Consider the following 57671-nt stretch of genomic DNA (forward strand, 5'->3'; position numbering starts at 1 on the left):
CCATATAGCTCAGTTATCTGAAGACCTGAAGCAATTGGATAGAGCTATCGCTGAGCAGCTTGAAGGACAGCCGGGCTGGAGAGAGATCGGCTCACTCAAGGGCGTCGGACCAATTCTTGTCAGTACCCTTGCCTGCGAGTTGCCCGAGCTCGGCAGCTTGGGGGGCAAAGCCATTGCATCACTGGTGGGGGTGGCCCCAATGAACCGTGAAAGCGGCACCTGGCATGGCCAGCGGCGCATCAGTGGCGGGCGCGCGGTAGTACGCGAAGCCCTTTACATGGCGGCCCTGACGGCCATCCGGTACGAGCCGAAACTCCGCGATTTCTATGCGGGGCTGAAAGCCAAGGGTAAGGCGAGCAAGGTGGCCCTCGTTGCGGTCATGCGCAAAATGCTGGTGATCCTCAATGCCCGCAAGCGGGACGCCGAGGTGGCCCTCGGCAGCCCCTGACAAGACAGTTGCTACCGGGGTGGGTCCTTGAACTGCCAGGGGAACTCATTGCGCACCCGTGCGCGCACCGCCTCCACTACAGTGGCATAGCGCCGGCGCTGGATGCGGTAGCCGATATAGAACAACAGCGGCACCGCCAGCATCGGCCACGCCACCGGGCGCAGCAGCACGATCGGCACCAGCAGTACGGTCAGGACCGTCGCAAACCAGCTGCAGCGGCCGAGCACACGCACTTCACGGCGCCGCGTGTCCACCACGATCTGGCCGTGCAGCAAGGGAAAGTAGCGGCCGCCAAAGCCAGGCGCGAAGCTCTCACGGAAAGCAACGCTGCCATCGGGCAGGGCGCGGAATGACAGGCGCGCCCATCGTTCGGTCGGAAGATCGTATTCCAGCCCGCCCAGCGACAGTCGCTTCAGATCGTCGGGTGCAGCGGCAATGCGCTGGTTGAACAGCATGATGCCAGTGCGGAAGAAGAGCGGCGCCCACGCGAAGAGAAGCAGCAATTCGATCAGCATCAATGCGATCAGGGCGATGGCCATCGGTGTTCCATGAACGGGACCGGGGCATCATGCCACAGCGGTTGAGCTGTCACCCTGCCGCGTCAATCCTGCCATCGCGCCGCGCCAATCCCGTAGATCCACGCCATGCGTGGATGATCTCAGGGTCACCTTGCCGTTACAGGTCAGTCATTCTCCCCCAGATCGCTGAGATCCAGAATCTGCGGATCAACGCTGTGCCCGACGACGCGTCGAATCAACCCGGGTTCCTTCCGGAGGGAATAGGCAAGCATCGTGTGGATGGGATTGAACTCCAGCCATGGACAGGTTGAGTGCCCCACAATGACCGGCATGTTGAAGCTGATGTCTCTGGGGTCGTCCAGCGGCAGGGTCCATTGCCCTCCGTAACGTTCCCTGACGCTATCGCCGAGATAGCGGGCGAAGACCACCCGCAGTGCAGCGCGGTCGTCCTGGGTCAGCGTCGCTGCCATCGACGTGTAAAGACACTCCAGGTGATCGAAGCTCTCCAGACTGCCGTCAAGAACAATGCCGTGGCCTTGGGCCTGCTCGACCAGCCAGTCGATCTGATCATCCATGAGGATCAGAAACTGTTCGAAATCCTCTCGAGCGTCTTCAAGGTTGATCGGCATATCAGGCTCTGGACGGAAGAGCCAAGAGTCTGTGCTTCGTCGAGGAGCCAGACCATGCAACAAATCCGAAATCACGGATGGCCGCTCAGGCCCATCCACGCATGGCGTGGATCTACAACGCGTCGCCGCCCAGGCCGAGATCCCAGGCCAGGCTCATCATGGCGTCGGTCTGGGCCGGCGGGGCGGGGCGGGCATCGGCCAGGCGCTGCAGCTCCTGGATCTCCTCGCGCGCCACGTCCTCCAGCTGCTGCAACTGCTCGCGCACACTGGGGTTGCGCGGGCGTTGGCTGGCATCGATGGGGGGCAGGGCGCGGATCAGGGTCATGCTGCGCGGGTCGGCGTGGTCCAGAGCTAGCGTACAGGCAAAGGCCCCGGGACTACCGGGGCCTTCGGCGCTGCCGGAAAAAGCAGCGGACATCAGGGTCAGAACAGCTCGACCGTACCGGCGCCCATGTTCTGCTGGGCAACCGGCTTGTGCGGCGGACGTTCCCATTCGCTGCGCAGGTCGCGCAGGCGGTTGCCGGTGCGCTGCAGGGCGGTGGCGATCTCTTCATCGAACACGCCGCCATTGCGGTGCAGCAGCTCCTGCAGGGCCACCGCCTCACGGTTGATCGCGGTCAGGCGATCCAGGTGGGTGTGCACGCCGCCCAGTGCCTGGGTGGCAATGTCTTCGAACTGCAGGGCGCGCACGGCCTCGGCCACGCTGCCGTCGATCGAACGGGCGCATTCGGAGACTTCGCGCATGCCATCGCCCAGCGACGCGTTGATCTGCGCCACGTTGTCGAGCATGGTTGCCGCTTCCTGGCGCGCTTCGCGGGACCGGTCCATATCGCGCGAGGCCATGTGCGAGACGGTCTCGCGCACCTTGGCAATGGCGTCCTTGGAACTGTGCGCCAGCTTGCGGATCTGTTCGTTGAAGGTGGTCGAGCGCTCGGACAGATTGCGCACTTCGTCGGCCACCACCGCGAAACCACGACCGGCTTCGCCGGCACGGGCTGCTTCGATGGCCGCGTTCAGCGCCAGCAGGTTGGTCTGGTCGGCAATCGACTTGACGTCTTCCAGCAGGGCGAAGATGCCGTCCAGGTGCTGCGCCATCTGGTCGATGTGCTGCACGGTGGTGCTGCTCTGGCCGCTCACCTGTTCCAGCGCTTCCACCAGCTGTTCCATGCGGTTGCTGGCGTGCTGGGCGAAGCGGGCCACGTCGAGGCCGGCACTGCCTTCATCGCCAGCGCGGTCGACGATGCGCGACAGGGCCTGGCTCTGCTGGCGGGACTTGCGGTTCATGGCATCGAAGCTGCCACCCAGGCTGGACACGGCCTGGCGGATCAGGTCACGGGCGCGTTCGACTTCGCCACGCGAGCCGTCGATCTCGTTGCCGACGAAGCTGCGCAGCTCGGTCAGCAGCTGGTCCTGCTCACGCAGGACACGGGCATGTTCCGGGGAACGATGGGCCTGGGCACGGGTGGTCCACCACGCGAAGCCGAGCCAGCTCAGCGTCATCGTGGTCAGGATCGCCCAGCGCAGGGCGGCCGGCCATTCGAAACCGATGGCGAAAGGGAGCAGCAGGGTCAGAGCCAGGGGGGCGGCCAGACGGATGAAAATGCGTGAGTACATGGACGTTCTCGGGAGGTGCACGGAGGATGTATCGGCCGTACCCCCTTTCTCTTTAACGTCGATGTGCTTTCTGAATGCGCCGGATTTCTGGCGCCTTCCGGTGTCCTGGGGTCAGAGCCCTTTTCCGGGGAAAAGGGATCCGACCCCCGGCCCTCAGGCCAGCAGGCGGTCCACCGCTTCGATCATGGCCTTGCGCCCGATCAGGAAGTCCCAGTAGCTGCCGCCCACCTGCCGCCACAGCACCGCGGCGCGCACGGCGGCCAGCAGCAGGGCGCGGATTTCGGCCACCACCCCGGCCTGGGCCAGGTAATGCGGGTTGCCCTGCACCATCACCCGCGGCTTCAGGTGGCTGATGGTGTCGGCGTACAGGCCGCCCAGGTTGGCCAGCACGTCCGGGTGGCCGCTGTCGCCCAGCTCGGCGGCCTGCTGCTGGGCACGCTCGATGCCCGAGGCCACCTTGTTCACGGTGGCCCCGTCCTGCACGAAGCGGCGCTCCAGCTGCAGCACCGACAGGGCCAGCTTGGGCAGCACCGGGTCCTGGCCCTGGTTGCGGAAGTAGTTGTGCAGCAGGCGCAGGCCACTCTTCAGCGCATGGCGGTCACCAAAGACGTCCTGCGGCGAGCCGGCATCGATGCGGAACACACTGTCCACCGCGGTACGCACGGCAGAGGCATCGGAATGGCCGGTATCGGCGATACGGCGGACCTGCTGCAGGGCCTGGGCAATGCCGGCCAGGGCCAGTACGCGGTCGTCGACAGTGAAACTCATGCAGCAATTACCTCGAAAGGAGAAGGGGTGGTGCGCAGGCGCTGTTCCAGCGGCGCATCGGTGGCGGCGATCACCGCACCGCCCAGGCAGACCTCACCGTCATACAGCACCAGCGACTGGCCGGGGGTGACGGCGCGCTGCGGCCGGGCGAAGGTGACCAGCACGCTGCCATCGTCCAGCACCTGTACCGTGCACGGTTCATCAGGCTGGCGGTAGCGGGTCTGTGCCGTGCATTCGAAGCGCCGCGCCGGCGGCGCGCCGGCAATCCAGTGCGCGGTTTCCGAGCGCAGGCGGTTGGACAGCATCCACGGGCTTTCCCGGTCCTGGTCCACGTACAGCACGTTGCTGGCCACATCCTTGCCCACCACGTACCACGGCGCGGCCGGGCGGCCGCGCACGCCGCCGATGTTCAGGCCCTCACGCTGGCCCAGGGTGAAATAGAACACGCCGGGGTGCTCGGCAATCACGCTGCCATCGGCCGGGTCCAGGATCTGGCCTGGGCGCGCGGGCAGGTAGCGGCCCAGGAACTCGCGGAAATCGCGCTCGCCAATGAAGCAGATGCCGGTGGAATCCTTCTTGGCATGGGTGGGCAGGGCGACGTCGCGGGCGATGCGCCGCAGATCGCTCTTTTCCAGATCGCCAATCGGGAACAGGGTCGCGGCCAGCTGTGCCTGCCCCAGCTGGTGCAGGAAGTAGCTCTGGTCCTTGCTGCGGTCGGCACCGCGCAGCAGCAGCCATTGCTGGCCGCGCTGGGCCACCCGGGCGTAGTGGCCGGTGGCGATGCGCTCGGCGCCCAGCTCGCGGGCGGCGTCCAGGAAGTGCTTGAACTTCACCTCGCGGTTGCACAGCACGTCCGGGTTGGGGGTGCGGCCGGCCGCGTACTCGGCCAGGAAGTGCTCGAACACGCCCTGCCAGTACTCGCTGGAAAAATCGCGGAAGTGGAACGGGATGCCCAGCAGGCCGCAGACCGCCACGGCGTCGCGGCGGTCGTCCTCGGCGCGGCAATCGCCGCTGCCATCGTCGGCCCAGTTCTGCATGAACAGACCGGCCACGGCCTCGCCCTGCTGCACCAGGCGCCAGGCGGCCACCGACGAATCCACGCCGCCGGACACCCCCACCATGACCCGTGGGCTGCTCATGCGACCTCCTGCACCAGGTGCAGCGGGTGGCGCTGGCCGGCCAGGTAGTCGGCCAGCACGCGCCAGACCAGCGGGCTGCGCAGGCGCTCGCCGGCGGCCTGCAGTTCATCGGGGGTCATCCACAGGGCGCGGTCGATGCCGGCATCCAGCGGTTGCGCCGGGTCATGGCTGATCGGGCGGGCGGCATAGCAGAACCGCAGGAACACGGTGCCGTCGCCGGCGGTCCACTGGTAGCAGCCGATGAAATCGGTCAGCGCCACGGTCCAGCCGGCTTCTTCCCGGGTTTCACGCAGCGCCGCCTGGGCCAGGCTCTCGCCCGGTTCCAGGTGGCCCGCCGGCTGGTTCAGCACGGCGCGGCCCTCGATGGTTTCTTCCACCAGCAGCACGCGGCCGCCGTCGACCACCACGGTGGCGACAGTGGCGTGGGGTGCCCAGCGCATGTCCTGCGGGGTATTCAATTCAGAGGTCGTCCTTCTTGGTCAGTTCCAGTTCCATCGCATCGGCGGTACGGATCGCCGCGTCGATGGCATCGCTCAGCTGCTCAGTGCTGGCATCGGCATCGATCTTGACTACGAACATCGCGGTCATGTCCTGCTTCACCCAGCCGCCCATCTTGGCGTCCTGGGAATCTTCCAGCAGCCGGTTGGCCACCTCGGCCGGGAACTGCTTGCTCTTGCCGGTGTAGCCCGGCGACCAGATCTCGCGGATGTTGTGGGTGCCGAAATCTTCCACGGCCGAGCGCACGTACACGATCTGGGTACGGTCGCCTTCCACGTCGAACACCATCTGGTAGTCGCCGTCTTCGTCAACTTCGTAGGTATAGCCCAACTTGTCCAGGTGGCGCCCGATGGCGGCATCGGCCTTGGCCGCGCTGTTGCCAGCGGCGTTGGCCGCGGCGGCCATGGCCGGGGTGGCCAGGGCGATCAGCAGGGCGGGCAGAAGGATCCTTTTCATGAAATTCCTGTGAAACACGTTGGGGAAGGCGGTAATTGTGACGGTGACGGTGCGTGTCGTCCATTCTGCGGCAGGCCGACGCGGCTGGCCGCCAGCGCTTATAATAGGCGGATGCCCCGCGAGTCTTCCCCCGATTCCCACCACGAGCACGGCCTTGCCGTGGAGCCCGCGCGCCCGGAAGTGGCGCCGCCGCCGTTCTACCAGGTCATGCTGCTCAACGACGACTACACCCCGATGGATTTCGTGGTGGATGTGCTGCAGCAGTTCTTCACCATGGACCTGGACAAGGCCACCCAGGTGATGCTGCACGTCCATACCCGCGGCCGCGGCGTCTGCGGGGTGTTCACCCGCGAAGTGGCCGAGACCAAGGTGGCCCAGGTCAACGAGTACTCGCGCATGAACCAGCACCCGCTGCTGTGCACGATGGAAAAGGCCTGAGCCCGTAGAGTCGAGCTTGCTCGACTGCCGCAGCGCCCCCGTAGAGTCGAGCTTGCTCGACTGCTCTGACCAACAGCAGTCGAGCAAGCTCGACTCTACGGCGGCCTTGGTCGCGCGGCCCAACGACCGCGCCGTCCCCGATCGGACCGCCCCAACGGCAGCGCCGTGCACGGGCCGCTCCGCTGGCCGCTCAGCGCCACAGCCTGCGTGCTCTCCTTCAAAGCCATGGGGATGGTCAATTCACGTCACAATCGCCCGCGCCTCGGGTAGGGTGCGCTCAGGCCCGCGTGGGCTGCCCGTGGAGTGAATGATGATCAAGCGGTTCGCACTGCTAACGCCATCTGAACGCTGCAATCCGCTAGGGTGATGGAAATCGCGTAGTCAGGCCGCATATTGTCTCCAACTGCCGCCGGAGTAATCCATGTTCAGCAAAGACCTCGAACACACCATCGGCCAGTGCTACAAGCGCGCCCGTGAGGCCCGGCATGAGTTCATGACGGTCGAACACCTGCTGTTGGCACTGCTCGACAACCCCTCCGCCCAGGCGGTCCTGAAGGCCTGTGGCGCCGACGCTGAGCGCCTGCGCCAGGAGCTGGAACAGGCCATCGAGGCCTCGGTGTCCCGCCTGGCCGAAGATGATGGCCGCGATACCCAGCCCACCCTGGGCTTCCAGCGCGTGCTGCAGCGGGCCGTGTACCACGTGCAGTCCTCGGGCAAGAAGGAAGTGACCGGCGCCAACGTGCTGGTGGCGATCTTCGGCGAAAAGGACTCCCACGCGGTCTATTACCTCAACCAGCAGGATGTCACCCGGCTGGACGTGGTCAATTACCTGTCCCATGGCATCGCCAAGCTGGGCGAGGAGGGCGAACAACCGTCCTCGCCGGAAAGCGAGGCCCGCATGGAGGGCGGGGAGGGCGAGCCCAAGGGCGACGCGCTGACCGAATTTGCCAGCAATCTGAACGACCAGGCCCGCGCCGGTCGCATCGATCCCCTGGTCGGCCGTGCCGACGAGATCGAGCGCACCATCCAGGTCCTGTGCCGCCGCCGCAAGAACAACCCGCTGTACGTGGGCGAGGCCGGCGTGGGCAAGACCGCGATCGCCGAGGGCCTGGCCCGCCGCATCGTGGAAGGCTCGGTACCCGACGTGCTGGCCGATGCCATCATCTACTCGCTCGACCTGGGCGCGCTGGTGGCCGGCACCAAGTACCGGGGCGACTTCGAAAAGCGCCTGAAGGGCGTGCTGACGGCCCTGAAGAAGGTGCCGAATGCCGTGCTGTTCATCGACGAGATCCACACCATCATCGGTGCCGGTTCGGCCTCGGGCGGCACCATGGATGCCTCCAACCTGATCAAGCCGGCCCTGGCTTCGGGCGAGCTGCGCTGCATCGGCTCGACCACCTTCCAGGAATACCGCGGCATCTTCGAGAAGGACCGGGCGCTGGCCCGTCGCTTCCAAAAGATCGACATCGTGGAGCCGACCGTGGGTGAAACCTACGAGATCCTGCAGGGCCTGAAGGCCAAGTACGAGGCCCACCACGGGGTGACCTACTCGGACGAAGCGCTGCAGGCTGCCGTGGACCTGTCGGTCAAGCACATCGGCGACCGCCTGCTGCCGGACAAGGCCATCGACGTGATCGATGAAGCCGGCGCCCGCCAGCGGCTGATGCCCGAAGGCCAGCGCAAGGAGCTGATCGACGTCGAAGAGGTCGAATCGATCGTGGCCAAGATGGCGCGCATTCCGGCCAAGCAGGTCAGCGCCACCGACAAGGATGTGCTGCAGCACCTGGAGCGCAACCTGAAGATGGTGATCTTCGGCCAGGATCCGGCCATCGACACCCTGGCGTCGGCCATCAAGCTGGCCCGTTCGGGCCTGGGCAATCCGGAAAAGCCGATCGGCAACTTCCTGTTCGCCGGCCCCACCGGCGTGGGCAAGACCGAAGTGACCAAGCAGTTGGCCCTGCAGCTGGGCATCGAGCTGGTGCGCTTCGACATGTCCGAGTACATGGAGCCGCATTCGATCAGCCGGCTGATCGGTGCCCCCCCGGGGTACGTCGGCTTCGACCAGGGCGGCCTGCTGACCGAAAAGATCGTCAAGACGCCGCACTGCGTGCTGCTGCTGGATGAAATCGAGAAGGCGCACCCGGACATCTTCAACATTCTGTTGCAGGTGATGGACCGCGGCGTGCTGACCGACACCAACGGTCGCGAAGCCAACTTCAAGAACGTGGTGCTGGTGATGACCACCAATGCCGGTGCGGCCCAGGCCTCGCGGCGTTCGATAGGTTTCACCAAGCAGGACCATGCCACCGACGCGATGGAGACCATCCGTCGCGCGTTCACCCCGGAATTCCGCAACCGCCTGGACGCGGTGGTGCAGTTCCAGGCGCTGGGCTTCGAGCACATCCTGCGCGTGGTGGACAAGTTCCTGATCGAGCTGGAAATGCGCCTGCAGGAAAAGCACGTCAGCCTGTCGGCCACCCCGACTGCGCGCGACTGGCTGGCCCACCATGGTTTCGATCCGCTGATGGGCGCACGGCCGATGGCTCGTGTCATCCAGGACAAGATCAAGCGTCCGCTGGCCGACGAACTGCTGTTCGGCAAACTGGTGAACGGCGGCAAGGTCAGCATCGACGTGCGCGACGACGAACTGGTGGTGGAAACCCAGGCCGAGCCCGAACGGCTGCTGCCGGCCACGGTGGAATAAGACCAGCGGCCGGGGTGATGCCCGGCCGCTGTTGGGGGGTAGGCAAGGGCGGCTTCGGCCGCCCTTGTTGTGCGCCTCATCAGCGGCTGCGCTGGCGCGCCTTCTGCTTGAAGGTGTCGGCATCAATGGCTTCCACGCGGGCCACGGTGCACTGCCCGCGGTCGGTCTGCAGCTGGGTGCGCCCGGCCCCGCACACCTGTCCGGGTTGGCCGTCGGTACTGAAGGCCAGTTTGCGCGAGTAGGCGGCCTTGGAGCAGTCTTCCTGGAAGTGCACCCGATAGTGCGCTTCGCCGTTGCGTAGCAGCACATCGCGCGAGGCGTTGGCGCGGACCAGTTGCTGGTCGTTGCCCAGTTGAACGCAGTCGCCAGCGCTGGCGGCCGGGGCATCAGCGGCGTTGGCGGTGACAAACAGGGCGCCGGCAGACAGCGCGGCGGCAGCAATCAGGGCGTGCAGGCGGGGCGTGTTCATGGCAGGGCAGGGGTGGCGGTCCGGACTGGACCGGGTGCCACGATGCCGCCATCGGTACGAATGCGAATCTGCCGCAAGCACGGCTGACCGATGCCACGGTGAGCTCGGTCACGGTGACCTCCGGCAGGGCCGGATGGCAGGCATGACAAAAGGCCAGCAACCAGGGCTGGCCTTGTCGGGGTGGCGCAGTGCGCCGACCGCTTACTTCATGCGGTAGGTGATACGACCCTTGGTCAGGTCGTACGGGGTCATTTCAACCTTGACCCGGTCACCGGTGAGGATGCGGATGTAGTTCTTGCGCATGCGGCCGGAGATGTGGGCGATGATTTCGTGCCCATTTTCCAGACGAACGCGGAAAGTGGTGTTCGGCAGCGTCTCGCTGACGGTGCCCTCGAACTCGATGGAATCGTCTTTCGACATGTAGTCCTGTGCGGTTCAGAAAACGGCCACGCTGGGCCTAAGGCGCAGTATTTTACGCGCACTCGCGCCAGCTTGCAAAGTTTGTGTTAACCCCCGGCCAGGGCGCGCGCAGGCCGGCGCCCCAGCGCCTGGGTCCAGGGGCTCTCGCGCCCTGGCTGCTGCACGGCATGCCGCACCTGCTGCAGGAACGCTTCGCGCGACAGGTGGATCGCGCCCATCCGCAGCAGGTGCGGATTCTCCACCTGGGCGTCGATCAGCGGCCAGCCCCAGTCGTTCAGGGTGGCCGCCAGTGCCGCCAGCGCCACCTTGGAGCCGCCGCTGGCGCCGCTGAACATGCTTTCGCCGAAGAACATCTGGCCAATGGCGACACCATAGATGCCGCCGACCAGATCCTGCTGGTCCCAGACCTCGAAGGAGTGGGCAAAGCCCAGATCGTGCAGATGGCTGTAGGCGTCGACCATGGCGGGGCTGATCCAGGTGCCATCCTGGCCGGCCCGGGGCGCCCCGGCGCAGGCGCGCATGACCTGGGTGAATGCCGTGTCCGCCGTCACTTCCCACGGGCTGGCGCGCAGCTGGCGACGGAAGCGGCTGGAGAGATGCACGCCATCGGTGCGGAACACCATGCGCGGATCGGGCGACCACCACAGGATCGGCTCTCCGTCGCTGAACCACGGGAAGATGCCGCCGGCGTAGGCGTTCAGCAGCCGCAGCGGGTGCAGATCGCCGCCCACCGCCAGCAGCCCATCGGGCTGGCGCAGCGCAGTTTCAGCGGGCGGGAACGGCGCGTCCGGCGCATCGGCCAGGCGCCAGGGCAACTGGCGGGTCATGCCCGAAGTGTACCGGCCCCCGCAACCCCGGTAGGTGCCAACCGCACAGCCCTGGTGGGTGCCAACCTTGGTTGGCACGCTTCACGGCTCCGCGCGGAACGGGCTGTGCGCCTGCAGCGTCTGCTGGTACCGCCGCACATCGCGGCGCTCCTGCCGGCACCAGTCCTGCAGGGCGTCGGCAAACTCCGCATCGGCCACCCAGTGCCGGCTGCGCACCACGGTAGGCAGGAACCCCCGCGCCAGCTTGTGTTCGCCCTGCGCGCCGGGCTCGAAACGGCTCAGCCCCTCGCGCAGGCAGTACTCGATGCCCTGGTAGTAGCAGGCCTCGAAATGCAGGCCGGGCAGGGTAGCGCCACCCCAGTAGCGCCCGTACAGCGTGTCCCCGCCGCGCAGGCACAGCGCGCCCGCAATCGGTTCGCCGTCCTGCTCGGCCAGGAACAGCACCAGCCCGCGACCCAGCGAGATGGCCAGGTGGCGCAGGAAGGCCTCGGTCAGCGCCGGCGCGTTGCCATATTCCAGGAAGGTCTGCAGATAGAAGCGGTACATCGCCTGCAGATCCGCGCGACTGGCTTCGTCGCCATGTACCACGCGGAAGGTGATGCCCTGACGGGCGACCTTGGCCCGTTCCTGGCGGATGTTCTTGCGATGCTTGTGGTTCATCGCCCCCAGAAACTGCTCGAAGGTGGTCCAGTCGCCCGGGTTCTGCCATTGGAACTGGATGTCTTCGCGCAGCAGCCAGTCGTCGCTGAAGGCGGCCTCATCGCGGGCGGCGTGGAAATTGATGTGTGCGGATGAGACCTGTAGTGACGCCAAATGCGCGCGAAGCGCGTCCAGCAGTTCGCCGCGCAGCGAATCGTGACGTGCCAGCAGGCGTGGGCCGCTGACGGGCGAGTACGGCACCGCGCCCAGCCATTTCGGGTAGTAATCGCGGCCATGGCGGGCGTAGGCATTGGCCCAGGCATGGTCGAACACGAACTCGCCGTGCGAATTGGTCTTCAGGTAGCCCGGAATGGCGCCGACCAGCGTGTCGCCGTCCCACAGCGTGAAGTGCTGCGGCTGCCAGCCCCAGTCCTCGCGCAAGCAGCCGTGTTCTTCAAGCCCGGCCAGGAAGGCATGGGTGACGAACGGATTGCGGCCGTCGTGCAGGGCATCCCAGTCGGTGGCGGGAATGGCCTGCAGGGAGTCAAGGAAGCGAGGGGAAGGCATGGAAGCAAGGATACGGCAGGCAGTGTGCGATCGGAGTCCATGCGTGGATCGCTAGATGCGAATGGACTGCCGCCAGGACGCAAGTAGCCTGCACGCTCTGATCGGCGCAGGGCGCGTACGGGGCCCTTGCGCCAGCGACGGGCGCATTCGGCTTGAGGATTGGCTCGATGGCCGCATTTGGCGCATTTCGCAGTGCATCCCCTTTGGACGCCCGGCAGTGTTCTTGTGCACGCCACACGTAGCGCGCACACAAAGGACATCAAAGGACTTGATATGAACTGCATGCGGATACTCCGGCTTCTTGGGCTGGTTTGGCTTGTCAACTGCGCCCCGGCGTGGTCGACGGAAACCTACAACGGTCGAATGCGTTCCATGGTGACCGATACAGCCCTGGACCTGCTTTTGACGCGGGAGGCGCAGGACATCCTTAATCGCCATCAGTTACGCGCTAGGCGACCATTGTCAGCGTCGGTGGATGCTTCGGTGGACATCCAGCAGAGGAAGCTGTCCATCAGGTTCGGTCCCGGCGTGCTGCCGATGCAGGACGATCATTCGCTCGAGGAAATGGAACAACGCATAAGGAACACCTTGGAGGCACGAGCACTCCAGGCGGGCGTAGGCGAGGTCGAAACGGAAGTTCTCTATGAGGGGAAGCTCTACTGGGAGCATTTCCCCCGGGATCCAGCGACGTCAATGCGGGCCAGTCATGCACAAGCGGGCGATTCCGTGCTTGTCTCGGCCAGTCATGGTTTGTTGCGAGTGCATCCTGGGCTGGAATGGGAGTTTCAGCGGCCAGAAAGCAATGGCCTCCTGGAAGACCTCGTCACGCCGGCCTATGCCGAAGAGCTACAAGCCCTGCTACAGGAGCGTGGCGGACTGGTCGTGCATCAAGCCCGCAGGGACAGTGGCGCCATACACCCGGAGTCGGAGCGTCCGTGGCGCCAGATGTCTGCGCGGTACCACTTGAAGGATCTTCTGCCTGAGCGGACAGATATCTGGAATCACTTTTCCACCAGTACTGCCACCGACAGGGAGGTGTTTGACGATATTCGGGCGCGACCTTACTACGCCAACCACCTGGGTGTTGGTGGATTGCTCAGTATTCATACCAATGCAGATGTCCCAGGCGTTGCTCGCGGGGCGCGGGTTTACTATCACGCAAGCAAACCTCGGGATCGCTTGCTTGCGGATCTTGCGCTTTGCTACATGAAGGAAATCATTACTGCACAGGAAGGCTATGCTGACTTTCCCGTGCCCGCAGCGAGTTCCGCGGCAGGACACGGTGAAAACAGCTTCGCGAGCATGCCCTCCGTCGTTGTCGAGGTGGCGTTCCATACCAACCTCATCGATGCGCAGGCACTCCAGGATCCTCTGTTTCGTGCAGCTTCCATGAAAGGTGTGGAGAAGGGATACCGGATGTTTCGCGAGGGAAAGGGCTGCGTCCCATTGAAGGCCGATCCGATTCAGGGGATTCAACTTCCCCAAGGTGGCTCTCAGCAGGTGGATGTCGTCTTCGAGGGCTACCCGCAGTATCCAATTGAACTGGTGACAACAAACGTAGGCTGCCCGCCAGGCTGGGCCTGCGCCGATGGTCGGGTGCGAATCGAGACGCCGGATGCCAAGCCAAGCAAGATCACGCTGCGCTGCGACAGCGCGGGCAGTGCCCCCGTTCTCTGGGATACACAAGTCGTGGATGCCGATGGCGTGAAGTCGGCACCCGTCCGCCACTGGGTGCAGTGCATCCGCGGGTCGCGAGACTCAGTTGTGAGCCCGGGAGTTGAAATCGATTTGGGTGCTGCAACGGCGGGGTAACGCGCGATCGACGGCGGGAGAGCGGTGAAGATCGATTCGCCAGACCAGCCAGGAAGGATGAGACAAAGCCGTAGTCGTATCAGCGTGGGAACGCTTGGCTGGGAAACGCTTGTGGTGGATGCCGAAGGGGTCAAGACCCAGCCGCTGCCTCACACCGTTCGTTGCGTTGCCGCGGGCAGTCCTGACGTGAGCGCCCCCGCCCGAAACGTTCTTGGCTTGGCGCAGTAAACGAAAAGGCCGGCGCTTGCGCGCCGGTCACTGGTTTGCATCGCCCAGTCGAGCATGGTCCAGTCGAGCATGGCTCGACTCTACAAACTCGTGGTCAGCTGGCCTTGCCCTGTGCGTCCAGGTGGCGTTCGGCGTCCAGTGCGGCAATGCAGCCGAAGTCAGCCGAGATGATCGCCTGGCGTTAGTGCTGGTCGGCCACGTCGCCAGCGGCGAACAGGCCTTCCACCGAGGTCTGGGTGGCGTTGCCGCCCAGGCCGGAGCGGGTTTCAAGGAAGCCGTTGCTCATGGCCAGCCGGTCGCTGGCGGGAATGGCCTGCAGGGAGTCGAGGAAGCGGAGGAAGGGCATGGGGGAAGGATAGGGCAGGTGGATCACGAACGGTGATGGCGGAACCAGATTGGTCTGTTCCGGCAGGGGATGAGGAAAATTTGAATTCTCCCTTTGTGTGCGCCTTGTGCCGAATCGCTGGTGCCAGGATCGGCAGTGTGGCGGGGCGCTGCATGGGTGGCGCTCATCCCAGCACATGGAGAGAACAACAATGAACGGATTGAAGCTTGCGGTTGCTGTAGTCGCGTGCGGCTTGGCCTTCTCGTCCCCTGCATCGGATGGTGTATCCGATCTGCAGACTGCAGAGGCAGTAGATCCAGGCATTTACGCAGAGGTCGCCGCGCTTCTGCAACGGGAAGTGGGTGCCCAGTTGACGCGCCATTTGCAAGACCAGGGCAGGTTGCGGCAAGTAACTGTGAGTGTGGTGGTCAACCCGCACAAGCGCCGGATGATCGTCGACTTTGGCCCCGGGTACCTTCCAGGTAATGACCAGAACTACGGCGAGCTCTTCCTCATACCATTGGCCGGTGATCTTCGGCGCTACGCGGACCAGGCGGGCCTGGAAATACTGGATGTGCAATTCCTCTTTCAAGGGAGGCCAATGGAGGCTCACTTCCCGGAAGATCATCCTGCACCGCGCGCGCCAAAATCTCGATCAACACATACTCAGGCCCTGGTCTCCGCAAGTCACGGATACATTGCATTGCACCCCAGCAGGGCGTGGAAGTTTCAGCGCCCGGCCCCGCTGGGTCTGCAGGAGGATGTGTTGAGCCCGGCATACGGTGACGAGTTGCAGGGCCTGCTGGAGCAGCGGAGTGGCCTGGCTGTGCATCGTGCCCGCAGTCGTTCCACAGACCTGCATCCGGAGTCGAGCCACCCTTGGGAACAAATGTCTTCCAGATACCACCTCAAGGCGCTCCTTCCTGAACGTGCCGATATCTGGAATGCGCTGCCAAACAGCACCGAAAGCAATCGTGAAGTGAAGGAGGACATTCGCGCTCGCCCCAATTATGCGAACCATCTTGGTGTGGACGTGATGCTGAGTCTGCACACAAACGGAAGCGACGCCTCCAGTGTCCGCGGGGCCGAGGTGTATCACCATCGTGCCAAGCCTGAGGACAAGGCGTTGGGCGACAGCATTCTGTGCGGCATGAAGGAACTCATCCATGCCCAGCCCGGATACGAGAGCTTTCCCGTGCGAGCTGAGTCGGTCCCAGACGGGCATGGCGAGAATCGCATTGGCAGGATGCCCTCGGTGATCGTCGAAACCGCCTATCACTCCAATCCGGAAGATGTGGCTGCTCTATTGGATCCCGTCTTCCGCACCGCCTCCATGAAAGGCGTCGAGAAGGGCTATCGCCTATGGGCGCAGGGGAAGACCTGTGAGCCTCTCGCTGGGCAATCCATCGTAGATGTCGACATCCCATCTGGGGAATCGCGCGAGGTGGATGTCGCGTTCGCAGGTCATCCGCAGTTCCCGATCAGTCTGGTCACGAGCAACACCCTGTGTCCTCCGGGCTGGGGCTGCAATGGAAGAACCGTGGTGATCGATTCGCCAGACCAGCCCAGCAGGATGAAACTCAGCTGTGGTCGCAACAGCGTGGGAACGCTTGGCTGGGAAACGCATGTGGTCGATGCCGACGGGGTCAAGACCCAGCCGGTACCTCACACCGTTCGTTGCGTTGCCGCGGGCAGTCCTGACGTGAGCGCCTTGGCCCGAAACGTTGCTGGCTTTGCGCAGTAGACGAAAAGGCCGGCGCTTTCGCGCCGGCCTTTGTCTTGCATGGTCCAGTCGAGCATGGTCCAGTCGAGCATGGCTCGACTCTACAAACTCGTGGTCAGCTGGCCTTGCCCTGTGCGTCCAGGTAGCGCTCGGCGTCCAGCGCGGCCATGCAGCCGAAGCCGGCCGAGGTGATCGCCTGGCGGTAGTGCTGGTCGGCCACGTCGCCGGCGGCGAACACGCCTTCCACCGAGGTCTGGGTGGCGTTGCCGCCCAGGCCCGAGCGGATTTCCAGGTAGCCGTTGTTCATGGCCAGCTGGCCGTCGAACAGCTGGGTGTTCGGGTGGTGGCCAATGGCCACGAAGAAACCATGGGCCTCGATGTCGCGGGTGCTGCCGTCCAGGGTCGACTTCACGCGCACGCCGGTCACGCCAGCGTCGTTGCCCAGCACTTCTTCCACCTGGTGGTGCCAGACGGTTTCGATCTTGCCGGCGGCGACCTTGGCGAACAGCTTGTCCTGCATGATCTTTTCCGCCTTCAGGGTGTCACGGCGGTGCACCAGGTAGACCTTGCGGGCGATGTTGGACAGGTACAGCGCCTCTTCCACGGCGGTGTTGCCGCCGCCGACCACCACCACGTCCTGGTCGCGGTAGAAGAAGCCGTCGCAGGTGGCGCAGGCGGACACGCCGCGGCCCTTGAAGGTTTCCTCGGTCGGAATGCCCAGGTACTTGGCGGTGGCGCCGGTGGAGATGATCAGCGCGTCGCAGGTGTACTCGTGGCTGTCACCGATCAGCTTGAACGGGCGCTGCGACAGGTCGGCCGTATGGATATGGTCGAAGATGACCTCGGTCTCGAAGCGCTCGGCGTGGGACTGCATGCGCGCCATCAGGTCCGGGCCCATCAGGCCGTGGGCGTCGCCCGGCCAGTTGTCCACTTCGGTGGTGGTCATCAGCTGGCCACCCTGCTGCAGGCCGGTGATGACCACCGGCTTCAGGTTGGCGCGGGCGGCATAGACCGCGGCGGTCCAACCGGCCGGGCCGGAACCGAGGATGACGAGGCGCTGATGGCGGGAGGGCAGGCTGGTGCTCATGTAGACTCGCGAAAAGGTAGATGGGACAAGGCGCGGCTGCGGTTTGCGCGGCAACCTTGGCTGGTCATAGAGTGGCGGCTGGGGCAGGGCGATTCAAGCCGATGAACAGAACGCGGTCGCCCACGGGCGGATTGACGCCGTTCTGGCGCCCGTTAGGCTGCGGTGACTGAAAACTGACGCCGTGTCGTTTATTATCAACCACTAACAGCGCATTCCAAAGGTATGGTCTAAGGTGGCGAAGCAGGTGCCCGAACGCTCCAAGTCCGACGACAGCAAGGCGTCGCGTCGCACGGCGGCCGCGGCAACGACCGACAATCCACGGCGCCAGCGCCTGTGGCGCGACTTGGGGCTGATCGCGATCGCTCCGGCGCTGCTGTACCTGGCCGCCAGTCTGTTTACCTATTCAGCCAGTGATCCCGGCTGGTCGCACACCGGCAGCGTGGTCGCCCCCGTGCACAACATGGGCGGTCGTGCCGGCGCCTGGATTGCGGATGTGCTGCTGCAGCTGTTCGGCTACATCGCCTTCCTGCTGCCGGTGGTGCTGGGTGCCCTGTCGTGGATCGCAATGTTCGGGCTCAAGCGCGAAGCCAAGGGCGACAACGACCTGGACCCGGCCTTGCGCCTGGTCGGCCTGGTCGGCTTCCTGATTGCCGGCACCGGCTTCCTGCACGTGCGCCTGTTCAGTGGTGATGTGTCCAGCGCCGGCGGCATCCTCGGCAAGCTGGTGGGCAATTCGCTCACCGTGGGCTTCGGCGCGCTGGGCGCCAATCTGTTCGTGCTGGTGCTGCTGCTGGCCTCGATCACTCTGGCCACCGGTCTGTCGTGGTTTGCGGTGATGGAAAAGATCGGCCGCGGCGTGATGTCGCTGGCACCGCTGCTGGAGCGCAAGAAGGAACAGGCCACCGAATGGAAGCAGACCCGCGCCCTGCGCGAGGAGCGCCAGGAAGTGCGCAAGGCCGATGCCGAAGTGCGCGCCAAGCGCGAGCCGGTGAAGATCGAGCCGCGCCCGGAGCCGGTGATCGAGAAGAGCGATCGGGCCAAGCGCGACAACCAGATTCCGATGTTCCGTGGCGTCAACGGCGACGGCTCGGACCTGCCGCCGCTGGCGCTGCTGGATGACCCCAAGCCGCAGCCCAAGGGCTACGACGAGGAAACGCTGGAAACCCTGTCGCGGCAGATCGAGTTCAAGCTGAAGGACTTCCGCATCGATGCGCAGGTGGTCGGCGCCTATCCGGGCCCGGTCATCACCCGCTTCGAGATCGAACCGGCGCCGGGCATCAAGGTCAGCCAGATCAGCTCGCTGGACAAGGACATCGCCCGCGGCCTGTCGGTGAAGTCGGTGCGCGTGGTTGACGTGATTCCGGGCAAGTCGGTGATCGGCCTGGAAATCCCCAACGTCACCCGCGAAATGATCTTCCTGTCCGAGCTGCTGCGCTCGAAGGAATACGACAAGGCGGCCAGCGTGCTGACCCTGGCGCTGGGCAAGGACATCGCCGGCCGGCCCACCGTGGCTGACCTGGCGCGCATGCCGCACCTGCTGGTGGCCGGTACCACCGGCTCGGGCAAGTCGGTGGCGGTCAACGCCATGGTGCTCAGCCTGCTGTACAAGGGCTCGCCGAAAGACCTGCGCATGCTGATGATCGACCCGAAGATGCTGGAACTGAGCGTCTACCAGGGCATTCCGCACCTGCTGGCGCCGGTGGTCACCGACATGAAGGAGGCGGCCAACGGCCTGCGCTGGTGCGTGGCCGAAATGGAGCGCCGCTACAAGCTGATGAGCGCGGTGGGCGTGCGCAACCTGGCTGGCTTCAACAAGAAGGTGAAGGACGCCGAGGACGCCGGCCAGCCGCTGATGGACCCGCTGTTCAAGCCCAACCCGGAACTGGGCGAGGCGCCGCGTCCGCTGGAAACCCTGCCGTTCATCGTCATCTTCATCGACGAATTCGCCGATATGATGATGATCGTCGGCAAGAAGGTGGAAGAGCTGATCGCCCGCCTGGCACAGAAGGCGCGTGCGGCCGGCATCCACCTGATCCTGGCGACCCAGCGCCCGTCGGTGGACGTGATCACCGGCCTGATCAAGGCCAACATCCCCACCCGCATTGCCTTCCAGGTCAGCTCGAAGATCGATTCGCGCACCATCCTGGACCAGTCCGGTGCCGAAACCCTGCTGGGCCACGGCGACATGCTGTACCTGCCGCCGGGCACGGCCATGCCCGAGCGCGTGCACGGTGCGTTCGTGTCCGACGACGAAGTGCACCGCGTGGTCGAACACCTGAAGGCGATGGGCCCGGCCGATTACATCGACGGCGTGCTGGATGAAGTGCAGACCCTGGGCGATGGCGTGGTGGTGGGTGCCACCGGCTTGCCGGAAACCAGCGCGGCCGGCGACGAATCCGACCCGCTGTACGACGAGGCCCTGCGCGTGGTGACCGAAACCCGCCGCGCCTCCATTTCCGGTGTGCAGCGGCGCCTGAAGATCGGCTACAACCGCGCGGCACGCCTGATCGAGGCCATGGAAGCGGCCGGTGTGGTCAGCGCGCCCGAACACAACGGCGACCGCACGGTGCTGGCACCGCCGCCGCCGAAGTAAGCCCTGCCACCGCCACCACGTCCAAGGAACCGACGCATGCATCGACTTCTTCCCCGCGTGCTGGCGCTGGCCTGCGCGCTGGCGGTTGGCCCCGCGCTGGCTGACGCCGGCGTGCCCCAGCCGGCGCCGCCGTCCACCAGCAGCGATGCCGAGGCCAGCAACAACTTCAGCTTCGTGCGCTACCGCGCCGACTACCAGGTGCGTGCCGATGCCGGCAACATCCAGACCGAAACCTACGAAATCCTGCTCAAGACCAAGGCGGCGGTGGAGCAGTTCAGCCAGGTGCGGCTGAGCTACAGCGAGAAGATGGAAACGCTGGAGGTGGTGAGCGCCTATACGCTGACCGCCGACGGCCAGCGCCGCGACGTGCCGGCCGACCGCATCTATACCCAGGAAAGCTATTCCAGCGCCGCGGCCGCCATGTATGCCGACCGCAAGGTGCGGGTGATCGTGTTCCCCAACCTGGCGCCGGGCACGCGGCTGTTCTACCAGGTGCGACGCACCCAGCTGACGCCGTATTTCCCAGGCTACTTCGGGCTGTGGGAAACCTTCAATGTGTTCACCCAGTACGACGATGCCGAAGTGACCCTGAGCGCGCCGGCCAACCTGCCCATGTACGTGGACAGCCGGGGCGTTCAGGGCAGCGACCGCCCGCAGGTGAAGAACGGCCAGGCGCAGTGGCGCTGGCGCTACCAGCGGCGCGAACCGATGCAGGCGCAGAACTGGTCGGCGGCGGTGTGGGAGTTCGGCCCGAACATCATGGCCAGCACCTACAAGGACTGGGCGCAGATGGGCCGTGCCTACCAGCTGAAGGCGGGGGAGGCGGCACGGGTGACCCCGCAGATCCAGGCCCTGGCCGATGAAGTGACCGCCGGCATCAGCGACCGCAAGGCGCAGGCCGATGCGCTGTACCGCTGGGTGGCGCAGAACATCCGCTACGTGGCGGTCTACCTGGGCAATGGCGGGCTGGAGCCGAACAGTGCGCAGAGCATCCTGGACAACCACTATGGCGACTGCAAAGACCATGTGGCGATTCTGGAAGCGTTGCTGGCGGCCAAGGGCATTGCGAGCTCGCCGGTGCTGATCGGCGCCGGTGGCGGGCCCACGCTGCCGAAGATTCCCGTACTGGGCCGCTTCAACCACGCCATCACCTACGTGCCCGAGTTCGATCTGTACCTGGATTCGACCAGCGCCTGGGCGCGTTTTGGCCAGTTGCCCGATGGTGATCTGGGCGCGCCGGTACTGCACACGCGTACCGCCAGCGTGGCGCGCACCCCGGCCAACGACCCGCAGCGCAATGCCACGGTGATGGACGTGCGCTTCACCTTCGATGCGCAGGGCAACCTGCGTGGCGAGACCGTGCCGCAGCTGGGCGACAACGCCGAGATCGGCATGCGCGCGCAGTTCGCCCAGCTCAATGCGCAGAACCGCGCACGGGCGGAGGAGTCGATCATGGCCGCGTCCGGTTTCGATGGCCGCGGGCAGCTGCAGCTGCAGGGCGTACCGGTCGATCTGACCCGGCCGTTCGGCTACCGCATGGCGTTCCAGGCTGAGGACTACGTCGATTTCGCCGTGGCCGGCGGCATGGCCGTGCCCGATCCGCCCGGGGGTGAATCGGTGCGCGGGCTGTACGCAAGCGCGTCGGCGCCGGACAACCAAACCCCCTTTTACTGCAATGCCAGCCTGCGCGAGGAAACCTATCGCCTGCAGTTCCCGGACAACGCGCCGATCATCGCCATTCCGGCCAGCCAGCGCTTCACCAATGCGGCCGGCGACTACCGCGTGGACTGGAGCCGCAACGGCCAGGAAGTGACCGTGCACCACCGCCTGCAGCAGAACGCGGTGCGCGGCCCGCAGGCGCTGTGCCAGCCGCAGGACTACGCCGCGTTCCGGGCGCTGTACCGGGAAGTGCGCCGCGGCTTCCGTGGCCAGGTGCTGTACGGCAGATTGCCGGCCAGCGGCAACTGAATCGCCGATGCACCCGCGGGGCGGCATAATGTCGCCCTGATCGCCCATTCATCTTTGCCCGGGCACACTGGCACCCAACTTTCCTGGCGCACGCGCCCACAGGATTCCCGCATGAACATCCGCTTCCGTCGTTTCCTTGCCACCACCACCCTGGCCGTGGCTTGTGCCGCTGCCGGCAGCGCCTGGGCCGGCGCCCGCGATGACCTGAAAACCTTCACCAGTGGCCTGAAGGGCCTGGATGGGCAGTTCAGCCAGCAGGTGTTCGACAGCCGCGGCAAGGTGAAGGAATCGACCAGTGGCCGCGTTGCGCTGTCGGCGCCGCGCTTGTTCCGCTGGGAATACGTGCGCCCGCACGAACAGCTGATCGTGGCCGACGGCAAGAAGGTCTGGATGTACGAGCCGGACCTGGAGCAGGCCACCGTGCGCGAGCAGGGCAAGGAAGAGCAGAACAGCCCGCTGACCGCACTGATCAACCCGGCGCTGCTGGAACAGCAGTACGACCTGAGCGAAGAAGCGGCCAAGCGTGACGGCCTGCAGTGGCTGTCGCTGTCGCCCAAGCGTGACACCGAAGCCAGCTTCCAGTACGCCGCATTGGGCTTCAACGCGCAGGGCCTGGCCAAGATGGAAATCACCGATGCCGTCGGCCAGCGCACCGTGATCACCTTCAGCGGCTGGAAGCGCAACCCCGGCTTCGCCGCCGGCACCTTCAGCTTCACCCCGCCGAAGGGAACCGACGTCATCGGCAATTGAGGTGTGACGCGGGGCATGGCCCGGCGCTACCTGGCCCTGGTAGGTGCCAACCTTGGTTGGCACGCTCTCGCGGTACAATGTCCCGGTGCCAAGACATCGTTCCACTTCCTTCCCCGGCCCCGATCTGCTGAGCGTTGATCGGGATCACCTGCGCCCGCTGGCCGAGCGCATGCGCCCGCGTACCCTCGACGAAATGGTCGGGCAGAAGCGCCTGCTTGCGCCGGAAAGCGCGCTGCGCCGTGCGGTCGAATCCGGTCGCGTGCATTCGATGATCCTGTGGGGCCCGCCCGGCTGCGGCAAGACCACGCTGTCGTTGCTGCTGGCCGAATACTCCGACGCCGAATTCCGCGCCATCTCTGCCGTGCTCTCTGGCTTGCCCGAAGTGCGCCAAGTGCTGGCCGAGGCCGCGCAGCGTTTTGCCGAAGGCCGCCGCACCGTGCTGTTCGTGGACGAAGTGCACCGCTTCAACAAGGCGCAGCAGGATGCCTTCCTGCCGCACATCGAGCGCGGCACCATCCTGTTCGTCGGCGCTACCACCGAGAATCCCTCGTTCGAACTGAATTCCGCGCTGCTGTCGCGCTGCCGCGTGCACGTGCTGGAAGCGGTGTCGCCCACGGATATTGTCGAGGCGCTGGAACGAGCGCTGGGCGACCGCGAGCGCGGCCTGGGCGAGGAGCGCATCGAGGTCGCCCCCGAGTTGCTGCTGGAAATCGCCACCGCCGCCGACGGTGACGTGCGGCGTGCGCTGACCCTGCTGGAAATCGCCGCCGAGCTGGCGGGCGGGGAGGGCGGTCGCATCACCCCGCAGACCCTGACCCAGGTGTTGGCCGACCGCACCCGCCGCTTCGACAAGGGCGGCGAGCAGTTCTACGACCAGATCTCGGCGCTGCACAAGTCGGTACGCAGCTCCAACCCTGATGCCGCGCTGTACTGGTTGACCCGCATGCTCGATGGCGGCTGCGATCCGTCCTATCTGGCGCGTCGCCTGACCCGCATGGCCATCGAAGATATCGGCTTGGCCGACCCGCGCGCGCAGAGCATGGCGCTGGAAGCCTGGGACATCTATGAGCGGCTGGGCAGCCCGGAAGGCGAGCTCGCCTTCGCGCAGCTGGTGCTGTACCTGGCCAGCACCGCCAAATCGAACGCAGGCTATGCGGCCTTCAACCAGGCCAAGGCCGATGTGCGCGAGAGCGGCACCGAAGAAGTGCCGCTGCACCTGCGCAATGCACCGACCAAGCTGATGAAGGAGCTGGGTTACGGCGCCGAGTACCAGTACGACCATGATGCCGAGGGCGGCATCGCCCTGGACCAGACCGGTTTCCCCGATGCGATGGGCGAACGGGTCTACTACAACCCGGTGCCGCGCGGGCTGGAAATCAAGCTGAAGGAAAAGCTGGACCGGTTGCGCGCCGAGCGCGAAGCAGCCAGGGCCGCAAAGCGTCTGTAGAGTCGAGCTTGCTCGACTGCCTTTCGCGCTTTTGTAGAGTCGAGATCCTATGTTCGTGGTCAAGTCTGCTGGAAGCAGGCTTGACCCACTTTCAGCATGCTCGGGTCGAAATCCCGGCCGCTCTTGAAGACGCCCCACGCGATTCTGGCCAGCTTCCTGGCCAGGATGTTGAAGCTGGCGGTGCTGCTGTGTCCGCGGTCGCGGATGGCGGTGTAGAGGGGTTTTCCTCCCTTGCATCGGGTCAGGCCCATGGCCGCCATGTAGAGGATCTGCCGCAGGCCGGCATTGCCTCGTTTGGACAACCGGCGACGGCCGATCCGGGCGCCGGATTCGTTGGGGCGTGGATCCAGGCCGGTGCAGGCCACCCAGGCGTCTGAGTTGGCCAACGGCCAGCGGGTGATGTGATGGGTAACAAAGGCCGCCACCGTCGGGCCCACACCCGGAATGGTCATGATCCGCCGATACAGATCGCGCTGTTCGCCGCTGCGACAGACGTGTTGGATCTCTCGATCCAGCATCGCAATGGCCCCTTTCAGACCACTGAATATCGGCCCGAAGATGGCCGATTCAGCCGCGTCGGTCCCCAAGGAAAGATGGAGCGTTGCCTTGTTCCGGACCAGACTGTCACGCTGCTGCAGAAGCACATGCAGCCGTTCCTGCTCCGGCGAGCGGGCGATGTGCTCGTGCAGATTGTCGGCCTCCCTGGCGATGTACCGTGCGATGACCTGCGCGTCGCCGGAGTCAGTCTTGCCCCGGCAGGCCACGCCCTTGGCGTAGTGCTTGATGTCACGTGGGTTGAGCAGGAAGACAGCGTGGCCGGCCTTCTGGGCAGCCCGAACCACAAGCTCGTGATGGCGATTGGTCGCTTCAACGCCGATACGCGACTTGGCAGGCACGCTGGACAGCCACTTGCCGATGGCCGAGGCTGAATTGGCGATTCGGGCGCTGCCCTTGGTGCCGTGGCGCGCCACCACCAAAGTCTTTGAATTGGCGTCGATGCCGATGGCCGAATGATCTGACATCTGTGCAACTCCCAGCTATTGTTAAGGGGCTGGGGTGGTACCGCACCACGTTGGCTTGCCTACATCGGCGGTCCTCAAAGGCCGCTAGATCCTTTATCGACGTTAAGGTGCGGGATGGGGATCGCTCGACTCGTCTGTCGGCTCGACTCCGCAGATGCTTGCTTGACGGTCCCTCCACCCTGGCTCCTACATACCTCGTAGGAGCCGGCGGGAACATACAAGCTTGCTCGACTGCCCTTTGCTCTTCGTAGAGTCGAGCTTGCTCGACTGCCGGATTGAAAGCAGTCGAGCTAGCTCGACTCTACAAAAGCCGGGCCTCAGTCGAGCAAGCTCGACGCTACAAACGCCAATCGCCCTTGCCGCGCTTGATGGCGATCGGCACGCCCAGCTCCTTCTCCAGTTCAGCCGCCGCGGCCTGGTAGCGCGCATACGCCGCGTCATCCGCCGCGTCCACCAGAATGCGCCCGTTCACCGCATCGGTACCGATGCCGTGCGCGCCGGGGAACCGCGCGGCCAGCAAACCGCTGGCAACGGCGGCGTTCAGGTCTTCAGTCGCGTAACGACTGCCTGAAACGAACTCGACCGTCACCTCGCCGCGCGGCCATTGCATGCTGCGCGTCTGGTAGTGGGTGTCGCCCTTCAGCAGCACCACCACCTTCAGCGGGTTACAGGAAATGCGGCGGCCGGCGTAGCGACCGGGAAGCGCCACGCGCAGCCGCGCGGTAACGCCGGCCAGCTCCCGTTCCAGGGTGGCCTGGTCGGGGCAGGGGGTGATGTCGATGTCGCTGAAATCCACGCCCGCGCGCGGGCTGGGGGAGCAGCCGACCGTGCCCAATGCAGCGGCGCAGGCGAGGGCAGGGGCGAGCCATCGTCGAACAGGCAGTAACGTGATTGAGGTAGCGCGCATGCCGGCAGTATGCACACCGGGTGTGCACACGCGCGCGTGATACACAGCGTGACGTTTGATCTAGGTGATAAGCATTCGCATCTAGGATAGACTGCGGTCCCTTGATGAAGAGGCGGCCCGGCCCGCCGCATCCGTCACCCATGATGTTTTCCGTACGCTCCGTCGGCTGTCTGGCCGCCCTGATGATGGGGGTCCTGATGGCCGCTCCCTACGCCCATGCACAGCAGCGCAACCCGCAGCAGCTGATGGGCCGCACCGTACTGGACGAACCTGCGTCCAGCTACCGCTTCGAACGTTTCGTGATCGACAGCCCCGACCAGCAGCGCCGCTGGCGGGTGAACGTGGCGATTCCGGCCAAGGCGGGCAAGACCCCCGCACCCGTGCTGTACGCCCTGGACGGCAATGCGGTGGCGATGGTGCTGGACCAGCCGCTGCTGGCCGAGCTGGCCGCCCGCAAGGCGCCGCCGGTGCTGGTGATGATCGGCTACGACAATGAGCTGCGCATCGATTCGCCGTCGCGCACCCGCGATTACACCGCCTGGATCGATCGGGCCGACGACGAGGCCGGCACCACCCAGGCCACCGGTGGCGGCGCCGCCGCGTTCCTGGATGTGATCGAGCGCCGCATCAAGCCCGAAGTCGAGCGCCGCGCGAAGATCGACCCGCAACAGCAGGCGCTGTGGGGCCACTCGCTGGGCGGGCTGTTCGTGCTCAACACGCTGTACACCCGCCCGGCAGCCTTCCAGTACTTCCTGGCCGCCAGCCCGTCGCTGTGGTGGGCGCAGGGCGCTGCGCTGGGCGATCCGGAACAGCAGTTCGTGCAGAACGTGCACGGCCAGCCGGCCAAGGTCTGGTTGATGCTGGGCGGTGCCGAGCGCGTGGGTGACCGCGGCAAGCGCGATATGAACAACCCGCGCGTGGTCGCGCACCTGCGCCGCATTGGCGGTGCCACCCCGGATGCGGCCCTGCAGCTGTCCACGCGCCTGGCCAAGGTGCCGGCGCTGCAGGTGCAGTACCGCGAGTTCCCGGGGCTGGGCCATGGCCCGATGCTGCCGGCCTCGTTCCATGCCGCTCTGCATGAACTCTACGGCGTGGCCGATCGCAGCGAAGCGGATGGCAAGGCGCCGGCCGCGGCGAACGCCAACGAATGACAACCGCGCACGGCCAACCCGTGCGACCCCACTACCCAGGCTTGGCTGTCGATGTGCAGCGGCCCAGGCAACCGATGAATCCCGCGCCACGCGGCGCGGCCTACGTGTGCAAGGAGCCTTCCATGTCGTCCCGTTCTTCCTTCCGTCTTACTTCCCTGGCCGCCGGCCTGTTGCTGGCCGTTACTGCATCGGCGCAGCCGGTGTTCGACCAGCCGGCCAATGCGACCTTCAAGGGCCAGGTGGTCTCGCGCGGCGAGAACGTGGTGCCGGGCAGCACCGCCGATGTCACCGGCCGCGGCTTCGTGCCCGGCCAGCAGATCAGTCTGGTGCGCGGCGATACCGTGCTGAACAGCCAGCCGGTGGTGGTTGATGCCGATGGCAACTTCAAGACCCAGCTGGCCATCCCGGCCGATGCGGTGCCGGGCACCCACCCGGTGGTGGTGCGCGCCAGCCAGCCGGCGGCCGCCACCGTGCTGAAGCTGCGCATCTCGCCGCAGCTGCCGCTGTCGGGCCAGCAGCAGTTCGCCACCCAGTCCAACAAGCTGGTGCCGGGCCTGTACCAGTCGGCCTACAGCGCCGCCAGCAACGCTGTGTTCGTTACCTCGGCCGTGGGCCGCCCGCCGGTTACCCAGTCGCAGCTGCTGAAGCTGGACCCCAAGAGCCTGAAGGTGACCAAGGCGATCACCCCGGCGCAGGTGCCGGGCAGCACCAACGGCGCGGTCTATGCGGTGTACGGCGTGGGCGTGGATGACACCAACGGCAACGTGTGGGTCACCAACACCCGCCAGAACACCGTGGCCGTCTACCGCCAGAAGGATCTGTCGCTGGTCCACCAGTTCCCGGTCGATGCCGTGCCGCATGCGCGCGACGTGGTGGTCGATGGCACCCACGGCAAGGTGTTTGCTTCGGCGACGGGCGAAGACCACCTGTCGGTGTTCGATGCCAAAACGCTGAAGCCGCTGGAATCGATCACCCTGGAATCGGGCGTGGATGAAGGCAAGTTCACCCCGATGAGCCTGGTGCTGGATGAAAAGGCCGGCAAGCTGTTCACCGTCAGCATCGGCACCCCGGAAGCGGCGGTGATCGACGTGGCCAGCGGCAAGGTGGACAAGGTGATCGACCTGGGCAATTCCATCAGCGCTTCGGGCGTGGCCTTCGATGCGCAGCAGAACCGTCTGTACGTCGCCTCGCAGGGCACCGACAACCTGCTGATCGTTGATGTGGCCAGCGGCAAGGTCGTGCACGATGTGCCGGTCGGCGCCGGCGCGCTGAACGTTGCGTTCGATGACAAGAGCGGCCTGGCCTACGTCACCAACCGTGGCGCCGGTACGGTTACCGCGGTCAACCGTGATGGCAAGATCGTTGGCAACCTGGATGGCGGCACGCTGCCCAACCACGTGCGCGCCGATGGCAAGGGCAATGTGTTTGCCGTGAACAAGTCGCGTGGCGCCGAAGACCCCAAGGGTGACCGCATCACCCGCATCAGCCTGCGCCAGCCGTAACCCCCGTGCCGGGCGAGGGCAGTGCCTTCGCCCGGCCAGCAAGGAGAATCTGCATGAACTTCGCTTCCCATCTGCGCCTGTGTGCGCTCCCGCTGGCCGTTTCGCTGGCCTTGGCTGCCTGTGGTGGCAGTGCGCCGCCGGCCGCGACCGATGCCGCTGCGCCGGCAGCGGGTTCTGCCACTGCTTCGGCAAGCGCTGCGCAGGAACTGCCGGCCGGCTGGCAGCGCGTGGCCGGCGTGGATGTGCCGGCCCTGCAGGACCAGAAGGCCGCACTGCCGACTACGGTGGCCAGTGATGATGGCGCGCAGGTGGAAGTGAAGGATGCCAGCCGGATCATTGCCGGCGGCGATGACGTGATTGCGGTGCTGGAAGCGCTGGGCGCTGGCAAGCAGGTGTTTGCCGCACCCACCAACACCACCACCCAGGCCGGTCTGGCCGCGCCGCATCAGTTCCTGTTCAACCGCACCACCGGGGTGGAGGGCGTGCTGAGCCTGCAGGGCTCGCTGTTCCTGGGCAACAGCCTGCGCCGCCACACCGAGCTGTCGAAGAAGCTGCGCGAAGTGGGCGAGCCGGCCGTGGTGGTCGACGACCTGCAGCCGGCGCCGGACAAGGTGCGCAAGATCGCGGCGGCGATTGGTCTGGCCGATGCCGGCCAGACCCTGGCCACCCAGGTGCAGCGCCAGCTGGATGAGGCCGCCGGGATCGGCAAGGGCCTGGCCCATGTGCCGCGCGTGATCCACGTGTCGGCCACCGGCGCGGGCGGTCTGCCCACGGTGGCAGGTGCTGACAGCGCCTCGGCACAGCTGATCGCGCTGGCCGGCGGCGTGAACATCGGCACCGAAGCCGGGGTGAAGAACTATTCGCAGTTGAGCAACGAGGGCGTGGTGGCCGCGGCGCCAGAGGTGATTCTGGTGACCGAGCACGACCTGCAGCAGTTCGGCGGTGCTGATGGGCTGTGGAAGGCCTATCCGACCCTGAAGCAGACCCCGGCCGGCGCCGCCAACCGGGTCTGGGTGCTGCCGGATGTGCAGCTGAAGTACACCAGCGTGGGCTCGGGTGCGGGTGCGCTGGCGCTGGCCAAGGCCTTTGCGGCGCTGCCGCCGGCATGAGCCCTGCGGATCGGCGCCGCCGTCGCGGGCGGGTGATGTTGCTGGTTGCGTTGCTGGCACTGCTGGGGGCAGTGCTGGCGTCGTTCGCCGTGGGCCCGTTGCGTCTGCCGCCGCTGGAGGTGCTGCAGGCGCTGGGGGTGAAGCTGGGCCTGGTCGATCCGCAGGCGGTCAGCAGCCGCGACCTGGCGGTGGTCTGGCAGCTGCGTATTCCGCGCGCCCTGTTGGGGGCGATGGTGGGCGCGGCACTTGCCATGGCGGGCGCCAGTCTGCAGGGCCTGTTCGGTAACCCGCTGGCAGATCCTGGCATCGTCGGTGTCAGCCAGGGTGCGGCGCTGGGTGCGGTGGCGGCCATCGTGCTGGGCGCGGCCGGTGCCGCCGGCTGGCTGGTGCCGGTGGCGGCCTTCGGGGGCGGCGCCGCGGCCATCGGCCTGACCTATGCGCTGGCACGCCCGGGCAAGGGCACCGGCAATGCCACGTTGCTGCTGGTGGGTATTGCGATGGCCGCGTTCTGTTCGGCGCTGATCGGCTTCCTGACCTACATCGCCAGCGAAAGCGAACTGCAGTCGCTGGTGTTCTGGCAGATGGGTTCGCTGGCACGCGCCAACTGGTCGGACGTGGCAGCGGTGCTGCCGCTGTTCGCCATCGGCGTGTTCGCGCTGCTGCGCCTGGGCACACCGCTGGACATGCTGGCCTTGGGTGAGCGCCAGGCGCAGCACCTGGGCCTGGACGTGGCGCGCACGCGCCGCCGTCTCGTGGCCTTCAGTGCATTGCTGGTGGGCGCGGCGGTGGCATTTGCCGGCTCGATCAGCTTCGTGGGCCTGGTGGTGCCGCACGTGGCGCGCCTGCTGGTGGGCCCGGGGCATCGCTGGCTGCTGCCGGTATCGGGCGTGCTGGGCGCGCTGCTGATCGTGGTGGCCGACACCGCCGCGCGTACGCTGGACCCGCCGGCGGAGATTCCGCTGGGGCTGTTCTCGGCCGCGCTGGGCGCGCCGTTCTTCCTGTGGCTGGTGCTGCAGCAGCGCCGCAAGGTGGCTGCATGAGCGCTTTGCTGAGCCTGCGCGATGTGGTGGTGCGCCGCCAGCAGCGCGAGATCCTGCATGGCATCACCCTGGATTTCGCGCCGGGCACGGTCACTGCCCTGGTGGGGCCCAATGGGGCGGGCAAATCCACCTTGCTGGCGGTGGCTGCAGGCGATCTGCGCGCCGATGTCGGCGACGTGGCGTTGAACGGCCGTCCACTTCACGCGTACAAGGCCGGGCCGCTGGCGCGCGAGCGCGCGGTGATGCCGCAGGAACACGGCGTGCGCTTCGCCTTCAGCGTTGAAGAAGTGGTGGCGATGGGGCGCCTGCCGCACCCACCCGATCCGGCCGTGGACGATGCGCGCGTGGAAGCCTCCATTGATGCGGCCGAGCTGCAGGCACTGCGCCTGCGCGAAGTGCAGCAGTTGTCCGGCGGCGAATCGGCGCGCACCACCTTCGCCCGCGTGCTGGCGCAGGACACGCCGCTGCTGGTGTTGGACGAGCCCACCGCAGCGCTCGACCTGCGCCACCAGGAACGTACGCTTCGTAGCGTGCGCGCCTGCGCCAAAGCCGGTGCGTGCGTGATCGTGGTGCTGCACGATCTGAATCTTGCCGCTGGTTATGCCGACCGCATCGTGCTGCTGGAACAGGGCAGGGTGGCCGCCGATGGCACGCCCTTGCAGGTGCTCACCGAAGCCAATCTGCAGCGCGTATACCAGCAGGATGTGGTGGTGCTGCAGCACCCCAAGCGTGGCGTCCCGCTGGTGGTAGTGACCTGAGTCGACGGGGTCAGATCCTTTCGCCCAGCGAAAGGCTCTGACCCCAGGGTCGGCCCCAGGCGAGAATTTCGGACAAGTTGCATGGACCGGCGCGGCTGGCCGATAGGATCCTGTGCAGCCCGTTTCCCACCGGCCTGCCACCATGAAGCTGCTTCGCGTTACCGCCACTACGGTCTGCATGCTGGCGTCCGCAGCGTGCGTGCAGGACTCCGCCCCTGAGCGCGTGGCTGACACGGTCTGCCGAAGTCGTCTTGCGCTGCACGCGGACACCTGTGTGGAGAAAGCCGTGGCATCGTTGAAGCGGATCGTGCAAGCGCGCGAGAAGCGCTTCTATCGGCGTGATGACTGCAGTTTCAAGGCGACCCGATCGTCTGAGCCTTCCATCTCATTCTTTTCGGTGTTCTTGAATCCGCTTGAGTATCCGCCCGACCGGCTTTCCGGTGGTGCCGCCGTTGTTCGCATGCAGGTCGACGCTGCGGGCACGCTTCGATCCGTCGAGGTTGTCCAGTCCAGTGGTGACCCGGCGCAGGATGCGGCTGCCGCAGAGACTGTGTGGAATTGGTGCTACGTGCCCGCACAGCGTGACGGGAGGGACGAGGGTGGATTCGTTGAACATCGTTTCGACTTCGATCCGCCAGCTGAGAACTGAATGCTCAGGGTCACATCCTTTCGCCCAGCGAAAGGCTCTGACCCCAAGCAGCAAAGCTTCCGTTCGCGCCGCGACGTATCCTTGGCGGTTCGTTTTTCTTCAACGGAATGACCCCCCATGAAAGTTTCCTTCGCACGTACCGCACTTGTCGCTTCGCTGTTTGCTTCGGCGTGCGCGGCCAATGCAGCCACGACCTCGGTGTCGTTGAGCAAAGCGGCCGACCAGGCCACCTCGATCGAAACGCGCAGCGCCAAGGGCAAGGGCGCCACGCCTGATCTGTTCACCACGCACTACTACGTGGGCGGTGAGATGATGATGGCGTGGGCCGACCAGCAGGTGCTGGTGCTGTGCAGGAAGTCTGCGTATCTGAAGCTGCCGGGCATGAAGCCCGCTGCCAGCGAACTGCCGCTGGAGCAGCGGCAGATGATCGGCGCTCAGGCCATGATGGCCGGCTACACCAGCTATGCGGCCATTGCCGAGATGGTGGATGGCTCGGTTGCCGTGGCCGACGATGGCAGCGAAGTGCGCCGCCAGGCCGAACGCCCGTGGGCCTACGGCACCGAGCGCTACGATGTGACCAGCCAGCGCATGCCCAATGGCGCTTTGCGGGTGCGCGCGGTGAAGACCGCCACGGTGAATACGGCCAAGCGCTCCAAGCCGGGTGATGCCTTCAGTACGGACGAAGACCAGGACGCACGTCTGAGCGAGCTGGGTGCTGTTGGCAGCTGGACTGAAGTCACCTTCCATAACACCCCGCGCCGTGGCGAGGTCGATCCGGCGTACTCGCTGAAGGGCTGGGTGTCGGTGACCGGTGACAACGCGGCGACGGTTGGCGACGCGCGGCGGATCAACGGCTGCGAGTGACCGGCCGTTGCTGGGGTCAGAGCCCTTGGCGTGGCCAAGGGATCTGACCCCGCACACCCCACTACATCTCATTGTTCCATGAATGCGTGCAATAGCCCCTTGCGCGCCAGATTGGCAGGTCTAGAATGCGCTGCATGAACCGGATGCCGCTCCTGAAGTTTTTCACCCTGACCCGCGCAAGCGCGGAACGGGCGTGTCTGCCTGGAGTGCCACGAAGCCGTTGATACGGCCATCGTTGGACCATCCACAGAGCGCCCTTCGGGGCGCTCTTTTCGTTTCCGCAATTTCATTTTCAACGTCGCCGGCGCCGCCGGCTCGACCCAAGGAGAACGTGCCATGCACCAGATCGCCGAGACCGAACGCTAGCCGCATGCCCTGTCGCCAACCGGGGTGTGCGGCCCCTGAAGTTGGCTTTGCAGGAACCTATCTCATGAACACCCAGACCCTTTCCCGCCGCCGCAACCTGGGCATCATTGCCCACATCGACGCTGGCAAGACCACGCTGACCGAACGCCTGCTGTGGAAAAGCGGCGAAATCCATCGCGTCGGCGAAGTGCACGACGGCAATGCGACCACCGACTTTTCGGCCATCGAGCGCGAGCGCGGCATCACCATCGGCGCCGCCGCCGTGCAGGCGCAGTGGGCGCCGCGCGATCTGCCGCCGCACCGGCTCACGCTGATCGACACCCCCGGCCACATCGACTTCGCCATTGAAGTGGAGCGTTCGCTGCGCGTGCTCGACGGTGCCGTTGCCGTGTTCTCGGCCGTGGACGGCGTGCAACCGCAGTCGGAAACCGTGTGGCGCCAGGCGCGCCGGCATGGCGTGCCGTCCATTGCCTTCGTCAACAAGATGGACCGCGTGGGTGCCGACTTCGGACGGGTGCTGGAGCAGATGCGGGACAAGCTGCAGGCGCGGCCGTGGGCGCTGGGTGTACCGCTGGGTAGCGAAAGTGCTTTCAACGGCTGGGTGGACCTGGTCGATGAGCGCGTGCTGCAGTGGCACGATGATGGCACCACCACCGTTTCGGCGTGGGACGATGCCGCGCGCGCGCAGTGGCGGGCGCACCGCCAGGCCTTGATCGAGGCGGTGGCCGACCACGACGACGCGCTGGCCGATGCGTGGCTGGACGGTCGCGCCATCGATGCAGCGCTGCTGCGCGCTGCGCTGCGCAGGGCCACCCTGGCCGGCGCAGGGGTGCCGGTGCTGGCCGGTGCCGCGTTCAAGGACAAGGGCATCGAGACGCTGCTGGATGCGGTGGTCGACTACCTGCCTTCGCCACTGGATCGCCCCGCGGTTACGGCCGTGAGCGAGCACGGTGACGTCGTACTGCCGCCGGACCCGGACGGTCCGCTGGCGGGCCTGCTGTTCAAGATCACCCACCAGCAGCACGGCGCGCTCAGCTTCGTGCGGCTGTACTCGGGCACCTTGAAGGTGGGTGATGCCGTGGCCAGTTCGCAGCATCCGCAGGGGCGGCGCGTCAGCCGCCTGGTGCGGGTGCAGGCCGACCAGACCCACGACATCGAACAGGCCGTGGCCGGCGACATCGTGGCGGTGCTGGGCTGGAAGGATGCGGTCAGCGGTGAAACGCTGAGCAGCCGGTCACGCCCGCTGCAACTGGAAAACATCCAGGCGCAGGCACCGGTACTGGCATGGCGGTTGAGCCCGGCGCGGGCGGCGGACCTGATTCGTATCGCGCAGGGCCTGGCCAGCCTGGCCCAGGAAGACCCGTCGTTCCGTGTGGAAACGGATCGCAACAGTGGTGAAACCCTGGTCTGGGGCATGGGCGAGCTGCACCTGGAGGTGATGGTCGAGCGCCTGCGCAGCGAATGGAAGGTGGACGTGGGCGTGGGATCGCCGCGCGTGGCCTACCAGGAAACGCCAATCAAGGCCGTTTCCGGTGTGGTGGGCCGGGTGTCCAAGCAGAACGGCGGGCAGGGTCAGTTCGCCCACGTGGTGCTGGACGTTGCGCCGCGCGAGGATGGCGAGGTGGTCTTCAACGACCGCATCGTCGGTGGCGTGGTGCCGCGTGGCTTCATCGCCGCGGTGGAAAAGGGTGTACGTGCGGCGCTGTCCGATGGCCCGCAGGGTTACCCCGTGGTGGGTATCGAGGTGACTCTGGTCGATGGCGAAACCCATGCCAAGGACTCCTCGGAACTGGCCTTCCATCGTGCCGGGCTGGAAGCGGTGCGGGCGGCACTGGCTGGCAGCGGCACCCAGGTGCTGGAGCCGGTAATGGAAGTGACGGTGCATTCGCCGTCGGCATCGGTGGGTGACGTGGTGGGTGATCTGAATCGCCGCCACGGACGCATCGCCCGCATCGACGACCAGGACGGTCGCGCCGAGGTGAGTGGGTTTGCACCGCTGGCCAACCTGGTGGGGTACACCACCGCGCTGCGCTCGCTCAGCCAGGGGCGGGCCAGCAGCGAAGCGCACCTGCACGGCTATGAGCCGGTGCGCGCCGCATAGCAGGCAAGGCAGGGGAGTCCGTTCGCGGGCTCCCCTTTTTGCTGGGGGCGGAAGGGGCGAAGGGCGTCCCATCCACGCATGGCGTGGATCTACTGCGTCCATCGGCGCGTTGCACGGATGGTCGGCGCGCTGCAGTAGATCCACGCCATGCGTGGATGCGGTGTCCCGCCCGCTGCAACGCAACAAAGGTGCAGAAAAAGCTGGATTAAAGTGATGCCTCACGATAAATTGCGCACCCCCTGTTGAATTACCGCCGATCGCACCCACCATGCGTGATGACAATGACCCCGGAACCCTGGAGTTGACCCTGCCGCGCAAACGCGGTCGGCCGCCCAAGTTCGGGTATGCCATGAGCGATGCACAGCGGGCGGCGCGCTACCGCGCACGCAGGGCAGGGCAGGCCAACCACGCCGACGTGCGTTCGTGCAGCGACATGGTGCTGCTGGACAAGATCCGCGCGGCCGTCAGCGCCCGCGACACCGAACTGGCCGGCTTCCTGGTCCACGTTCTGTGGCAGCGCTACCCGCTTCAGTTGAAATAATTCGTGGTCGGGGTGGCCGTGGCCACCCAGCTTGTTGATAATGCGGGGTTCAGGTTGTTCCCGCTGGCGCGCCCGGGATGGCAGGCGCGCATGATCGACATGGTTTTACGATGACCACTACCAGCGACACCACCACCGAAGCTGCACCGAGCAGCGCGCCCCTGTTCTACACCCGTCCGGTGCCGCTGCAGGCCGACAAGCATGCCGACGTGCGCATCCTGCCGGGCAAGCTCGAATTTGCTGCCAGCAGCAACTCCATCCCGCTGGTGCTGGGCGAATTCTCGCTGGCGCTGCACCACTTCCCGATCCTGTTCGCCGGCCCCAGCGCGGTGCCGATGGCAGCGGTGGGCATCACCACCGACAACCTGTTCATCACCGATGGGCTGTGGGCCGATGAGACCTACATTCCGGCCTACCTGCGCCGCCACCCCTTCATCTTCATCGACACCGGCGAAGGCAACGACTTCCTGCTGGGCATCGACGAAGACAGCGCCCGCATCGCCCGCGGTGGCGAGGAAGGCCAGCCGCTGTTTGCCGATGGCAAGGCCACCGAGCTGGTGCAGCAGGCGCTGGAATTCTGCGGTCAGTTCACCCGCGAACACGACCAGACCCAGGCCTTCTCCAAGGCGCTGGTGGACAACAACCTGCTGGTGGAGCGCAATGCCAACGTGCGCCTGCCCGATGGCCGCGAATTCAACCTCAACGGCTTCTTCGTGGTGGATGTCGAGAAGTTCATCGCACTGCCCGACGCGACCGTGGTCGAATGGCACCGCAACGGCTGGCTGGCACTGATTCACCAGCACCTGATGTCGTTGGGCCGCTTCAACGACCTGACCCGTCGCCAGATTGCGCGCAGCGCCGCCTGATTCAGAACGGCTACACGGCCCCGGTAACGCCGGGGTCGTGTACGCCGCGTAGTTGATCGACCAGCTGCAATGCAGCGCCCCAATCGGGCGTGCGTTCGCGCCCGTGCTGGGCTAGTGTTGCGGCCTTCGCCGCCAGTTCGTGCAGGCCCTGCATCTGTAACGCACCATGCAACCGGTGCGCATGGTGCGCCAGTGCCACGCCATCGCCAGCACGCACCGCACTTTCTGCTGCCGCATGTTCGCGCCGCAGATCCTCGGCAATCTCTGCCGTCAGCGCGCTCCTGTCATGCGCCGGCGGTTCGGCCGTTGCATCGCCACGGCCGAGCGCCTGCAGCAACGCATCCAGCTGCAGCGGCTTGCTCAGTACGCCATCGAAGCCAGCCTGCAGGCAGCGCTGCCGGTGCGTGGGCCCAGTGTGGGCCGACAGCGCCAGGATCTGCGGCGTGCCGCTTTTGGCCGTACTGGCCTGGCGCAGCTGCGGCGCCAGCGCGTAGCCGTTGCTTCGCCCCAGCTCGATGTCCAGCAGGATGACCGCGTGCTGCGCGGCCGCCTGGCGCAACAGGGCCGCGCCAGCGCTGGACACTTCATGCACGGTCGCGCCGTGCTTGCGAAGCTGCGCGGCCAGTACCCGGCGCGACAGCGTGTGATCTTCCACCAGCAGCATATCCAGGCCTGCCAGCAGCGGCGTGGCCGCGGCCGTTGGCGCGGCCGGTGCCTGGGCATCCGGCAACGGGATGACCGTGACCGGCAGGCGCAGGCTGAAGCGACTGCCGCGGCCCTGCACACTGTGCGCGTCCAGCGTACCGCCCATCGATGCTGCCAGCTCGCGGCAGATCGACAGCCCCAGGCCACTGCCGCCGCGCGCCTGTCCCTCGTCGCCGGGCTGAAAAGGTTGGAACAGCACCGCCATCTGCGCCGGCGCAATGCCGATGCCGCTGTCGATCACATCCACCAGCAACTGCGCGGCGTCTGCGTCAGCCAGCAACTGCGCGCGCAGCTCGATGCCGCCGGCATCGGTGAACTTGATGGCATTGCCCAGCAGGTTGTCCAGCAACTGCCGCAGGCAGTCCGGGTCCAGTTGCAGCGCCGGCAGCAGTTGTGGCGATACGTCCAGATGCAGGGTCAGTCCCTTGCGCTGGGCTTCGGGGGTAATGGCGTCCAGCGCCTGGGTTGCGATGTCGGCCGCGTCGCAGGGGCGCGGGCTGGGCTGGAACGTGCCGGCTGCCAGGCGCGAGAAATCCAGTGCGCGATTCAGTCGCCCGCGAAGTTCCAGTGTCGCGCGATTGGCCGCGCTCACCAGCTCGCGCGCACTGGCGGGCAGCTGCAACTGCCGCAGCAGATCCAGCGCCGACATTACCAGGTGCGCCGAATTGCGCACTTCGTGACTGAGCATGCCCACCGCTCGCGCCTGCGACTGCGAGCGCTGGCGCCAACGCCCGGCCAGCCGGCGACGCAGCCACAGCCCGCCCACGACCAGTGCGACCGCGGGCAGCAGTACCGACGAACCGCGCACGCCCGCCTGTGCCAATGCGTCGGCAATCGACCGGGGCAGGGTCTGCACGGCCCAGCGATGACCAAGCGCGGCGTGCTCTTCCAGGGTGATCTTGTCCAGGCCTTGTTCCACCCGATCCAGCAGCGCCCGCTCATCAGCGTGGGCCAGCAGATGCAGTTGTTGCGGAAATCCCGAGCGGATCGGCTGCAGTTTCAGGCCCTCGTTGAAATGCCGGCGCAGGATCGGGCGCAGCGAGGCTTCCATGCCGATGGCCGCGTCAGCCGCACCGGCCTCCACCGCGGCCAGCGCGGCGTAGACATTCGGGACCGCCAGCACCCGGACATCGCCGGCGTGCTGTGCCAGCCAGCCGGGGTAGGCGCCACCCTGCACGGCGGCCAGCACCACCGCATCCAGCCCATCGGCATCGCGCGGCAGGCGCGTTCCGTTGCGCCCGGCCAGCGCCGTCGTTGCGCCGGGGAAGCTGCGCCGACCGGTCTGCAATGCGCAGGAGGTGGCGTGATCGAGCGCGCTGCCCTGCACCAGGATCAGGTCGGCCTCGCGGCTGCACAGGGCCAGCAGGGCCTCGCGCAGGCTGTCATAGGGCGTATCGACGAAGGTCAGCCCGGAGTGGCGCTCCACCAGCTCGGCATAGCCGTGGGCGATGGTGGGCAGCACTGGGCGACTGCCCGGGGCGTCAGGAAAGGGGCGCAGGGTGGGGTAGGTGGCTACGCGCACCTGGCGGTCATCGCCCCATTGCCACAGATTCGTATCGCCGGCGGAGGCGCAGGGCAGCAGGGTCAGTGCGGCCACCATTGCCACGTTGCGCCAAGGGGTGGGCGTGCAGCTCATAAGGCCTCCAGTTCGCGGCGCATGGCAAAGATCTCGGCGTCGTTGCGCAGCCCCAGCTTGCGCAGCGCCGCGACTTTCTGGGTGCTGATGGTCTTGACGCTGCGGTGCCGGTACTGCGCGATCTGCGAAACGGTGTAGCCCGCCAGCAGCAGGCGCATCACTTCGCGCTCGTTGCGACTCAACTCATCCTGGCCCGGCAGCCGCCGACACGCGGCGGGAATGCGGTACAGCCCCTGCGACACGCGCACCACGGCGTCGGCTAGTTCGCTTAGCGGCTCGGATTTGCCGACATAGCCATTGATGCCGGCCGCCAGCAGGTGGCTGATCGCCGCGGCAGAGGCCTGCCCGGCAAACGCGAGCAACGGGGTGCGTGGTGCGTGCTCGCGCAGATGTTCCACCAGCGCCGTACCGCTCAGATCGCCGGGCGCCAGGCTGAGGTCGATGATGCCCACGTCGACCCGCTCCTGCTGCAGCGTCTGTGCAAAACACGCGCTGGCGGAGTGGCTGGCCACGATCTGGAAGCGGAAATCGGTACCCAGGTGGAGCGCGGTGCCGCGACGGACGACATCGTGGTCGTCCAGCAGTGCCAGACGCAGGCGGCGCGGTGCAGGGAATCCGTTCATGCGCGGGAGGTGATCGGCGCCGCTGGGGCGTGGCGCCCATTCTGGCGCTGCACGTCGCGCAAACCTCGAATTCGTTCGAGTTTTACGATTATTCCTATTTGTTGCAGCGCGTCGTTTTTAACCTAAGCGCTGCGAAAGCGTGCGCGTTGCGTTGGCGTTTCGACCATGAAGGCACCGCGTGCCCGGCACCATTAACGTGACGCGTCACGGCGGAGCAAGGTGCGAGTGCGAGGGGAGGGCAGAGGCCCGCCTATCGCCATCGGCCAATAGCAGATAACCACTGGGCATTTCTGCATTGGGGCGCGAGCGGGGTTAATGAATGTGCAAGGTCTGGCGCGTCGGTTGCGGCGCGTGGGCAGCGCTTCCCCCACTACCCGTACCGAAACACGATGACGACAGCTCGTTCTTCACTGCGCCCGCGTCTGCTGGCGTTGGCGGTGGCGCTTGCCACCGCGTCTCCCGCGCTGCATGCGCAGTCCACCACCGGTGCCATCGCCGGCCAGGCGCCGCCTTCCACGCAGCGCATCTTCGTTCGCAGTGACACCGGCCTCAGCCGCGAGGTGGCGGTCGATGCACGCGGGCGCTTCAGTGTCAGCCAGCTGCCGCTGGGCCGCTATTCGGTGGAAGCGCGCGATGCCGAGGGCAAGGTGCTGGAATCCCGCCAGGATGTGGCGCTGACCGTGGGCGCCAGCACGGAAGTGTCCTTTGCCGGCATTACCCGGCTGGATGGCGTGCAGGTCAGCGCGGATCGCGCCGCCGCGGCGATCGATGTCAGCAGCGTGGATTCACGCACCGTCATCACCGCCGAGCAGCTGCAGCGGCTCCCGCTGGGGCGCTCGGCCGAGGCCATCGCCCAACTTGCGCCGGGGGTGATCGGCAACAGCGGCAACGGCAGCTATGCCGGCCCGACCGGCGCACAGCTGGTGAGCTTTGGCGGCTCGTCGGCCGCAGAAAACGCGTACTACATCAACGGCTTCAACTCGACCGATCCCTTGCGTGGCCTGGGCGGCCTGACCCTGCCGTACGGCAGCATCGACCAGCAGGAAATCTACACCGGCGGCTACAGCGCCAAGTACGGCCGCTCCGATGGCGGCGTGATCAACGCCGTTGGCAAGCGCGGCACCAATGACTGGCACTTCGGCGGCCAGGTGACGTGGGAGCCGGCCTCGGCGCGATCGGACAAGGACGATGTGCGCTACCCGGGCGACGGCGCGCTGTACGCGCCCGAGAGCAAGGACCGCGAGTGGGTGACCACGCAGAGCGTCTATGCCGGCGGCCCGCTGATCGAAGACCGGCTGTTCTTCTTCGGTTCCTACGAACTGGAGCGCCGCGAGGGCACCGACGTGAAGAACGTCGAGGCCACCAATTCCTATTCAAAGTACGAATACAGCCGGCCGCGCTGGTACGCCAAGCTGGACTGGAACATCACCGACAACCACCTGCTGGAACTGACCGGTGCGTCCAGCCGCAACGTGTTCCGCGGCGACATCTTTGCCTATGACTACGACACGCTGAGCCGGGGCGAGCAGCGCGGCAAGGAAGACACCACCAAGACCGGTGGCGACCTGTGGACGGCCAAGTACACCGGCTACCTGACCGACCGCCTGACGGTGAGCGCGCAATACGGCGAAATGAACACCGATGACTACATCGGCAATCCAGCCTACGACGGCAGCCTGACCTACATCAACAGCGCATCACTGCAGAACCCGGCCATTACCGGTGGCACGCCCATCACGAATGCGCAGACCACGTCGCTGCTGGTGAACCCGGACCGCGGCAACCGCAGCAACAACCTCCGGCTGGATGCGAACTATGTCTGGGGCAACCACAGCATTACCGTGGGCATCGACAACCAGAACGCGCGCGCACTGAACCGTGGCTCGGTGGCATCGGCCGATGGCTATTACTGGATCTACGGCCAGTCGAATCCAAACGTGCCGATCAACACGGGCCTGGGCGTGCCGGCCACCGGTGGTATCCGCAATGGCGAAGACGGCTACTACGTGCGCCAGTACATCTACAGCGCACTGGCCTCGGTGCGCGCCTCGCAGCGGGCGCAGTACATCGAAGACAACTGGCAGGTGACCGATCGCCTGCTGTTGAACCTGGGCCTGCGCCTGGACCAGTTCACCAACTTCAACCGTGATGGCGACGCGTACATTAAGCAGACCAGCGGGCAGTGGGCGCCGCGCCTGGGCTTCAGCTGGGACGTGGGTGGGGACGGGCGCTTCAAGGTGTTCGGCAATGTGGGCCGCTACTACCTGGCGCTGCCACTGAACCCGGCCTTCAATGCCGCCGGCGCCACCCTGGCAACGTCCACCTATTACACGTACGGCGGCATCGACAGCAACGGCTACCCGACCGATCTTACCGCGTTCTCTGGCGCGGTGTCGTCCAACAACAACTACGGCCTGCTGCCGGATGCAAAGACGGTGGCCACCTCGGGCATCGAGCCGTCCTACCAGGACGAGTTCATCCTGGGCTTCAGCAAGGCACTAGGCCAGAACTGGGTGTACGGCGCCAAGGCCACGTACCGCGTGCTGCGCAGCGGCGTGGATGATTACTGCGATATCGACGCCGTGCTGGGAAAGGCCAGCAGCCTGGGCTACAACGTGACCAAGGACAGCAACCCGGTCAGCTGCTGGCTGATCAATCCGGGCCGGGCAAACACCTTCAACCTGGTCGATACCAGCGGCAATTACGTGTCCGTCCCGCTGAGCAACGCGGAAATGGGCTTCCCGCGCTTCAAGCGCAACTACTACGCGGTGAACCTGTCGCTGGAGCACCCGTTTGATGGCCGCTGGTACGCCCGTGCCGATTACACCTGGTCGCGCAGCTATGGCACCACCGAAGGCCAGTTGCTTTCGGGCATCGGCCAGACCGCGGTGTCCACCACGCAGGCCTGGGATTACGCGCAATTGATGGAGCACACCAACGGCCCGCAGAGCAACGACCACACCCACCAGATCAAGCTGCACGGCTACTACCAGATCACGCCGGAGTGGCTGGTGTCGGCCAACATCAAGGCGCTTTCGGGCACGCCGTTCAGTGCGCTGGGTTCCTACGGGCCGAATTTCGAAGATCCGTCTGGCTACGGCATTGCCTACCACTTCTACAACGGCCAGCCGGCACCTCCCGGCAGCCAGGGCCGCCTGCCGTGGCTGAAGCAGCTGGATCTGGGCGTTTCCTACCGTCCTGCGGCTGCAGATGGCCGGCTGGGCTTCAATCTGGACGTTTTCAACGTGTTCAACAGCCAGACGGCCCTGTGGAAATCGCCCTATTCGGAGCTGGACCCGGGGCAGCCTGACCCGCTGTACGGCGCGGCGACGGTACGGCAGGCGCCGCGATCGCTGCGGGTGAGCGTGAGCTACGACTACTGACCAAGGGGGCAGGGTGGGCCGGGGAGGGATCCCCTGCCCGGGTGGCCGGGGTCGGAGCCTTTCGCAACGCGAAAGGCTCCGACCCCATTACCCCTTGCAGCGGATGCCGGCGTAGAGTCTGGGCCTGCCATGTGCAACCCAGGAGCTGGCCCGTGCGACCCTCGAGGCGATTGATCTGCAGCCTGGCCGTGGTCTTGAGCTTGGTCACCACAGCGTGGGCCGTGGGATCCGTTTCAGCTGCAGAACCCGAACCCCAATCCGAACCGGCTGTGGCTGACGCCATGATCGCGGTCACCGGCAGGCTGGAGGTTTACCCAGGCGGTCACGGCCTTAGTGAGATCCGCGCAGATGACGGCAGATGCTTTGATCTGGCACTTCCCAAGCGCGTGTTGAAGGACAGCATGCGCTGGTTTGGGAAGCGCGTGGTGATTGCGGGATCCATGCAGTTCCGGCCACGGATGGACGAAGTGATCTGGTGGGAGATCAAGGATCGGAAGATCGAAGGGTTCGGGTGCTCGGAGGATGTGATCTATGTGGAGCGGATTGAGCGGTTGTAGGGCCTGGGGTGGCCTGGGCGCTACTTTGTCGTAACATAATATACATTATGCGCAATCATGGACGGCCCGTGCTGCGGCACTCGTGGCCTCTGCGTGGCAATGGCTGGCGGCGCTGTTGTCAGTTTTCTTGATTCTTGTCCTTTTGCTTAGGATCGTGCCCCTTCTTGATTTCATTGGGAATTTTGAGGCATTCAGGGACACCATCCTAAATAAGGAAGTGTCGGCTGTAGCTGCCTTCGACCCTGTTCGTAAGACAGTTGGCATACGGTTCCTCCGTGGCCGAGAGCTACAACCAGTGGCTCCGGGCAAAAATTGAGCGCGCCATTGCCGATGCGCGACCGGCGATTCATCACGATCAGGTGGTGGCGCGCGTGCGGGCGACAATCGATGCAGCCAGCATGAGTCGGAAAGTTGCAGAAGGTCGATGCATCTGTTCGGGGACCCTTCGGCGGTTACGCTCATGTCGCCTTCGGGCTCTGGCGTCGTGGGCGCAACCTTGGGGTCGCTTGCTTCGGTGTGTTCCGCTTGAAGGCTGCCTCCAGTTGCGCCGGAAGTTCTCGCAGACTGCTGAGTCGCTTCTCAAGTCCCTCGCACCTGCCCCGGAGAACATCGGCAGCTTGACCGGCCGAGATAGCTGCAGAGTGGGCTGCATGCAGCTCCTGGCGTAGCTGATCCTCGATTGCCCTCTGGGCTCTGGCCTGATTGATGAGTTGAGCCTGGAGATCTTTCGCCTCCTGCCGAGATCGATCCACGTCGCCGAGCGTTCGATTCTCGACAGATCTGACGTACTCGGTCCAGTCCTCTCGCTCAGATTTTGCCGTTTCCAGCATTTCATGAAGCCGGGCATCAAGATGTTGTCTTGCTGCCTCAGCGCGATCGGCTCTCCGAAGCCCAAGATCCCGCTGCTCCGTTAGCTCTGAGATCTGAAGGTGTAGCTGATCGACCAGTCTGTCCTGAAGGCATTCGGTACGACGATCAAACTTGACTGATGTACGTGAAAGAGGACCGCTATGCCTCCGGTTGCCTGATCTAGGGCTTTGGCTTCGGATCGGATGGCGCCTTTCCCTACCCCCGATAAATCTTCCTAATCCCCTGCCCCGCCAATGTCCGCTTCCGGCCAGAAGCGGACACTTGGGTCTAGCCGCCCAAGCGAATCGTCACTGTGCCGAGGTATGGTGGCTCCCACCTTAAGTAGGCCGGCTGCCCCCATGCGTCCTTCCTGAGAGATCAACTGCTTTAGAGAAGTTAATCAGCTTCCTGGCCCGTCTGATATCTGCGCGCCTTTGAAGAACAGCAGGCTCGTAACCGTAAACAGCACAGGTGATTCCAGCCGGCGACTGGCCTTCACAGCCAGCGATGCACATCCGATGCAACTATGCAGGACGCGCCCCTCCCCTGGTAGCCCATGCCCCACCTTCGTCGTCTATTTGGTAGCTGGCTGCGCCTGCGCCGTCGCTTGCGCTGGCGATGGCGTGAGCACCAGGCCTCGGCGCCGGCCATCGAGCCCACCGAAGGCCCACTGCGCGCCGCGCTGTACAGCGTTGAACAGATGGAGGTGTACGGCCGCGCGCTTGCACGCCAGCATCGCGTACGGATGCACCCCGGCCCGGAGCGCTTGCTCGGTCGTCTGCAAGCCAATGAGCGCGTGCTGTTAGACGCCAACACGCTACTCAGCAGCGTGGTGCGCGAACAGCGGCCGGTAACCCCGGCGGGGGAATGGCTGCTCGACAACTACTACCTGATCGAGGAACAGATCCAGACCGCGCGCCGGCACCTGCCGCGCGGCTACAGCCGGCAGCTGCCTTCACTTGCCTCAGGCCCCTCGGCTGGATTGCCGCGGGTATACGAACTGTCGATGCAGGCCATTGCGCATGGTGATGGGCGCATTGACGCAGACACGCTGGGCCGGTTCATTGCCTCATACCAGTCTCTCGCGCCACTGAGCTTGGGCGAACTGTGGGCAGTTCCCATCATGCTGCGCCTGGCTCTGCTGGAGAATCTGCGGCGCATGGCTGCGCGGGTGATGCGCGATGGAACCGAGCGACGCCTGGCTTCGAAATGGGCTGACAACCTGAATCAAGCCGCCTCCGAGACCCCCACCGAAGTGGTCCTCGTGGTTGCCGACATGGCACGGTCCGCGCCGCCGTTGACCGGCGCATTCATCGCCGAGCTGACGCGCTCGCTGCAGGGGCGCGGCGGTGCGTGGGCCATGCCTGTCGCATGGTTGGAACAATGGGCTGCAGCGGCCGGGCAGCGCGTGGACGAGCTGGTCGCCGCCGAGGGGCAGCAGCAGGCGGCCGATCAGGTATCCATCGGCAACAGCATCGGCAGCCTGCGCTTTCTGTCCACCATGGATTGGCGCACGTTTGTTGAAGAGATGAGTGTGGTGGAGCAGCGCCTGCGGGAAGACCCGATGGCCGTGTACGCGCAAATGGATTTCGCCACCCGCGACAGCTATCGCCACGTGGTGGAGAAGATCGCCCGCGGTAGCCGAATGGCAGAGGAGCGCGTTGCCAGCATCGCACTGGATCTGGCACGGGCGGCTACGCCGCCGGATGGGCCGCGCACGCACGTGGGCTACTGGCTGGTTGGCGAAGGCCGCAACGCCACCGTTGAAGCGGTAGCGGAGGCAGCACCGCGCCACCGCAGGGCACGGCAACTGGCACATCGCGTGCCGCTTGCGCTGTACCTGCTGCCGATCGCCCTGCTGGCAGTTCTGGCCACCGCTGCCCTGCTGGCAACCGGCGGTGGTTCTGTACACATCTGTCTGGCCGCGCTGCTCGCGCTGCTGGTGTTCAGTGAACTGGGCATCGTGCTGGTGAACTGGGCAGCGACGGTGCTGGTTGCACCCAGGCCGCTGCCCAAGCTGGATTTCAGCGAGGGCATTCCTGCCGCCTGCGCCACCGTGGTCGCGGTCCCCTCGATGCTGTCCAGCATGGACGGAATCGACGTGCTGGTGGAAGCGCTGGAGGTCCGCTTCCTGGCCAACCGGGATCCCCAGCTGCGCTTCCTGCTGCTGACGGACTTTCTCGACGCAGCGGCAGCCACGGTGCCGATGGACGACGCCCTGCTTGCGCACGCCGTGGCGCGGATCGAAGAGCTGAACAGGCGCTACGCGCCAGAGCGCGGTGATCGCTTCTACCTGCTGCACCGCCCCAGGCAATGGAATCCTGGTGAAGGCGTGTGGATGGGACACGAGCGCAAGCGCGGCAAGCTGGCAGCGCTCAATGCCCTGCTCCGTCAGGGCGACGCCGCCGCGTTCATGCGCATCGTCGGCGACGCGGCGGCGTTGATCGGTGTCCGTTACGTCATCACGTTGGATTCGGACACGCAACTTCCGCGGGATGCGGCACGCGCGTTTGTCGCCACCTTGGCGCACCCACTCAACCGCCCGCGCTTCGACCCGACGCTGCAACGCGTGGTGGAGGGGTACGGCATCCTGCAGCCCAGCGTAGGCACCAGCCTGGGCCGGCGCCGAACCTCGCGTTTTGCCCGGATGTTCGGCAGCGAGCCTGGCATCGATCCATACACGCGCATGGTCTCCGACGTCTACCAGGACCTGTTCGACGAAGGCTCGTTCGTGGGTAAGGGCATCTATGACGTCGACGCCTTCGAACTAGCGCTCGAGGGCCGCCTGCCCGAGAACCGCATCCTCAGCCACGACCTGCTGGAAGGCTGCTATGCGCGCGCAGGTCTGGTCAGTGACGTGCGCCTGTACGAGGACTACCCCGAACGTTACGCCGCCGACGCCAAGCGCCGTGCGCGCTGGATCCGCGGTGACTGGCAGCTGTTGCCCTGGTTGATGCCGTGGACACCGCGCCCGGGCCCGGGCTGGGAGCGCAACCGGCTCAGCCTGCTGTCCCGCGGCAAGTTGCTGGACAACCTGCGCCGCAGCCTGGTGCCGATCGCTGCCCTGGCCTTGCTGGTGTTGGGCTGGTTGTATGCCGGAAACCCTGCTGCCTGGACGGCGTGGGTGCTGGCCCTGTGGTTCGCCCCGCCGCTGGTAGGAATGCTGCGCGATGCACTGAACGTTCCGGACGACACACCGCTGGAGGCGCATTACATCAAGGTCGGGCGCGGTACGCTGCAGTCGTTGCTGCGCGCGTCGACCCAGGTCGCATGTCTGCCCTTCGAAGCGTTGCTGGCCAGTGATGCGGTGCTGCGCACACTCTGGCGCATGGCCGTCACGCGCCGTCACCTGCTGCAGTGGAACCCCTCCAGCGAAGTCGAGCGCCGTCTCGGTAGTGACCGCGGCGCGGAATGGAGGGTGATGGCGCCGGCCTCACTGCTGTCACTGGCTCTGTTGGCGGCAGTGGCCAGCGTGCGCCCGCAGGCATTGCCGGCCGCCCTGCCCTTGCTGTTGGCATGGACCTTTGCGCCGGCGTTGATGGCTTGGTTGGGCCGTCCCCCTGCGGCCATCGTGGCGGAGCTGTCCGTTACGCAGCGGGCGTTTCTGGGCCGGCTGGCGCGGCGCACCTGGTCTTTCTTCCAGGCCTGGGTGCGTGAGCAGGATCATTGGTTGCCACCGGACAACATCCAGGAGCATCCGTCGCTGGTGGTGGCACGCCGCACCTCGCCAACCAACATCGGCCTGTCCCTTCTGGCCAATCTGTCGGCCTGGGATTTCGGCTACCTGCAGATGGGCGCGGTTGCTGAACGTACGGCCCTCACCTTCGATACGCTGGACAAGCTGCCGCGCCATCGCGGTCACTTCCTCAACTGGTACGACACCGGAACCCTGGCGCCGCTGCCGCCGCGCTATGTCTCCACCGTGGACAGCGGCAACCTGGCCGGCCACCTGCTGACGCTGCGCCAGGGCCTGCTCGCGCTGGTGGATGCGCCGGTACTGGCGCCGCACACGTTCGATGGTTTGGCCGATACGCTCGGTGTACTGGAAGAGGAACGGCAGCGTTGTCGCCCCAACGATGCACCACTGGTCGAGGCGCTCAATCACCTTCGCCAGCGTCTGGCCTCAACGTGTATCGACCGCCCTGCCGGAACGGCGGAGACTCTTGCCCGCTTGCAGGAGTTGGCGGACCTGGCCGACCTATTGCTGGCGCAGTGGCCCGCGCCACCGTCGCCCGGGGAAGGCGAACTGCATTGGCCGGGCCTGTTCGCTGCCGAATGCCACGCCGCCCAGGCGGCACTCGCTGACCTCCCTGCCGATGCCACGATGGACGACGAGGCCCCGGTGCCAAGCCTCCGCCAGCTGGCCGCCCTGCCCGGTACAGCGGGTGCGGACGCGCGCGCGCGCATTGAGGAGCTGCAGGGCCTTGCGCACCGCGCCGGGCAGTTCTCGCTGATGGAATACGGGTTCCTGTTCTACCGCACCCGCAACCTGCTCTCGATCGGCTACAACGTCGACGACCATCGCCTCGACAACAGCTTCTACGACCTGCTGGCCTCCGAAGCGCGGCTGTGCGCCTTCGTCGCCATCGCCCAGGGCCAGCTGGCGCAGGAAAGCTGGTTCGCGCTTGGGCGGATGCTCACCGAGGTCAACGGTACGCCGACGCTGTTATCATGGAGTGGCTCGATGTTCGAGTACCTCATGCCCCAGCTGGTGATGCCCAGCTATCCGGACACGCTGCTGGACCAGACCACGCGGCACGCGGTCGAGGCGCAGATCGTCTACGGTCGTACCCTGAACCTGCCATGGGGGGTGTCCGAGTCCGGCTACAACGCCGTCGACGCCCGCCTGAACTACCAGTACCGGGCGTTTGGTGTGCCGGGGCTGGGGCTCAAGCGTGGCCTCGGCCAGGATCGGGTCATCGCACCCTATGCGAGCATGATGGCACTGATGGTGGCGCCGGAAGCAGCCTGCCAGAACCTGCAGGAGCTGGCGGAATTGGGCTTTACCGGGCGCTTTGGCATGTACGAGGCCATCGACTACACGCCCGCGCGAGTGCCGCCCGGGCAGGATCACGTACTGTTGCGTTCGTTCATGGCCCACCACCAGGGCATGGGTCTGCTGTCGCTGGACTACCTGCTGCGCGATCAGCCAATGCAGCGCCGGTTCCTTGCCGATGTCGAGTTCCAGGCCACCCTGCTGTTGCTGCAGGAGCGCATTCCGCGCATCGGCGTATTCCACCCGCACGAGGTGGAGGCGCTGGGCGAGCACTCGGCCATGGCCGAGGACGAGACGTCGCTGCGTGTGCTGCAGGATCCGGGCGGGCCCCGCCCGGAAGTACAGCTGCTGTCCAACGGCCGCTATCACGGCATGCTGACCCACGCCGGCGGTGGCTACAGCCGCCATGGCGACCTGTCGCTCACCCGCTGGCGTGAGGATGGCACCACCGACGCCTGGGGGTCGTTCTGCTATCTGCGTGATGTGGACAGCGGCGAGTTCTGGTCTGCTGCGTACCAACCCACCTGCGTGGCGGTAGACCATTACGAGGCGATCTTCTCGGACGCCAAGGCGGAATTCCGTGGTACGCGCCGCGGCTGCGAGAGCCACCTGCAGGTTGCCATCTCCGCCGAAGACGACATCGAGCTCAGGCGCCTGCGCCTGACAAATCGCAGCCGTCGCCCGCGCACCGTGGAGGTCACCACCTATGCCGAAGTGGTACTGGCACCCGCCGCGGCCGACGTTGCGCATCCGGCCTTCAGCAATCTCTTCGTGCAGAGCGAGATCCTGGCGGCCAAGCAGGCCGTGTTGTGCACCCGCCGTCCTCGTTCGCACCACGAGGTGCCGCCATGGATGTTCCATCTGGTAGCGGTGCATGACGCAGCAGTCGTCTCGATCTCCTACGAAACCGACCGTGCGCGCTTCCTGGGCCGTGGCAACACGCCACGGGCGCCGCAGGCGTTGACCACCGATGCCGATCTGTCCGGCACCGACGGCTCAGTGCTCGATCCGATCGTGGCCATCCGCGTCCGCGTGGTGCTTGGGCCAGAGCAGACGGTGCAGCTGGACATGGTGTATGGCGTCGGCGCCGACCGCCCCGGTTGCGAGGTACTGGTAGACAAATACCGTGACCGCCGCCTGGCCGACCGCGTCTTCGACCTGGCATGGACACACAGCCAGGTGGTGCGCCGGCAGATCAACGCCAGCCAGGCCGAGGCGGCGCTGTACGAGCGCTTGGCCGCCCACGTGCTGTATGCCGGGCCACTGCTGCGCGCGGGTGCCGGGGTCCTGCTGCAGAACCAGCGCGGACAATCCGGGCTGTGGAGCCATGCCATCTCGGGTGACCTGCCCATCGTGCTGCTCAAGGTCACCGATGCGGACAACGTGGAACTGGTCAGACAGCTGGTGCAGGCGCACGCCTATTGGCGCCAGAAGGGGCTCAATACCGATCTGGTCATCTGGAACGACAGCAAGGCCGGCTATCGGCAGGAACTGCAGGACCAGATTCTGGGGATGGTGGCCGCGAGTTCGGAAACGGGCCTGCTGGACCGCCCCGGCGGCATCTTCGTACGGCCGGTGCAGAACATGACCCACGAGGACCGAGTCCTGTTGCAGGCGGTGGCACGGGCGGTGATCAGCGACGAGGACGGCACCCTCGCTGCGCAGGTCGGCCGCCAACCGTTGCCTCAGCGACGGATCCCGCCCCTGGTGCCGCAGGCGGTACAGCAGGAACTGGCAGTGTCGCCGGAGGCGGCTCCGGGGCTCCCCATCGTCACCGACGCGGGCCCCGACGCCGGCTTGCCCCCGGGCGCCGAGCACGACGAGGAGATGGATGATCCGTGGCCGTTCCTTCCCTACCGTGGCGTCGGCCAGTTCGACAACGGCACCGGCAGTTTCAGCGAGGACGGTCGCGAGTACGTCGTGGTGGTGCGCGAAGGCGCGCCGACGCCGGCGCCATGGGCCAACGTGATCGCCAACGCCCGCCTGGGCACGGTCGTCAGCGAAAGTGCGCCGGGCTACACGTGGTTCGAGAATGCGCACGAATTCCGCTTGACGCCCTGGCTCAACGACCCGGTCTCGGACACGGGCGGCGAGGCGTTTTACCTGCGCGATGAGGAAACCGGTCACGTCTGGTCGCCAATGCCGCTGCCGCGCAGGGGCACCGGGGCATACCGTACGCGCCATGGATTCGGCTACACCGTCTACGAGCATGTGGAGGACGGCATCGCCAGTGAACTGTGGGTGTTTGTCGACGTCGCCGCGCCATTGAAGTTCTCGGTCCTGCGCTTGCACAACCTGTCGGGCAGGACACGGCGGCTGTCGGCCATCGGCTACGTCGAATGGGTGATGGGTGACCTGCGCGCGAAGTCGCGCATGCACGTGGTCACCGAGCGCGATCCACAGACCGGGGCGCTGCTGGCGCGGAATGCCTACAGCACCGACTTCGGCGGCCGTATGGCCTTCTTCGACACCGATGCCGACGGCTGTGGCTGGACCTGTGATCGCCTGGAGTTCATCGGCCGCAACGGCAGCCTGCATGCACCGGCGGCGCTGCGGCGCGAACGGCTGGATGGACGGATGGGCGCAGGCCTGGATCCCTGTGCGGCGATCCAGGTGCCACTGGAGCTGCCGCCGGGCGACCGCAGTGAAACCACGTTCCGCCTTGGCGCCGGCCGCGACCGCGAGGAAGCGCTGGCGCTGGCACGAAGCCGCCAGGGCGCCCAGGAGGCCATCGACGCGCTGGACGCGGTGCGCATCCACTGGCGCAATGTGCTGGCCACGGTGCAGGTGCGTACGCCGGACCCGGCGTTGGACGCACTGGCCAATGGCTGGCTGATCTACCAGACACTGGGGTGCCGCTACCTGGCGCGCAGTGGCTACTATCAGTCAGGCGGAGCGTTCGGCTTCCGCGACCAACTGCAGGACGCGCTCGCCCTCGTGCACACTCGCCCGGAGCTGACCCGCGAACACCTGCTGCTGTGCGCTGCACACCAGTTCACCGAAGGCGACGTGATGCACTGGTGGCATCCGCCGCAAGGTCGGGGCGTGCGCACCCGCTGCTCCGACGATTATCTGTGGCTACCCCATGGCGCGTGCCGTTACCTGGAGGTCACCGGCGACGCGAGCGTGCTGGAGGACGTGGTCGGCTTCATCGAGGGGCGTGCAGTGACCGCTGAAGAGGAAGGCTACTACGACACGCCTACACCTTCGACGCAGCGCGACACCCTGTATGCGCACTGCGTCCTGGCGCTTGAACGCGGTTGCCGGCTGCTTGGCGAGCGCGGCCTGCCGTTGATGGGGAGCGGTGATTGGAACGATGGCATGAACCGCGTCGGAGACCAGCAGCGCGGTGAAAGTGTGTGGCTCGGCTTCTTCCTGCATGACACGCTCCACCGCTTCATCGGGGTGGCCAACGCGCGTGGCGATGCGCCCCGGGCGCAATGGTGCAAAAAACAGGCCGAAAGCCTGCGCCAGAATCTCGAACAGCATGCCTGGGATGGGCAATGGTATCGCCGCGCCTGGTTCGACAACGGCACCCCGTTGGGCTCGTCACAGAACCAGGAGTGCCGCATCGACTCGATTTCACAGAGCTGGTCGGTGCTGTCAGGCGTTGCTGCACCTGAGCGTGCCACGCAAGCGCTGGATTCGCTGTACACGCATCTGGTGCGAAAGGACGCCAAGCTGATCCAGCTGCTTGATCCGCCCTTCGACCAGACCACGGAAGACCCCGGCTACATTCGTGGCTACGTGCCTGGCGTGCGCGAGAATGGCGGCCAGTACACCCACGCCGCCGTGTGGGCGGCCATGGCATTCGCACAGCAGGGAGACACGGTGCGTGCCTGGGAGCTGGCCGGCATGATCAACCCGCTCAACCACGCGCTGGATCCGGAGGCGGTGCAGACCTACCGCGTCGAGCCCTATGTGTTGGCGGCGGACGTATACGCCGTATCTCCACACGTCGGGCGCGGCGGCTGGACGTGGTACACCGGTTCGGCCGGTTGGATGTATCGCCTGCTGGTCGAATCCCTGCTCGGCATACGTCGTGAGGGCAATCGCCTCTCGCTCGCGCCCTGCCTGCCCGATCACTGGCCATCATTCGAACTGAGCTACCGCTTCGGCCGCAGCTTCTACGAATTCGTGGTGACCCGCACTGCGCACGGCCAGCCTACGCTGCATGTGGATGGCATGCTGCAGCCGGACCTTACCGTCCTGCTTCGGGATGACGGCCATCACTACCGTGTCGCGCTTGATCTGGGGCCGGCCACGGGATGAACGTTCGCCCCGAAATCCAGGTGCAGCTTGATGCGCTGGGCGAGATGCTGGTGCACTGGTTGGCGCAGGTGCGGCATCCGGCACAGTTCTGGCCGCAGTTTGAATTGCTGGCTGGGGAGATTCTGGACCAATGCGAGCACACTGAGAGAGGTCAAGCGCACGCGGCCATCCAGGCCATGCTCAAACGCCACGCGCCGCAGCTGCCCAACTGGCACCAGCGTGACGACAGGTTGCCACCGAGGACGTGAGGAGAGTAGTCACTGTTACTACCCTGGATGATCAGCAAAACTCCGTCATAGACGCTTTGTATCCATCACTGATAGCGAGCCCTGATCTCCTTTCCCCCGATGTCCCCTATCGGCCAGGAGCGGACATCCACCCTACCTCTGATAACGATCTCTAATCTCACGTCGACTTAGGGTCGAAGGCAGGACTAGCCTTCAACTGGATGCCGGACGGCTATCGCTCCCATGGTGAACGCGTAGCCTGCATCTTCCAGCATTCTCCGCAGCCTAATTTCGGCGCGCCGTGGCAGCTGAAGCCCACGCGACCCGTAAAGCGCATAGACCACGTGACCGTCCGGGTCATGCTCCCTGCGCACAATGCAATTGTTGGTCTCAGACGCGTCTGACCAGATCGCTTTAAGTTTTTCTGGACCTATGGACTGACCGTTCTTCAAGCGAAAACTAAGCCAACGCACGATCCTTGGGTCGTACCTATCTATATCAGCCATTGTGCACCCTCGATGCGGCGACAGAGGTCCTCCAGAACAACCGGCTCGAGCCGCGGATGCTCATCTACGAACGTCATCGGCAAATCGATCCGGGTCGATCGCCGGACCAACGCCGGGGGAGAGCCCGACAAGTCAATCCACCAACCCGCGGGAAGCCGAAGACCGGTTCCATTTCTATCGTAGATGCTGATAAAAAAAGGCATGTGAGTACCTAACCCATCTCAATTGCTCAGCCAGATGTCCTGCGCATGGCGCGAGAGGCGCACAGGAGTACCTGGGCCTCGTCCTGCTGCACTTTCAGGAAGGAATCAAGCCAACGAATTGCGGCCCCATGATTCTCAATAACTCTCCCTAGCTCATCAGTGAGACAACGCGCGCACTCCATTCCGCCTGGACTGGGGCAACGACAAGTTCGGCACGCCCCCATCGTCGTCGTTCTTGACGGCCTGGACTGGTACATGATCTTGGCCATCAGGCTCACCGTTTCCTCGTGCAAGGCCATAATTTCTGCGTCCGCGTGGTCAAAAGAAAGCCGCGCGGCGCGCGGCTTCTCGTCATGGCTTAGCGGGGAGCATTCCGCTGCTCGCCCTGTTCATCCTTGCCACCGCCCTGCCGACCGCCCTCTTGGCCGCTCTGCTGCTTCTGCTTCTGGGGATCCTTCTCATCCTTTCCATCTGCCCCCCCGCCGAGCTTTTCGCCGTTTTCTTGGCCCTGTGCCTTGTGAGCGGTTCGCTCTGCGTCGCTACCTTCGGTGGAGCGAGTGCCGTGACTTTGGTTGACGTTGTTCATTTGTTACTCCATTACAGCCCAGTGCTGCACAACCACAGTCCTCTTTTGCCTGTTGGGGAAGCGTGTAGCAGCAGCCCGTTTATGAACGACGGCGCAAACAGGCCAGCAACCGAGCGAGTAGAGTCCAAGCTCTTATAGGAGAACTGCCATGGAAAGCCCTAGAGACAAAGACTACGTAGACGTCAGCAGAGAGCTAAGCCACTGGGAACTGGCCTTCAATGCCGGAACGCTCCCTGCGGTAAATTTCCGCCATGAGGTCGCACCGATTGTCCGGCTAGCCTGCGACATCTATATCAGGAACCCACACGGCACCCGCCTGGCTTGGCTACTGGACCTTAGGGAGCGCTTGGAACGTCGGCCCAGCCTTCGAGGAGATCCTGGAGCAGAAGAGATTGCCGAGGGATGCTGGAAACTCATCTCGATCTCTCCGCTGTAGATGGGGAAGGTTACAGTCGCCAAGCGGCGGATTCACTTTTTATGAAGCGTTCACGCTCCTGTGAGAGACTGCCGGCTCTTGGCTCTTCTCCGACACGAAATCCTTCGTGCCCGTGTCCAGCCCCTACTTGGCTAGACACATGTCTCCCCAAAGCCCCTTCCAGATCCTCAGGATCCGTTCGACATTTCGTCTGAATGGAAGCTTCGATGAAATCGAAGCAATCTTCTGCAAGTGCTCGGCCTGTGACTACGTCGCCCGCCTGTCGAAAGCACAGGGGCTAAGCCAAGCTCCCGACATGATCGTACTGACTTGTCCAGACTGTGGTGCCGCAGCAGACGTCCAGGTCCCCGAACTACGTGAAAAATGGGCTGAGCAGGTCCGGCGCGACCGCCTGCTTTGGGGCGCCGGCATCGATCCGGACGATCTATATGGGCCCTAGGTCAGAGACCAACGCCTGAGTGGAACTCGGGCTGGTACCGTGAAGCCGCCCTCCTGCCACCGGACGCCCGAACTCTTATCGGCTTGCTGGGAGAGGGAAGGCGGTGCGCCTAGGGCTGCACCACGGCGGTCCACGCCGCTACGGCTTTTTGCGTACGCCGCCGCCACCGTGCGCGTCGCACGACGTGCTCCCACCACTGAAATAAGATCAATCCCAGTGACTCTCGAGGTAGGCCGACGTGGAGAGCCGCACTCTGCTAGACGGACCACCGCTGATTAGCAATTTGCTCAGATCTTTGCCAACTACCCCATGGCGAAGGCCGCTCGAAGCTCGTCTGCAGGGGAAGCCTATACAACCGCAGGAAGAACTGGGAGCCGCCCCGCGGGGACAACGCAGATGCGCTCGTCAAGGCGTCTTCCGCACTGGGGATAACGCACCCTAATCGTCAAGCACTAGGACTTTTGTCGACGAGGCGGAACAACATCAATGGAAGCAGCTTCCTAGTTTGGGCAGTTCTCTTGTCCGGAACCGACCTATCCACCAGTTCCCGCCATAGGGGGCACTTCATGGATCGCCCAGCTCGCGGGCGACAAGGTCCTCCCAGGGGCGGGCGCGTGCAATCTCTAACGGCGCCGGCGTCCAGGGGGTTCTACCCCGATATCACGGACGGTTCTAAAAGAGCTGCAATCTTCTGATCCTGCCTGGCGACCCTTCTGCGCATCCTCGGGTTGTGGCGTCGCTCGATGTAGTCAAACACATCCGCTCGTGCCGCATCGAGTGTGCGGTAGCTCGTTCGATAGATCCGCTCACGCTTGAGCAGCCCGAAAAAGCCTTCGCAGGCCGCGTTGTCACCGCAATGCCCCACCGCGCTCATTGACCAGATCAGGCTGTTGGCGGCGAGATACCCCTGATAGTCACCGCTGCGAAACTGACTACCACGGTCCGAATGCAGGGTCACCGCATGACTTCCTTGCCGCTGCCACACCGCCATCTGCACAGCCCGGATCACCATCTGACGGTCCTGTCGATCGTGCATTGACCATCCCACAACGCGCTGGTCATAAAGATCCAGCACGATGCACAGATACAACTTGCCCTGCTGGGTCTTGATCTCGGTGATATCGGTCACCCACTTGGTCTCCGGCTCCAGCGCGACCAAATCGCGTTCGAGCAGGTTGACCACGCCCGGTGGCATCACGGCCGGACTGCCACGCTGCCCCCGGCGTTTGCGCCGAGGCCAACCCTGCAGGCAGTCGGCCGCCATCAGGCGTGCTACCCGGTTCAGGCTGGCAGTCTCGCCCTCCTCAGCC

Annotated in this window: 42 protein-coding genes and 2 pseudogenes (1 of these 44 running past the window's edge); 24 read left to right on the top strand and 20 right to left on the bottom strand. The window is 65.5% G+C overall.

All coding sequences use genetic code 11. From position 1 onward, the window contains the following. On the top strand, positions 1-448 hold a 448-nt coding region (locus C1933_RS09600), incomplete at its 5' end, for a transposase (RefSeq protein ID WP_159094032.1). Positions 449-459: 11 nt separating this feature from the next. Here C1933_RS09600 and C1933_RS09605 read toward each other — a convergent pair. The 8 genes from C1933_RS09605 to C1933_RS09640 form a co-directional block, all read right to left on the bottom strand. Then, complete coding sequence (locus C1933_RS09605; RefSeq protein ID WP_108753060.1) at positions 460-987, bottom strand: hypothetical protein; 528 nt, start codon at positions 985-987, stop codon at positions 460-462. A gap of 143 nt (positions 988-1130) precedes the next feature. After that, on the bottom strand, positions 1131-1595 hold the full coding sequence (locus tag C1933_RS09610; protein WP_108753061.1) for a hypothetical protein: 465 nt from the start codon (positions 1593-1595) through the stop codon (positions 1131-1133). A 112-nt stretch (positions 1596-1707) separates the two neighbouring features. Beyond that, complete coding sequence (locus C1933_RS09615) at positions 1708-1920, bottom strand: hypothetical protein (protein WP_108753062.1); 213 nt, start codon at positions 1918-1920, stop codon at positions 1708-1710. A 98-nt stretch (positions 1921-2018) separates the two neighbouring features. After that, the gene (locus tag C1933_RS09620; protein WP_108749595.1) at positions 2019-3209 is read right to left on the bottom strand and encodes a methyl-accepting chemotaxis protein; all 1191 of its coding nucleotides are present in this window, start codon (positions 3207-3209) and stop codon (positions 2019-2021) included. A 153-nt stretch (positions 3210-3362) separates the two neighbouring features. Continuing rightward, positions 3363-3977, bottom strand: a complete 615-nt coding sequence (hflD, locus tag C1933_RS09625) for a high frequency lysogenization protein HflD (protein WP_108753063.1) — start codon at positions 3975-3977, stop codon at positions 3363-3365. Further along, on the bottom strand, positions 3974-5116 hold the full coding sequence (gene mnmA / locus C1933_RS09630; RefSeq protein WP_108749597.1) for a tRNA 2-thiouridine(34) synthase MnmA: 1143 nt from the start codon (positions 5114-5116) through the stop codon (positions 3974-3976). Before mnmA ends, hflD begins: the two co-directional genes overlap by 4 nt. Further along, positions 5113-5556: an NUDIX hydrolase gene (locus tag C1933_RS09635; protein ID WP_108754796.1), complete on the bottom strand. Its 444-nt coding sequence runs from the start codon at positions 5554-5556 to the stop codon at positions 5113-5115. The genes mnmA and C1933_RS09635 overlap by 4 nt, the downstream gene beginning before the upstream one ends. Positions 5557-5575: 19 nt before the next feature. Then, positions 5576-6070 carry a hypothetical protein gene (locus C1933_RS09640; protein ID WP_108753064.1) on the bottom strand — a complete coding sequence of 165 codons (495 nt, stop codon included), beginning with the start codon at positions 6068-6070 and terminating at the stop codon, positions 5576-5578. 111 nt (positions 6071-6181) lie between these two features. Here C1933_RS09640 and clpS point away from each other — a divergent pair, with 111 nt between their 5' ends. Together clpS and clpA are read left to right on the top strand one after the other, a co-directional pair. Then, positions 6182-6508, top strand: a complete 327-nt coding sequence (clpS, locus tag C1933_RS09645; protein ID WP_108749599.1) for an ATP-dependent Clp protease adapter ClpS — start codon at positions 6182-6184, stop codon at positions 6506-6508. Between the two features lie 421 nt (positions 6509-6929). Next, a complete protein-coding gene (gene clpA / locus C1933_RS09650) occupies positions 6930-9212 on the top strand; it encodes an ATP-dependent Clp protease ATP-binding subunit ClpA (protein WP_108753065.1) in 2283 nt (760 codons plus the stop codon). Positions 9213-9291: 79 nt separating this feature from the next. Here clpA and C1933_RS09655 read toward each other — a convergent pair whose 3' ends face one another. From C1933_RS09655 to C1933_RS09670, 4 genes are all read right to left on the bottom strand, one after another. Further along, positions 9292-9681, bottom strand: a complete 390-nt coding sequence (locus C1933_RS09655; protein WP_108753066.1) for a hypothetical protein — start codon at positions 9679-9681, stop codon at positions 9292-9294. Between the two features lie 201 nt (positions 9682-9882). Beyond that, the gene (gene infA / locus C1933_RS09660; RefSeq protein WP_005409596.1) at positions 9883-10101 is read right to left on the bottom strand and encodes a translation initiation factor IF-1; all 219 of its coding nucleotides are present in this window, start codon (positions 10099-10101) and stop codon (positions 9883-9885) included. An 86-nt stretch (positions 10102-10187) separates the two neighbouring features. Then, positions 10188-10928 (bottom strand): leucyl/phenylalanyl-tRNA--protein transferase, encoded by a 741-nt coding sequence (gene aat / locus C1933_RS09665; protein WP_108753067.1) that lies wholly within the window; start codon positions 10926-10928, stop codon positions 10188-10190. 81 nt (positions 10929-11009) lie between these two features. After that, entirely contained in the window at positions 11010-12134 is a 1125-nt protein-coding gene (locus C1933_RS09670) for a GNAT family N-acetyltransferase (protein ID WP_108753068.1), read from the bottom strand. A 372-nt stretch (positions 12135-12506) separates the two neighbouring features. Between C1933_RS09670 and C1933_RS09675 the strand changes: the two genes are divergently transcribed. Further along, on the top strand, positions 12507-13946 hold the full coding sequence (locus C1933_RS09675; RefSeq protein ID WP_108754797.1) for an N-acetylmuramoyl-L-alanine amidase: 1440 nt from the start codon (positions 12507-12509) through the stop codon (positions 13944-13946). A gap of 322 nt (positions 13947-14268) precedes the next feature. On the opposite strand, the pseudogene C1933_RS09680 reads toward C1933_RS09675, so the two are convergent. Continuing rightward, positions 14269-14469, bottom strand: a pseudogene (locus tag C1933_RS09680) (thioredoxin-disulfide reductase); the annotation flags it as partial. A 241-nt stretch (positions 14470-14710) separates the two neighbouring features. Here C1933_RS09680 and C1933_RS09685 point away from each other — a divergent pair. After that, on the top strand, positions 14711-16243 hold the full coding sequence (locus C1933_RS09685) for an N-acetylmuramoyl-L-alanine amidase (protein ID WP_108753069.1): 1533 nt from the start codon (positions 14711-14713) through the stop codon (positions 16241-16243). Between the two features lie 94 nt (positions 16244-16337). Here the strand turns inward: C1933_RS09685 and trxB are convergent, their stop codons facing one another. After that, on the bottom strand, positions 16338-17309 hold the full coding sequence (gene trxB / locus C1933_RS09690) for a thioredoxin-disulfide reductase (protein WP_108753070.1): 972 nt from the start codon (positions 17307-17309) through the stop codon (positions 16338-16340). A gap of 232 nt (positions 17310-17541) precedes the next feature. Between trxB and C1933_RS09695 the strand changes: the two genes are divergently transcribed. The 4 genes from C1933_RS09695 to C1933_RS09710 all read left to right on the top strand — a co-directional run bounded on the left by C1933_RS09695 (position 17542) and on the right by C1933_RS09710 (position 24067). Then, on the top strand, positions 17542-19902 hold the full coding sequence (locus tag C1933_RS09695) for a DNA translocase FtsK (protein WP_108749608.1): 2361 nt from the start codon (positions 17542-17544) through the stop codon (positions 19900-19902). Positions 19903-19938: 36 nt separating this feature from the next. After that, positions 19939-21870, top strand: a complete 1932-nt coding sequence (locus C1933_RS09700; RefSeq protein WP_108753071.1) for a DUF3857 domain-containing protein — start codon at positions 19939-19941, stop codon at positions 21868-21870. Positions 21871-21981: 111 nt separating this feature from the next. Continuing rightward, positions 21982-22620: an outer membrane lipoprotein chaperone LolA gene (gene lolA / locus C1933_RS09705; protein ID WP_079221872.1), complete on the top strand. Its 639-nt coding sequence runs from the start codon at positions 21982-21984 to the stop codon at positions 22618-22620. A 169-nt stretch (positions 22621-22789) separates the two neighbouring features. After that, positions 22790-24067, top strand: coding sequence for a replication-associated recombination protein A (locus tag C1933_RS09710; RefSeq protein ID WP_233614756.1), 1278 nt, complete (start codon positions 22790-22792; stop codon positions 24065-24067). 59 nt (positions 24068-24126) lie between these two features. On the opposite strand, the gene C1933_RS09715 is transcribed toward C1933_RS09710, so the two are convergent. Next, positions 24127-25089, bottom strand: a complete 963-nt coding sequence (locus tag C1933_RS09715; protein ID WP_108753072.1) for a transposase — start codon at positions 25087-25089, stop codon at positions 24127-24129. Between the two features lie 337 nt (positions 25090-25426). Then, positions 25427-25885, bottom strand: a complete 459-nt coding sequence (locus tag C1933_RS09720) for a hypothetical protein (protein ID WP_159093960.1) — start codon at positions 25883-25885, stop codon at positions 25427-25429. A gap of 251 nt (positions 25886-26136) precedes the next feature. Between C1933_RS09720 and C1933_RS09725 the strand changes: the two genes are divergently transcribed. From C1933_RS09725 to C1933_RS09770, 10 genes are all read left to right on the top strand, one after another. Continuing rightward, entirely contained in the window at positions 26137-27147 is a 1011-nt protein-coding gene (locus tag C1933_RS09725) for an alpha/beta hydrolase-fold protein (protein ID WP_108753074.1), read from the top strand. 122 nt (positions 27148-27269) lie between these two features. Continuing rightward, the gene (locus C1933_RS09730; RefSeq protein ID WP_108753075.1) at positions 27270-28649 is read left to right on the top strand and encodes a YncE family protein; all 1380 of its coding nucleotides are present in this window, start codon (positions 27270-27272) and stop codon (positions 28647-28649) included. Between the two features lie 53 nt (positions 28650-28702). Next, complete coding sequence (locus tag C1933_RS09735) at positions 28703-29758, top strand: ABC transporter substrate-binding protein (RefSeq protein ID WP_108753076.1); 1056 nt, start codon at positions 28703-28705, stop codon at positions 29756-29758. Further along, positions 29755-30798 carry an iron ABC transporter permease gene (locus C1933_RS09740; RefSeq protein ID WP_108753077.1) on the top strand — a complete coding sequence of 348 codons (1044 nt, stop codon included), beginning with the start codon at positions 29755-29757 and terminating at the stop codon, positions 30796-30798. Before C1933_RS09735 ends, C1933_RS09740 begins: the two co-directional genes overlap by 4 nt. After that, on the top strand, positions 30795-31556 hold the full coding sequence (locus tag C1933_RS09745) for a heme ABC transporter ATP-binding protein (protein WP_108753078.1): 762 nt from the start codon (positions 30795-30797) through the stop codon (positions 31554-31556). Before C1933_RS09740 ends, C1933_RS09745 begins: the two co-directional genes overlap by 4 nt. A 142-nt stretch (positions 31557-31698) precedes the next feature. Further along, positions 31699-32205 (top strand): energy transducer TonB, encoded by a 507-nt coding sequence (locus tag C1933_RS09750; RefSeq protein ID WP_159093961.1) that lies wholly within the window; start codon positions 31699-31701, stop codon positions 32203-32205. A 117-nt stretch (positions 32206-32322) separates the two neighbouring features. Beyond that, the gene (locus tag C1933_RS09755) at positions 32323-33069 is read left to right on the top strand and encodes a hypothetical protein (protein ID WP_108753080.1); all 747 of its coding nucleotides are present in this window, start codon (positions 32323-32325) and stop codon (positions 33067-33069) included. A 430-nt stretch (positions 33070-33499) separates the two neighbouring features. Next, complete coding sequence (fusA, locus tag C1933_RS09760) at positions 33500-35536, top strand: elongation factor G (protein ID WP_108753081.1); 2037 nt, start codon at positions 33500-33502, stop codon at positions 35534-35536. Between the two features lie 268 nt (positions 35537-35804). Then, positions 35805-36077, top strand: coding sequence for a hypothetical protein (locus tag C1933_RS09765; RefSeq protein WP_079221882.1), 273 nt, complete (start codon positions 35805-35807; stop codon positions 36075-36077). Between the two features lie 110 nt (positions 36078-36187). Then, positions 36188-36943 (top strand): SapC family protein, encoded by a 756-nt coding sequence (locus C1933_RS09770; RefSeq protein WP_108753082.1) that lies wholly within the window; start codon positions 36188-36190, stop codon positions 36941-36943. A gap of 10 nt (positions 36944-36953) precedes the next feature. Here C1933_RS09770 and C1933_RS09775 read toward each other — a convergent pair whose 3' ends face one another. Both C1933_RS09775 and C1933_RS09780 read right to left on the bottom strand, forming a co-directional pair. Next, on the bottom strand, positions 36954-39284 hold the full coding sequence (locus tag C1933_RS09775) for an ATP-binding protein (protein ID WP_234414695.1): 2331 nt from the start codon (positions 39282-39284) through the stop codon (positions 36954-36956). Further along, positions 39281-39907 carry a response regulator transcription factor gene (locus tag C1933_RS09780; protein WP_108753084.1) on the bottom strand — a complete coding sequence of 209 codons (627 nt, stop codon included), beginning with the start codon at positions 39905-39907 and terminating at the stop codon, positions 39281-39283. The genes C1933_RS09775 and C1933_RS09780 overlap by 4 nt, the downstream gene beginning before the upstream one ends. Positions 39908-40296: 389 nt before the next feature. Here C1933_RS09780 and C1933_RS09785 point away from each other — a divergent pair, with 389 nt between their 5' ends. From C1933_RS09785 to C1933_RS09810, 5 genes are all read left to right on the top strand, one after another. After that, positions 40297-43290, top strand: a complete 2994-nt coding sequence (locus C1933_RS09785) for a TonB-dependent receptor (protein ID WP_108753085.1) — start codon at positions 40297-40299, stop codon at positions 43288-43290. A gap of 281 nt (positions 43291-43571) precedes the next feature. Next, on the top strand, positions 43572-43847 hold the full coding sequence (locus tag C1933_RS09790) for a hypothetical protein (RefSeq protein ID WP_159093962.1): 276 nt from the start codon (positions 43572-43574) through the stop codon (positions 43845-43847). A 275-nt stretch (positions 43848-44122) separates the two neighbouring features. Further along, the gene (locus C1933_RS20465) at positions 44123-44515 is read left to right on the top strand and encodes a hypothetical protein (RefSeq protein WP_325051506.1); all 393 of its coding nucleotides are present in this window, start codon (positions 44123-44125) and stop codon (positions 44513-44515) included. Between the two features lie 737 nt (positions 44516-45252). Continuing rightward, a complete protein-coding gene (locus C1933_RS09805; protein WP_108753089.1) occupies positions 45253-53964 on the top strand; it encodes a glycoside hydrolase family 94 protein in 8712 nt (2903 codons plus the stop codon). Beyond that, complete coding sequence (locus C1933_RS09810; RefSeq protein ID WP_108753090.1) at positions 53961-54212, top strand: hypothetical protein; 252 nt, start codon at positions 53961-53963, stop codon at positions 54210-54212. Before C1933_RS09805 ends, C1933_RS09810 begins: the two co-directional genes overlap by 4 nt. A 1046-nt stretch (positions 54213-55258) precedes the next feature. Here C1933_RS09810 and C1933_RS09830 read toward each other — a convergent pair. Both C1933_RS09830 and C1933_RS09840 read right to left on the bottom strand, forming a co-directional pair. Next, the gene (locus tag C1933_RS09830; RefSeq protein ID WP_108753094.1) at positions 55259-55486 is read right to left on the bottom strand and encodes a hypothetical protein; all 228 of its coding nucleotides are present in this window, start codon (positions 55484-55486) and stop codon (positions 55259-55261) included. A 1524-nt stretch (positions 55487-57010) separates the two neighbouring features. Further along, positions 57011-57671 (bottom strand): annotated as a pseudogene (locus tag C1933_RS09840) (IS3 family transposase); its annotated part runs 230 nt beyond the window's last position; the annotation flags it as partial.

This window comes from Stenotrophomonas sp. ZAC14D2_NAIMI4_6, assembly GCF_003086875.1.
Lineage (GTDB): Bacteria > Pseudomonadota > Gammaproteobacteria > Xanthomonadales > Xanthomonadaceae > Stenotrophomonas.

Coding starts and splice junctions, on each gene's coding strand:
- C1933_RS09605 (WP_108753060.1), bottom strand. CDS start 987: ATGGCCATCGCCCTGATCGCATTGATGCTGATCGAATTGCTGCTTCTC.
- C1933_RS09610 (WP_108753061.1), bottom strand. CDS start 1,595: ATGCCGATCAACCTTGAAGACGCTCGAGAGGATTTCGAACAGTTTCTG.
- C1933_RS09615 (WP_108753062.1), bottom strand. CDS start 1,920: ATGACCCTGATCCGCGCCCTGCCCCCCATCGATGCCAGCCAACGCCCG.
- C1933_RS09620 (WP_108749595.1), bottom strand. CDS start 3,209: ATGTACTCACGCATTTTCATCCGTCTGGCCGCCCCCCTGGCTCTGACC.
- hflD (WP_108753063.1), bottom strand. CDS start 3,977: ATGAGTTTCACTGTCGACGACCGCGTACTGGCCCTGGCCGGCATTGCC.
- mnmA (WP_108749597.1), bottom strand. CDS start 5,116: ATGAGCAGCCCACGGGTCATGGTGGGGGTGTCCGGCGGCGTGGATTCG.
- C1933_RS09635 (WP_108754796.1), bottom strand. CDS start 5,556: ATGCGCTGGGCACCCCACGCCACTGTCGCCACCGTGGTGGTCGACGGC.
- C1933_RS09640 (WP_108753064.1), bottom strand. CDS start 6,070: ATGAAAAGGATCCTTCTGCCCGCCCTGCTGATCGCCCTGGCCACCCCG.
- clpS (WP_108749599.1), top strand. CDS start 6,182: ATGCCCCGCGAGTCTTCCCCCGATTCCCACCACGAGCACGGCCTTGCC.
- clpA (WP_108753065.1), top strand. CDS start 6,930: ATGTTCAGCAAAGACCTCGAACACACCATCGGCCAGTGCTACAAGCGC.
- C1933_RS09655 (WP_108753066.1), bottom strand. CDS start 9,681: ATGAACACGCCCCGCCTGCACGCCCTGATTGCTGCCGCCGCGCTGTCT.
- infA (WP_005409596.1), bottom strand. CDS start 10,101: ATGTCGAAAGACGATTCCATCGAGTTCGAGGGCACCGTCAGCGAGACG.
- aat (WP_108753067.1), bottom strand. CDS start 10,928: ATGACCCGCCAGTTGCCCTGGCGCCTGGCCGATGCGCCGGACGCGCCG.
- C1933_RS09670 (WP_108753068.1), bottom strand. CDS start 12,134: ATGCCTTCCCCTCGCTTCCTTGACTCCCTGCAGGCCATTCCCGCCACC.
- C1933_RS09675 (WP_108754797.1), top strand. CDS start 12,507: ATGGTGACCGATACAGCCCTGGACCTGCTTTTGACGCGGGAGGCGCAG.
- C1933_RS09685 (WP_108753069.1), top strand. CDS start 14,711: ATGAACGGATTGAAGCTTGCGGTTGCTGTAGTCGCGTGCGGCTTGGCC.
- trxB (WP_108753070.1), bottom strand. CDS start 17,309: ATGAGCACCAGCCTGCCCTCCCGCCATCAGCGCCTCGTCATCCTCGGT.
- C1933_RS09700 (WP_108753071.1), top strand. CDS start 19,939: ATGCATCGACTTCTTCCCCGCGTGCTGGCGCTGGCCTGCGCGCTGGCG.
- lolA (WP_079221872.1), top strand. CDS start 21,982: ATGAACATCCGCTTCCGTCGTTTCCTTGCCACCACCACCCTGGCCGTG.
- C1933_RS09710 (WP_233614756.1), top strand. CDS start 22,790: ATGCGCCCGCGTACCCTCGACGAAATGGTCGGGCAGAAGCGCCTGCTT.
- C1933_RS09715 (WP_108753072.1), bottom strand. CDS start 25,089: ATGTCAGATCATTCGGCCATCGGCATCGACGCCAATTCAAAGACTTTG.
- C1933_RS09725 (WP_108753074.1), top strand. CDS start 26,137: ATGATGTTTTCCGTACGCTCCGTCGGCTGTCTGGCCGCCCTGATGATG.
- C1933_RS09730 (WP_108753075.1), top strand. CDS start 27,270: ATGTCGTCCCGTTCTTCCTTCCGTCTTACTTCCCTGGCCGCCGGCCTG.
- C1933_RS09735 (WP_108753076.1), top strand. CDS start 28,703: ATGAACTTCGCTTCCCATCTGCGCCTGTGTGCGCTCCCGCTGGCCGTT.
- C1933_RS09740 (WP_108753077.1), top strand. CDS start 29,755: ATGAGCCCTGCGGATCGGCGCCGCCGTCGCGGGCGGGTGATGTTGCTG.
- C1933_RS09745 (WP_108753078.1), top strand. CDS start 30,795: ATGAGCGCTTTGCTGAGCCTGCGCGATGTGGTGGTGCGCCGCCAGCAG.
- C1933_RS09750 (WP_159093961.1), top strand. CDS start 31,699: ATGAAGCTGCTTCGCGTTACCGCCACTACGGTCTGCATGCTGGCGTCC.
- C1933_RS09755 (WP_108753080.1), top strand. CDS start 32,323: ATGAAAGTTTCCTTCGCACGTACCGCACTTGTCGCTTCGCTGTTTGCT.
- fusA (WP_108753081.1), top strand. CDS start 33,500: ATGAACACCCAGACCCTTTCCCGCCGCCGCAACCTGGGCATCATTGCC.
- C1933_RS09765 (WP_079221882.1), top strand. CDS start 35,805: ATGCGTGATGACAATGACCCCGGAACCCTGGAGTTGACCCTGCCGCGC.
- C1933_RS09770 (WP_108753082.1), top strand. CDS start 36,188: ATGACCACTACCAGCGACACCACCACCGAAGCTGCACCGAGCAGCGCG.
- C1933_RS09775 (WP_234414695.1), bottom strand. CDS start 39,284: ATGAGCTGCACGCCCACCCCTTGGCGCAACGTGGCAATGGTGGCCGCA.
- C1933_RS09780 (WP_108753084.1), bottom strand. CDS start 39,907: ATGAACGGATTCCCTGCACCGCGCCGCCTGCGTCTGGCACTGCTGGAC.
- C1933_RS09785 (WP_108753085.1), top strand. CDS start 40,297: ATGACGACAGCTCGTTCTTCACTGCGCCCGCGTCTGCTGGCGTTGGCG.
- C1933_RS09790 (WP_159093962.1), top strand. CDS start 43,572: ATGATCGCGGTCACCGGCAGGCTGGAGGTTTACCCAGGCGGTCACGGC.
- C1933_RS09805 (WP_108753089.1), top strand. CDS start 45,253: ATGCCCCACCTTCGTCGTCTATTTGGTAGCTGGCTGCGCCTGCGCCGT.
- C1933_RS09810 (WP_108753090.1), top strand. CDS start 53,961: ATGAACGTTCGCCCCGAAATCCAGGTGCAGCTTGATGCGCTGGGCGAG.
- C1933_RS09830 (WP_108753094.1), bottom strand. CDS start 55,486: ATGAACAACGTCAACCAAAGTCACGGCACTCGCTCCACCGAAGGTAGC.